Source organism: Bifidobacterium apri (assembly GCF_009299485.1).
Taxonomy (GTDB): domain Bacteria; phylum Actinomycetota; class Actinomycetes; order Actinomycetales; family Bifidobacteriaceae; genus Bifidobacterium; species Bifidobacterium apri.
Window position 1 is genome coordinate 1 of record NZ_WBSO01000015.1, and the last position, 48,862, is coordinate 48,862.

40 protein-coding genes and 1 tRNA gene are annotated in these 48,862 nt (G+C 60.4%); 36 read left to right on the forward strand and 5 right to left on the reverse strand.

Translation table 11 applies throughout. From position 1 onward, the window contains the following. The 4 genes from DSM100238_RS07895 to DSM100238_RS07910 form a co-directional block, all read left to right on the forward strand. The coding region (locus DSM100238_RS07895; RefSeq protein WP_338071671.1) for a calcium-binding protein at nt 1–632 on the forward strand (632 nt) is incomplete at its 5' end. Further along, complete coding sequence (locus tag DSM100238_RS07900; RefSeq protein ID WP_152356125.1) at nt 629–2,881, forward strand: peptidase domain-containing ABC transporter; 2,253 nt, start codon at nt 629–631, stop codon at nt 2,879–2,881. The genes DSM100238_RS07895 and DSM100238_RS07900, both read left to right, overlap by 4 nt. Further along, entirely contained in the window at nt 2,881–4,200 is a 1,320-nt protein-coding gene (locus tag DSM100238_RS07905; protein WP_152356126.1) for a beta-barrel domain-containing protein, read from the forward strand. The genes DSM100238_RS07900 and DSM100238_RS07905 overlap by 1 nt, the downstream gene beginning before the upstream one ends. 166 nt (nt 4,201–4,366) lie before the next feature. Beyond that, entirely contained in the window at nt 4,367–5,128 is a 762-nt protein-coding gene (locus DSM100238_RS07910; protein WP_152356127.1) for a hypothetical protein, read from the forward strand. A gap of 184 nt (nt 5,129–5,312) precedes the next feature. On the opposite strand, the gene DSM100238_RS07915 is transcribed toward DSM100238_RS07910, so the two are convergent. After that, a complete protein-coding gene (locus DSM100238_RS07915; protein WP_152356128.1) occupies nt 5,313–5,885 on the reverse strand; it encodes a TIGR01440 family protein in 573 nt (190 codons plus the stop codon). 238 nt (nt 5,886–6,123) lie between these two features. On the opposite strand from DSM100238_RS07915, the gene DSM100238_RS07920 reads away from it, so the two are divergent. The 22 genes from DSM100238_RS07920 (at nt 6,124) to DSM100238_RS08025 (ending at nt 33,637) form a co-directional block, all read left to right on the forward strand. Next, a complete protein-coding gene (locus tag DSM100238_RS07920; RefSeq protein WP_152356129.1) occupies nt 6,124–7,863 on the forward strand; it encodes an ABC transporter permease in 1,740 nt (579 codons plus the stop codon). A 196-nt stretch (nt 7,864–8,059) separates the two neighbouring features. Then, the gene (locus tag DSM100238_RS07925; protein ID WP_152356161.1) at nt 8,060–8,854 is read left to right on the forward strand and encodes an ABC transporter ATP-binding protein; all 795 of its coding nucleotides are present in this window, start codon (nt 8,060–8,062) and stop codon (nt 8,852–8,854) included. A gap of 350 nt (nt 8,855–9,204) precedes the next feature. Next, the gene (locus DSM100238_RS07930; protein WP_152356130.1) at nt 9,205–10,113 is read left to right on the forward strand and encodes a TrmH family RNA methyltransferase; all 909 of its coding nucleotides are present in this window, start codon (nt 9,205–9,207) and stop codon (nt 10,111–10,113) included. A 57-nt stretch (nt 10,114–10,170) separates the two neighbouring features. Beyond that, entirely contained in the window at nt 10,171–11,238 is a 1,068-nt protein-coding gene (gene pheS, locus DSM100238_RS07935) for a phenylalanine--tRNA ligase subunit alpha (protein WP_152356131.1), read from the forward strand. Nucleotides 11,239–11,245: 7 nt separating this feature from the next. Further along, nucleotides 11,246–13,858 carry a phenylalanine--tRNA ligase subunit beta gene (pheT, locus tag DSM100238_RS07940; RefSeq protein ID WP_152356132.1) on the forward strand — a complete coding sequence of 871 codons (2,613 nt, stop codon included), beginning with the start codon at nt 11,246–11,248 and terminating at the stop codon, nt 13,856–13,858. Nucleotides 13,859–14,053: 195 nt separating this feature from the next. Beyond that, a complete protein-coding gene (locus DSM100238_RS07945) occupies nt 14,054–14,821 on the forward strand; it encodes a DUF4190 domain-containing protein (RefSeq protein WP_152356133.1) in 768 nt (255 codons plus the stop codon). A 136-nt stretch (nt 14,822–14,957) separates the two neighbouring features. Beyond that, complete coding sequence (gene argC, locus DSM100238_RS07950) at nt 14,958–16,052, forward strand: N-acetyl-gamma-glutamyl-phosphate reductase (protein ID WP_152356134.1); 1,095 nt, start codon at nt 14,958–14,960, stop codon at nt 16,050–16,052. Beyond that, a complete protein-coding gene (gene argJ / locus DSM100238_RS07955; protein ID WP_152356135.1) occupies nt 16,049–17,218 on the forward strand; it encodes a bifunctional glutamate N-acetyltransferase/amino-acid acetyltransferase ArgJ in 1,170 nt (389 codons plus the stop codon). Before argC ends, argJ begins: the two co-directional genes overlap by 4 nt. Nucleotides 17,219–17,303: 85 nt before the next feature. Then, the gene (argB, locus tag DSM100238_RS07960) at nt 17,304–18,257 is read left to right on the forward strand and encodes an acetylglutamate kinase (protein ID WP_152356136.1); all 954 of its coding nucleotides are present in this window, start codon (nt 17,304–17,306) and stop codon (nt 18,255–18,257) included. Beyond that, complete coding sequence (locus DSM100238_RS07965; RefSeq protein ID WP_152356137.1) at nt 18,247–19,545, forward strand: acetylornithine transaminase; 1,299 nt, start codon at nt 18,247–18,249, stop codon at nt 19,543–19,545. Before argB ends, DSM100238_RS07965 begins: the two co-directional genes overlap by 11 nt. Before the next feature lie 143 nt (nt 19,546–19,688). Further along, on the forward strand, nt 19,689–20,654 hold the full coding sequence (argF, locus tag DSM100238_RS07970) for an ornithine carbamoyltransferase (protein WP_152356138.1): 966 nt from the start codon (nt 19,689–19,691) through the stop codon (nt 20,652–20,654). Between the two features lie 14 nt (nt 20,655–20,668). Further along, on the forward strand, nt 20,669–21,187 hold the full coding sequence (gene argR / locus DSM100238_RS07975; protein ID WP_152356139.1) for an arginine repressor: 519 nt from the start codon (nt 20,669–20,671) through the stop codon (nt 21,185–21,187). A 1,118-nt stretch (nt 21,188–22,305) separates the two neighbouring features. Further along, nucleotides 22,306–23,544 carry an argininosuccinate synthase gene (locus tag DSM100238_RS07980; RefSeq protein ID WP_152356140.1) on the forward strand — a complete coding sequence of 413 codons (1,239 nt, stop codon included), beginning with the start codon at nt 22,306–22,308 and terminating at the stop codon, nt 23,542–23,544. 220 nt (nt 23,545–23,764) lie between these two features. After that, complete coding sequence (gene argH / locus DSM100238_RS07985) at nt 23,765–25,267, forward strand: argininosuccinate lyase (protein WP_152356141.1); 1,503 nt, start codon at nt 23,765–23,767, stop codon at nt 25,265–25,267. Between the two features lies 1 nt (nt 25,268). Continuing rightward, a complete protein-coding gene (locus DSM100238_RS07990) occupies nt 25,269–25,784 on the forward strand; it encodes an HD domain-containing protein (RefSeq protein WP_152356142.1) in 516 nt (171 codons plus the stop codon). Beyond that, the gene (locus DSM100238_RS07995; RefSeq protein ID WP_152356143.1) at nt 25,781–26,596 is read left to right on the forward strand and encodes a putative ABC transporter permease; all 816 of its coding nucleotides are present in this window, start codon (nt 25,781–25,783) and stop codon (nt 26,594–26,596) included. The genes DSM100238_RS07990 and DSM100238_RS07995 overlap by 4 nt, the downstream gene beginning before the upstream one ends. 260 nt (nt 26,597–26,856) lie before the next feature. Next, nucleotides 26,857–28,029 (forward strand): hypothetical protein, encoded by a 1,173-nt coding sequence (locus DSM100238_RS08000; RefSeq protein WP_152356144.1) that lies wholly within the window; start codon nt 26,857–26,859, stop codon nt 28,027–28,029. 141 nt (nt 28,030–28,170) lie between these two features. Beyond that, the gene (tyrS, locus tag DSM100238_RS08005) at nt 28,171–29,496 is read left to right on the forward strand and encodes a tyrosine--tRNA ligase (protein ID WP_152356145.1); all 1,326 of its coding nucleotides are present in this window, start codon (nt 28,171–28,173) and stop codon (nt 29,494–29,496) included. 151 nt (nt 29,497–29,647) lie between these two features. Next, nucleotides 29,648–31,642, forward strand: a complete 1,995-nt coding sequence (locus tag DSM100238_RS08010; RefSeq protein ID WP_152356146.1) for a helicase — start codon at nt 29,648–29,650, stop codon at nt 31,640–31,642. Then, nucleotides 31,639–32,673 carry an HAD-IIA family hydrolase gene (locus DSM100238_RS08015; RefSeq protein ID WP_205730713.1) on the forward strand — a complete coding sequence of 345 codons (1,035 nt, stop codon included), beginning with the start codon at nt 31,639–31,641 and terminating at the stop codon, nt 32,671–32,673. The genes DSM100238_RS08010 and DSM100238_RS08015 overlap by 4 nt, the downstream gene beginning before the upstream one ends. Next, nucleotides 32,670–32,873, forward strand: a complete 204-nt coding sequence (locus DSM100238_RS08020) for a hypothetical protein (protein WP_152356147.1) — start codon at nt 32,670–32,672, stop codon at nt 32,871–32,873. Before DSM100238_RS08015 ends, DSM100238_RS08020 begins: the two co-directional genes overlap by 4 nt. Further along, entirely contained in the window at nt 32,870–33,637 is a 768-nt protein-coding gene (locus tag DSM100238_RS08025) for a TlyA family RNA methyltransferase (protein ID WP_152356148.1), read from the forward strand. Before DSM100238_RS08020 ends, DSM100238_RS08025 begins: the two co-directional genes overlap by 4 nt. On the opposite strand, the gene DSM100238_RS08030 is transcribed toward DSM100238_RS08025, so the two are convergent. From DSM100238_RS08030 to DSM100238_RS08040, 3 genes are all read right to left on the reverse strand, one after another. Beyond that, nucleotides 33,607–34,335 carry a bactofilin family protein gene (locus DSM100238_RS08030; protein ID WP_152356149.1) on the reverse strand — a complete coding sequence of 243 codons (729 nt, stop codon included), beginning with the start codon at nt 34,333–34,335 and terminating at the stop codon, nt 33,607–33,609. The two genes, DSM100238_RS08025 and DSM100238_RS08030, sit on opposite strands and share 31 nt — an antisense overlap. A gap of 342 nt (nt 34,336–34,677) precedes the next feature. Beyond that, on the reverse strand, nt 34,678–35,331 hold the full coding sequence (locus tag DSM100238_RS08035; protein WP_152356150.1) for a potassium channel family protein: 654 nt from the start codon (nt 35,329–35,331) through the stop codon (nt 34,678–34,680). Between the two features lie 121 nt (nt 35,332–35,452). Beyond that, nucleotides 35,453–36,916, reverse strand: a complete 1,464-nt coding sequence (locus DSM100238_RS08040; protein ID WP_152356151.1) for a TrkH family potassium uptake protein — start codon at nt 36,914–36,916, stop codon at nt 35,453–35,455. A 130-nt stretch (nt 36,917–37,046) separates the two neighbouring features. On the opposite strand from DSM100238_RS08040, the gene DSM100238_RS08045 reads away from it, so the two are divergent. From DSM100238_RS08045 to DSM100238_RS08060, 4 genes are all read left to right on the forward strand, one after another. After that, nucleotides 37,047–37,982, forward strand: coding sequence for an NAD kinase (locus tag DSM100238_RS08045; RefSeq protein WP_152356152.1), 936 nt, complete (start codon nt 37,047–37,049; stop codon nt 37,980–37,982). Beyond that, entirely contained in the window at nt 37,982–39,730 is a 1,749-nt protein-coding gene (gene recN, locus DSM100238_RS08050) for a DNA repair protein RecN (protein ID WP_152356153.1), read from the forward strand. Before DSM100238_RS08045 ends, recN begins: the two co-directional genes overlap by 1 nt. Before the next feature lie 57 nt (nt 39,731–39,787). After that, entirely contained in the window at nt 39,788–40,447 is a 660-nt protein-coding gene (locus tag DSM100238_RS08055; RefSeq protein ID WP_152356154.1) for an HAD family hydrolase, read from the forward strand. Between the two features lie 155 nt (nt 40,448–40,602). Then, nucleotides 40,603–40,995 (forward strand): GntR family transcriptional regulator, encoded by a 393-nt coding sequence (locus DSM100238_RS08060; RefSeq protein WP_152356155.1) that lies wholly within the window; start codon nt 40,603–40,605, stop codon nt 40,993–40,995. Nucleotides 40,996–41,165: 170 nt separating this feature from the next. On the opposite strand, the gene thrC is transcribed toward DSM100238_RS08060, so the two are convergent. Beyond that, nucleotides 41,166–42,650 (reverse strand): threonine synthase, encoded by a 1,485-nt coding sequence (thrC, locus tag DSM100238_RS08065; protein WP_152356156.1) that lies wholly within the window; start codon nt 42,648–42,650, stop codon nt 41,166–41,168. Between the two features lie 165 nt (nt 42,651–42,815). On the opposite strand from thrC, the gene DSM100238_RS08070 reads away from it, so the two are divergent. From DSM100238_RS08070 to DSM100238_RS08095, 6 genes are all read left to right on the forward strand, one after another. After that, nucleotides 42,816–44,135, forward strand: coding sequence for a glutamate-5-semialdehyde dehydrogenase (locus tag DSM100238_RS08070; protein ID WP_152356157.1), 1,320 nt, complete (start codon nt 42,816–42,818; stop codon nt 44,133–44,135). Nucleotides 44,136–44,215: 80 nt separating this feature from the next. After that, complete coding sequence (locus DSM100238_RS08075; protein WP_240812409.1) at nt 44,216–44,863, forward strand: phosphoribosylglycinamide synthetase; 648 nt, start codon at nt 44,216–44,218, stop codon at nt 44,861–44,863. Between the two features lie 59 nt (nt 44,864–44,922). Further along, nucleotides 44,923–45,627: a nicotinate-nucleotide adenylyltransferase gene (gene nadD / locus DSM100238_RS08080; protein WP_152356163.1), complete on the forward strand. Its 705-nt coding sequence runs from the start codon at nt 44,923–44,925 to the stop codon at nt 45,625–45,627. 64 nt (nt 45,628–45,691) lie between these two features. Then, on the forward strand, nt 45,692–46,711 hold the full coding sequence (locus tag DSM100238_RS08085; protein ID WP_152356159.1) for a ribose-phosphate diphosphokinase: 1,020 nt from the start codon (nt 45,692–45,694) through the stop codon (nt 46,709–46,711). A 113-nt stretch (nt 46,712–46,824) separates the two neighbouring features. Further along, a tRNA-Gln gene (locus DSM100238_RS08090) sits at nt 46,825–46,895 on the forward strand. A 1,067-nt stretch (nt 46,896–47,962) separates the two neighbouring features. Next, a complete protein-coding gene (locus DSM100238_RS08095; RefSeq protein WP_276608015.1) occupies nt 47,963–48,655 on the forward strand; it encodes a SpaH/EbpB family LPXTG-anchored major pilin in 693 nt (230 codons plus the stop codon). Nucleotides 48,656–48,862 lie beyond the last annotated feature (207 nt).

Sequence of the window (48,862 nt, forward strand, 5' to 3'; positions counted from 1 at the left end):
ACGAGCTGGCCGGGTATTCCGGCGGGTTCAACTTCAACGGCGTGGAGACGCTTTCCGGTGGCGCCGGTGATGACCGGCTGACGGGTTCGTGGGCGTCGGACACGCTGGTGGGCGGCCTGGGCGACGATGCGCTCGCCGGTAACAGTGGCGATGACACTCTCATCGGTGGTGAAGGCAACGATACGTTGGAAGGAGGCTACGGCAACGATTCCTACATTTTCAATGCGGGATTCGGAGCCGACAAGATCTCTGATTCCGAAGGCAGCAACTCAATCACCTTCCACGATTACCAAGTGCGTGATTTGTCTGCACAGCGTGATGGTGACAACCTTAACCTTGCCTTCACGAAAACCGGTGATTCTGTCACGGTCAATGATTATTACCGTGGTTCGTCCTACAGCAACTTCTCCTATTCGTTCGATGACGGTACGAAACTGTCCAATGATGATGTCGCAAGCATTATGAACGGTACGTACGCCTATGCTGATGTTCAGCAGCAGACTGATCAGCTTGCCCAGCAGCTTGCTGCCCCGGCCGCCGATACCACCGCTTCGGACACTTCTTCAACTGCAGTGTCTGAAAGCACGGTCGCTCAGGATGCCACCAGCCAATTGTGGGTGGACAAGCAATGACAGATCAGCGCGAACAACAGTTGAAAGTAACAGAGAATACCGGACAGGTCAGCCAGTCTGTCCAAGATGATGGAACTGAACCCAAGGCTGAGCAACCAGGACAATCGGCACATGAATCAATCCAAGATTCAGCGATTTCGTGTTTGCTGATAATTGCCGGGCTCCTGCATGCCCGAGTGTCGCCAGGGCAGGTTGAGCAGCTTACACGGTTCTCTGCGCATCCTCTTGATATGGCGGGGCTTGTGCATCTTGCACGGAAAGTGGGTTTACGGGCAAAGCCACGAAAAATCGACCATAAGCATGCGAGTTCAATCACCTCTCCGGTGATTGCCCAATGCAATGACGGTTCGTTCTTTGTACTGGCGCGTGTTGAGCAATCGCCTCAGGGTCAGACACATGCTCTGGTGCTGTTTCCTCAGGAACGATCTGCTCGCCGGGTGACTATAGATGAGCTGTGGTCGTTCTTCACCGGCTCGATTGTTGTGCTGAGCGATAAGAGCATGATGAGTGGCGATGTGAGTTTCGGGTTCCGATGGTTCCTGCAATCGGTGCTGAAATTCAAGAAGGATTTCGTGTGCGTGTTTCTCGCCGCATTCGTCATCCAGTTGATTGGCATCTTGACACCGCTGATGACACAGGTTGTGGTGGACAAGGTACTGGTGCATCGTGAGGTGTCCGTGTTGGTGATGCTCAGCATCGCCATGCTGATAGGGTATGTTTTCGAGCTGGTTCTTGGTATTGCGAAAAACTATGTATTCTCGCATACGACGAATCGTATCGATGTCACCATCAACTGGCGGTTGTTCCGTCATCTGTTCGCGCTGCCGTTGCGCTATTTTGAATCACGTAAGGTCGGCGAGACCGTTGCCCGGATGCGTGAGGCTGAGAATATCCGGTCGTTCCTGACGGGTACGCCGTTGTCATCGCTCCTTGATGTGGTGTTCATCGTGGTGTATATCGTCGTGCTGTTCTTCTACAGCGTTCCTTTGACGTTTGTGGTCATCGCTTCGATTCCCGTGTTTGCGGTGTTGTCCGCTGCGGTGACCCCGATGTTCCGTCGGCGACTTGATGAGAAATTCTATGCTGGTTCTGAAGCTCAGTCGTTTCTTGTGGAGAGCATCGGGGGAGTGCAAACGGTGAAATCGTTTGCACTCGAGCCGAGGCTGGAGCGCAAGTGGGGTAAACTGCAATCCCGGTATGCCACAGCGGGATATCGGACTTCCATTGTTGCAGGGAATGCGAATGCCATCGGAAAATTCATCCAGGAAGCCTTTGACTTGCTGGTGTTGTTCCTTGGCGCTCAAGCAGTGATGAACGGGACATTCTCGGTTGGTGAGCTGGTGGCATTCCGAATGCTTGCGGGACGTGTTAGTGGCCCGGTGCTGCGTTTCGTTCAGCTCTGGCAGGACTTCCAACAGGCTTCAATGTCAGTGAGCCGTATCGGTGATATTTTCGGGACCCCGCCTGAGCCTGGAGTCGGAGCTGATCGAATACAACTGCCGAAGGTACATGGGAATGTGCGATTCGATCATGTGTCGTTCAGATACCGACCGGATACCCCGTGCGCGGTGGAGGATATGAGCTTCTCGATTCCCGCGGGGATGACTATAGGTGTCTGTGGCAGGAGCGGTTCTGGGAAAAGTACCATCACCAAGCTCATACAACGACTCTACGTGCCCCAGGCCGGCAAGATTTCCATAGATGGCATGGATATCTCCTTGGCGGACCCCTCGTGGCTGCGGGGGAATATCGGTGTTGTACTTCAGGAGAATTTCATGTTCTCCGGTACTGTCGCTGAGAATATCGCTATTCGTTGTCCTGGCGCAGGTACGGACCGTATTGTCGCGGCAGCGAAATTGGCTGGTGCGCATGAATTCATCCTTGGACTTCAGGACGGTTATGACACCATAATCGGCGAAAAGGGTGTTGGATTGTCAGGCGGACAGAAACAGCGGATTGCCATAGCGCGCGCGATTATCGATGATCCGCGTATTCTGATTTTCGACGAGGCGACTTCGGCGCTTGATTATGAGTCGGAGAGTATTATCCAGCATAATCTGAAAGCGATTTGCAAGGGCAGAACGGTTATCATCGTTGCGCATCGACTCTCGACAATCGAACAGGCGGACAGAATCATGGTCGTCGATCGCGGGCGTGTGAAGGAGTATGACACTCCGCAGCGTCTGCTTGCATCCCATGGCTTGTATTGGAGGCTCCACGAACTTCAGCGTAAGGGGGAGGTGTGCTGATGTTCCGTAAGCATCGAAAGAAGATACAAGAACAGACCGGTGTACGTGCGGAGGATGCATATCTTGCTCGCCATGCGGATGGTGCCGATGGCCTCTATTATGATTTTCTGCCCGAAATGATTGAAATCATTGAAAAACCATCTCACCCTGCGGGAAAGGTGATTATCTGGACGGTTGCCGCATGTATCGTAGCCGTCATCGTGGCGTGTTCGGCGGTTCGAACTGATGTCGTGGTAACGGCACAAGGTGATATCGAGCCTGAACAGGGTATTTCGGTTGTGTCAACCAGCCAAGGAGGGGCGATTGACAGTATCGATGTAAGAGACGGGGATACTGTTCGTTCAGGGCAAACGTTGATGACCTTGGATGATGACGACGCCATGGGGCAGGCGGTGATTGCCGCTCGGCAGATTCTGGTCATGGTGGCGCAAAACAATCAGTATCAGAAGGTTCTGGATGGACAAGATACCGATGTGACCGCGGATTCGACGGATAATCAGATCTCCGGTTTCCTGTCCGCAACGGCATCTCAGCAGGCGGACAACATTGTGCTGACTGCGGACACATCCAAGCAAAAGCAGCTAGGACGCAATGTGTCGGATGTCGCGAAGGACATTTTCGTACAGCATGCGTTGAAAGACCCGGTATTGTTCGACCAGTTGCGTAGCGCGGCTCGTACCGTTGATGCTTCCCGAGCGTTGCTCAACGTCGATGCCGATCAAGAGCGAGCTATTATTCTGCAGGCAATGGAACAAAACGCTTCGCAATGCGCACAGTATCAGGCAACGTTGAGACAACAGGTGCTTGCGATCTCCAGGAGTACAATCGTCGCACCTGCCTCAGGTGTGGTGAGCGGCCTAGGGGAGCCGGCAGTCGGGACTTTGGTGTCATCTGGGACCGCGTTACTCAAAATCATTCCGAAAGATGCTGGTATGGTGGTCGACTGTGCTATTCCTGCCTCAGAATTACGAGAGATTCATGTCGGCTCGGTCACTGAGATAAAGGTGAGTGCATATCCATATTCTGACTATGGCGTGATTACTGGAAAAATAACGTATCTGGCACCGGATTCGACAGTGGCCGATACGTCATCGGCAGCTTCAAGGAATTCAAACTCTGGCAGCTCTGAACGTGGAATATCTTCTGCGCAGGAGAAGACATACCGGGCGCGTATAGCATTGTCGAAGTATCCAAAATCCTTGCCATTGCGTGCCGGAATGCCTGTTGAAGTCGAAGTGAAAACCGGTACGCGCACCATCATCGGGTACTTTTTGGATTCGCTGAAGAAGGGAGCGCACGACACGTTCACTCAACGGTAAATCATGCAAACGTTAACACGCACAGTATGGGCGGAATCGGTGCGGGATTCCGCAGTCATCAGAATACAATGGGTGCTGGCATGCCTCTGGCATTACGTCTGACACCTGATGTGGGGTAGCCCGCACGGCCCCAAGCACAACCCAAATCGTCAAAGAGAAAGCAGAGATGATGAATGAACCAACGAACGGCTGGCCGGCGTATTCAAAGCCGATGCCCAAGCCGACCTTGCAGGACAGGATCTATTTCGCGCGGGTGCGTAAGGAGAAGCAGCGCGACCTGTTGCATGGTCTGGCCGTGGCGGAGGGGCCGTTCTACGCGCGTCTTGAGCGGATGTGCTCGATCAACGGTGTTGTTCAGGCCAGTGAGATGGCGGATCCTGTGGCACTCATTGCCGCGTATGCCGCGCAGTATGCGGCAGTGTACTCGGGTGTACCTTCGGGTTTGCGTCTTGACACGGTGATGGGTTCCGATGGCAGCCGGTGGGTGATGGGGCCGGCGTTGGATCAGTATCTGCTCAATATGCAGGATTACAGCGTGGCGGGTCTCGTGCGGTTCGGGTACCGGAACGTCTACCCGGATGGTGCTGATCTTGACATTCAGGGCATTGCCGACACTGTTGTCGGTTCGATGGTCGGCAATGGGTCACATCAGATTCTTGGCGGAAGCTGGAGAACCACGGTTGCACATGGCAATCAGCTGTGGGATATGTGGGAGCCGTCTATTCGCATGGTGTGCAGCAATCCGAAAGAAGCGGTGATCCTATTCTCATGCCTGATGGTTGATTTCCTTCGTCATATCCAGACGAACGGCGATGGTACCGCTACCGATGTCCGTGAGAATTATCGTACGATGCTCACGCAGACGATACTCATGTCCACTGTTGACTTCGGGCTGCTTGGCAAGACGACTGGGGCGACCACCGAATAGTCACGGGCTTTCGGGTCTCCTCACATGGCCCGTGTGTGGGTGTGTTTCGTTACGTTCCTGCGCTTCTGCGTTCCTGCGTTCCTGCGTTCCTGCGTATCGGCACCGGTGCCATGCCAATCCCTGCTTCTGCCGACACTGACACGCTCCTCAGTGTCGGCAGAAGCAGAAGAACTGCTCCTACCGCTTACATCAGCTTTTCGTCGTAGATGGCCCGGCTGCCGCCGATGTACTTCGGACGGTAACGCGCGCAGATGATGTGCGCCTTGCCGATCATGTCCATGGAGATGCGCAGCGGAACAACCACCGGGTGGATATGCATGCCGATGAGCGTGCCGCCGATATCGATGCCGGCTTTCGCTTTGGCTTGGATATCCTCGACCAGAACCGGATGGTCGAACGATTGGTAGGCGATGGTGCCGAACGCGCCACCCGCATGATTGGGCTGGGGGATTGCGTTGACCTGATCGAAGCCGTAATGTTCAAGGCATTCCTGCTCGATGACCAGCGCGCGGTTCAAATGCTCGCAGCATTGTGCGGCGAGGAAGATTCCCGCCGGTTTCAGTACTGACTGGGCGCCTTCGAACAGGTACGGCGCCACATCCATGGACGTATGGGTGCCGATCTGCTCGCCGAGCACCTCGCTGGACGAGCATCCGATGACGAAAATATCGCCGGCGGACAGATGCGCCGCCTCGAGGACCTCACGCACTGCCTGCGCGGTCTGCTGCCTGATCTGTTCGAAATCCTGTTTCTGCATACCGCCGATTGTACTAGCGCTATGTCACGCGGAATCCGCTCGGTTCATCACACGGCACGATGCCAAACCATATGCCATCACCCATGCCGTTTTCAGCGTTTTTCAGGATATTCGGCAGTGCCGTCCAAGAGATATCCGATGGGAATCCGAGCAGTGAGAAAGCGTTTTAGCATAATCAGGCGCTTGACTGGAACCATGCCGTCACAAGACGGATATAAACGTCGTAAAGGAAGAACGTATGTTCGTACTGAACAACGCATGGAACAATGTTGTACGCAATAAGGGACGTAATATCCTGATCATCATCGTCGTGGCGATCATCGCATCCGCCGCGACCATCGGTCTGGCGATTCGGCAGGCGGCGCAGACTGCTCGGGACACCGGCTTGAGCAACACCACCGTCACCGCGCAGATCAGCGTGGACAGGGCAAAGCTCATGAGTGAGTCGCAGGCTTCGGCAAGCTCGTCGTCTACGTCATCCTCCGGCTCGTCGTCCTCGTCGGACGGCAAACCCGATTTCGAGTCGATGCGCAGCGCGTTGAGCGACAAACAGTTGAGCCTGAGTGAGTATCAGAAGTATGCGAAGGCGTCAAGCGCGGTGAAATCCACGTATTACACGGAAACGACATCGTTGGCGGCGGCCGACTCCTTCCAGCCCGTAGAAAGTTCGGAATCGAGCTCGGACTCGTCGTCAAGTTCGGATTCGTCGTCAAGTTCGGATTCGTCGTCAAGTTCGGACCCGTCGTCCGCAAATACCGGAAATCAGCCTTCCGCCAACGCGCCCGACCAAGGTGACCAAGGTAGCCAGGGCGGCAAAGGCGGCATGGTGCAGCAGTCCGGTGATTTCTCGCTCGTTGGCTTCTCCTCCGACACCGCGGTCGAGAACGCCGCCAACGGCAGTTTCACCATGACATCCGGCGAGGTGTTCGGCTACACCTCATCTTCGGACGGGGACGTGATCATCTCCCAGTCGCTCGCCACCTTCAACAATCTCAAGGTCGGCGACACCATCAGTGTGGCGAACGCGTCGGATTCATCGACGACGTACAAGCTGACCGTGGTCGGCATCTACAAGAACACGTCGGATTCGTCGCAGACCATGGGCAGGCCGGGAAGCTCGACCGCCGCTGACCCGGCGAATGCCATCTACACGTCAGTATCGACGCTCAAGAAACTGGGACTGGACTCCTCGTCGGACTCCGATAGTGCGGCTCAACTGAGTTTCACCTACGTTTTCGCCAATAAGGATGCATACGAAACCTTCGTCTCCGACGTGAAGAAGGCGGGGCTGTCCAGCGATTACACAGTCCAGTCCGCCGACGTTGAGGAATACGAGCAGAGCCTTGTACCGTTGGATAACCTGGCGAAGTTCGCGTTGACCCTGCTGATCATCGTGCTTGCAGTCGGCGCGATCGTGCTGGTCGCACTCAATCTGTTCAACATCCGAGAACGCAAATATGAAATCGGTGTGCTCACGGCAATCGGCGTGAATAAGGCGAAAGTCGCCATGCAGTTCGTGGTCGAGGTGTTCGTCGTCACCATGATCGGCTTGGCAATCGGTGTCGCCGGCGGTGCGGTCGCTTCGGTGCCGGTGTCCAATCAGCTGCTTGCCAGCCAGGTTGCCTCGCAGCAAAGCCAGCAAGCCAGCCAGCAGCAACAGTTTGGTCGTGGCATGCAGGCTCCGGGTTCGTCGGGATCTTCTGGGTCTTCTGATTCGTCCAGTTCGTCCGGCTCGTCCGGCTCGTCGTCGAATAACGCTGACACATCGACCACCGGTCAGGCACCGGCACAGCCGACCGGCGGCAAGATGATGACTCGCGCAGTGAACTACGTGTCCACCGTCAATGCCTCCGTGAACCTCAAAATCGTCGGACAACTGATATTGATCGGTCTCGCATTGACCATACTGGCTTCACTCGCGGCGGTGATTGTCGTCATGCGATACGAGCCGTTGCAAATCCTCGCCGACAGGTCCTGACCGAAAGCGAACCGATCGCAAGCCAATCGAATCGTAAACCAATCGAACGGCAACCAATCGAACGGCGCCAATCGAACCGTAATCGAATGAACCGTGCCCTTGCATCCCGAGGTTCCGATGTCGGGACGGAAGAGCACCGAATGGAGCAACCATGAACAATGAACCACAGGCCGCAGTAGCCGATGACGTCGCCCGCATGCCGGCGACACAGGAATCAACAGGCGTGCAGACCGTGACGGGCCAAGCCCATACGCCGATCCTCGAACTCCGCGATGTCAGCTACGCGTACACGAAAGGCGGCAAGCGTGTGCTGCAGCATATCTCCCGCAGCTTCCTGCCGGGACGCGTCTACGCAATCACCGGACCGTCCGGCTCAGGCAAGACCACGCTGTTGTCGCTGATTTCCGGGCTGACCGTCCCCACCGAAGGACAGGTTCTGTACCAGGGCAAGGATTTGTCCAAGGAGGATCGATACCGGTATCGCAGCCATGATATCGGCGTGATCTTCCAAAGTTTCAACCTGTTGCCGCAACTGACCGTCGCCGAGAACATCATGCTTTCGCTTGGCGCGTCCGGCAAGCGCTTCGATGAGCCGAAACGTCAGATTGCGCGGCGCATGTTGACGCAAGTGCATTTGCCTGAGGATTACGCCAACGAGCGGATTCTGCATTTGAGCGGCGGCGAACAGCAGCGGGTCGCGATCGCGCGGGCGCTGAGCTACGACCCGCAAATCGTCGTGGCGGATGAGCCGACCGGCAATCTCGACATGGGTACGCAGGAGGACATCATGGATATCTTTTGTGCTTTGGCCCATGATGATGGCAGATGCGTGATCATCGTCACCCACAGCCCACAGGTCGCGCAAGCTTCCGACGAGGTGTTCGAACTGGCGCCATTGCGGCGGACGACTCGCCAACGCCCGTCTGCTGTGCGTTCGGCGTCTGCGGGTTCAGGGGTGCGTTCGGCAAGACAGCGCCCAGCCGCCCAGTAACCCATTGTCCCTATATACAAACTGGTTACGCCTACGCCCTGTCTCTCGCTCGGGCGGAACACAGGCCTTCCCTTATGCAAACTGGTTACGCATAGGTCTTGCCCAGCGTAGCCAGTTTGTATGGAGGGTGCGTCTGATGCTGCATTGCTGTCCCGCTGGTTGCGCCGGCAGTAGACCCTTGCCTTCCCCTTTTACAAACTGGTTACGCCTAGGTCGCGCTCAGCGTAGCCAGTTTGTATGGAGGGAGGCGCACGGCGTGTGAGCGGATTCTCGCACGCCACGTCAGGTAGCCGCCGCCACGTCAGGTAGCCGCCGCACCCCGGTAGCCGCCGCCGCGTACAGTTGGCAGTATGCCGATGAACAATGAGATATTGAGCAATCCCCACGCCGATCGCGTGCGCAAGATCGCCGGTTTGGAGTCCAAGTCGCAACGCGAACGTTCCGGACGGTTCCTCATCGAAGGACCGCAATCCGTGCGCGAAGCGATTCGCTGGCGTCCCGACGTCATCACCGACCTGTACGTGCAGATGAGCGGAGACGATCCGCAGCCGGCGAACCAGACCATCGCCGAGATCTACCGTGAAGCGCTCGATAATCCGCGTGCAGGCCAGCAGGGCGGGCTGTACATCCACGGTGCCACAGCCCAAGTGATGCACCAGATCAGCAGCGATTGCCAAGGCATCGCCGCAGTCGGTCTCACCCAGCGCATGCACGACGACCCCGATGACATCGACTGGTCCGATCATCCGATGGTCGCCGCATTCTGGCAGGTGCGCGATCCCGGCAATGCCGGTACCGTGATTCGTGCGGCGGACGCCGCGGGGTGCGACGCTGTGGTGTTCGTTGATGACAGCGTCGATCGATTCAATCCGAAAGTCGTCCGCGCCACCGCAGGATCGCTGTTCCATGTGCCGGTCCTGACCATGACCACCCAGGATTTCCTTGGTTGGTGCGCTGGCGAGCACAGCACATTGGTCGCCGCCGACGTACATGGCACGCCGGATCGGGCCCCCGAACAGCTGCCGGGTCTGCTCGGCGAACGCGGCCACATGCTGGAACACGAACTGCAGGACTCCAGCCGTCCGCTTACCGTGCTGTTCGGCAATGAGGCGCGCGGTCTTCCGGCGGGACTGGTCGAGCAAGCGGACCGTGTCGTTGCCATTCCGATTTACGGCAAGGCCGAATCGTTGAATCTGGCGACCAGTGCGGCGGTCATGCTCATGAGTCTGGCTATGTCGAGTCATATTGGGAAAATGTGAAGACGGTACAACGGCTTGAGCAAGAGCGACGTTTCACTGAAATAAGAAAGGGTACTCGTGGCACAGAGCGCGGTATTCGATGCACAGGCGGTGACCGCAGCGGTCAACGAAGGCATCGGGAAGATCGAAAAAGCCTCCAGCTCGGAGGAATTGAAAGCCATTAAAACCCAGTATGCGGGTGCGGAATCGGCAATGACGCAAGCGAGCAAGGCCATTGGCTCGCTCCCCGCCGACCAGAAGAAGGAAGCCGGCAAGCTGATGGGCAAGCTGCGCGCCGATTTCGGGCGTGCATTCGGCGCCAAGCAGCAGCAGATCAAGGCTGAAGAAGAGCAACGTGCCCTCGCAGCCGAAACGGTCGACATGACGTTGCCGGTTCGGCGTAAGCCCTTGGGCGCACGTCATCCGCTGCCCAGGCTTATGGAAGATGTCGAGGATTTCTTCATTTCCATGGGGTGGCAGATTTCTGCAGGACCTGAAGTGGAAACCGAATGGTATGACTTTGACGCATTGAATTTCGGCCCGGACCATCCTGCTCGCCAAATGCAGGACACCTTCTATGTCAAAGGCAATCAGGCCAAGGATGCTGCGGGCTTCGTCGGCTCCAACATGGTGTTGCGTACGCAGACTTCCTCCGACCAGGTGCGCGCGCTGCTTACCCGCGGGGTTCCGCTGTATATCGCGTCCCCGGGCCGTGTGTTCCGCACGGACGAGCTCGACGCCACCCACACCCCGGTGTTCCACCAGTGCGAGGCGCTTGCGGTGGACAAGCATCTGACCATGGCCGATCTCAAGGGCGTGCTGGACAAGCTTGCCGTCGCCATGTTCGGCCCCGAGGCCAAGACCCGTCTGCGTCCGAGCTACTTCCCGTTCACTGAGCCGAGCGCCGAGCTTGACCTGTGGTTCCCTGACAAGAAGGGCGGCGCCGGCTGGCTCGAATGGGGCGGCTGCGGCATGGTCAACCCGAACGTGCTCAAGTCCGCGGGGCTTGACCCGGAGGTCTACACCGGCTTCGCGTTCGGCGTCGGCATGGAGCGTACGCTTCTGCTGCGCCACGACATCAACGACATGCACGACCTCGTCGAAGGTGACGTGCGCTTCAGCGAACAGTTTGTGATGGGGGAGTGATTGACCCATGCCTATGGTTGATATTGACTGGCTCAAGGAACACGTCGAGGTTCCCCAGGGCCTGACCTACGAACAGCTTGCCAAGGACCTTGTCAAGGTCGGTCTCGAAGAGGAACAGATTCATGCTTCCCAGGTGACCGGTCCGATTGTGGTCGGCTATGTGGTGGATGCCACGCCGGAACCGCAGAAGAACGGCAAGACCATCAACTGGTGCCATGTGGATGTCGGCGACAAATACAATGCCGTTGACGAGAACGGCAACAAGGTGCCGCGCGGCATCGTGTGCGGAGCGCCGAATATGGCCGCCGGCGAGAAGGTTGTCGTCACGCTGCCGGGAGCTGTGCTGCCCGGTGATTTCCGTATAGAACCGCGCAAGACCTACGGGCATATGTCCGACGGCATGTGCGCTTCCGAACGCGAACTCGGACTCGGCGACAACCATGACGGCATCATCCTGCTGCGCAACTACGGCTTCACGCCTGACGAGTATGAGGCGCTCAAGCCCGGCGACGACGCGATGCACCTGCTGCATCTTGACCAGCCGATCCTCGAGATCAACATCACCCCGGATCGCGGGTACACGCTTTCCTACCGCGGTGTGGCGCGCGAATACCATCATTCCACCGGTGCGAAGTTCACCGATCCGGTGATTGAGCTCAACGAGAAGGCGCCGGATCTGACCGCTGTGGCGGCTGGCACCCCGTCCGACATCGAAGTGTCCATCGAAGATGACAACCCGATTCACGGTGTCCCCGGTTGCGACCGCTATTATGCTCGTGCGGTGCGCAATTTCGACCCGTCCTCGCATACGCCGAACTGGATGCGTCGCCGTCTGATACGTTCGGGCATGCGGTCCATTTCGCTCGCTGTGGACGTCACCAACTACGTGATGCTTGACTTGGGCCAGCCGATGCACGCCTACGATTTGGACAAGATCGAAGGCCCGATCGTTGTGCGCCGCGCCAAGGCGGGCGAGAAGCTCACCACGCTCGACGGCAAGGACCATGACCTGAGCCCGGAGGACCTGCTGATTACGGATTCGCCGAACGGCCAGCACGGTTCACGCATCCTCGGCATCGCCGGCGTGATGGGCGGCCTGTATGGCGAAGTGACCGCCGAAACGAAGAACGTGCTGCTGGAATCCGCGCATTTCGACCAGGTCACCATCGCGCGTTCTGCCCGTCGCCACAAGATTCCTTCCGAGGCGTCGAAGCGTTTCGAACGCGGCGTGGACTTCGCATTGCAGCCGGCAGCCGCGCAGATGGCAGCCGAACTGATGACCAAGTACGGCAACGGTGAGCCGTCTGAGCATCCTACCGACGTGAACAACACGCCTGCGCGTCGTCGTCCTATCCACTTCAAGGCCGACGAGGTTCGTCGCGTCGCAGGCCTTGATACTCCGGTCAACAAGATCAGCGATATCCTCACCGATATCGGCTGCATGGTCGCCGGCGGCGGCAATGGCGAATTCTCCGTCACCCCGCCGACGTGGCGTCCTGATTTGAACGAGCCGTGCGATTTGGTCGAGGAAGTCGCCCGTCTGGTCGGCTACGACCAAATTCCGACCACCGTGCCGCCGGCCCCCGTATCCGGTGCTGTCGGCCTGACCCCTGACCAGCGTCATCGCCGTGAGGTGGCCAACGAGCTCGCCGAATACGGTATGGTCGAGACGCTGAGCTACCCGTTCGTCGGCGACGCCGACTACAAGGCGTTCTCCTATGACGCCGACGCGGTCAAGCCCGTCAGCGTGGAAATCGCGAACCCGCTCGCCGGAGACCGTCCGTTCCTGCGCCGCGAAGTCCTGCCGACCCTGGCTCACACCGTGCAGCGCAATCTGCGTCGCGGCATTGAGGACGTCAGCCTGTATGAAATCGGGCATGTGTACCTGTGGGATCCGAACGCCCCCGCCATCCCGGCGCTCCCCGGCGGCGTCAAGCCGACCGACGAACAACTCAAGGCGTTGGACGCAGGTCTGCCGGACCAGCCGCTTCACGTGGCTGGCATCCTTGCCGGCAAGGCTGAGGAAACCGGCTGGCTGGGCGTGCATCGTGACGTCGATTGGTCTGACGCGGTTGAGGCTGTGCAGCGGATCAGCGACCGTCTGGGCGCGCATCTGACGTTGTCGCAGCCGGCGGCCGCCGATGTTCCTGCGCAATGGCATCCGGGCCGCGCCGCCAAGGTGATGGCCGGTGAAACCGAGGTTGGCATGGTCGGCGAGCTGCATCCGCACGTCAACGATGCGCTCGAATTCCCGGCGCATACCGCCGCTTTCGAGCTCAATCTGACCGCGCTGTTCGGCACACTTGATGGCAAGCCCGTGCAAGCCAAGCCGATTTCAACCTTCCCGCCGGTCAAGCAGGACCTTGCGTTCACCGTCCCTGATACGGTGAGCGCCGCTCAGCTTGAAGCTGCGATCCGCAAGGCGGCAGGCAACCAGCTTGAATCCATTGAACTGTTCGACGTGTTCACCGGCGATCAGCTCGGTGAAGGCAAGAAGTCGCTCGCGTTCTCGGTGGTCTTCCGTTCTACGGACAAGACGTTCGACTCGCAGGACAGCGTCACGGTTCGTAAGGCCGTCACCGACGCCGCCGCTGAGCTTGGCGCGCAATTGCGTGCATAATCGGCGGTTACGCTGACAAGGGTGCTATCGTGGTGTGCGCAAGCGGCGCACACCCGGAAGCCCGTTGACTTCTGCCGGCTCCCGGTTTGGGTGCCGGCAGTCGTGTATATGGCTGACAGGCTGTTCAGCCGGCAGATGGCTTGCCGGACAACGGCAACCGCGGTGCACGGCATCGCGAGACAACGAGGAGGAACCATGAGCGAAGCCGATCGTCCCGGACAGACGGCCCCCCAAACGCAGCAGACAACGGGCGGATATGCCGAATCTGCGCGGACAGGCCAGTCCGGGGCACCTGAATACGGCGCCATGCGCAGTCAGTTCCCCGCCGATTACAATCCGTACCCGTTCGGTCGCGACGATGACAGCAATCGCAACAAGCGTCAGGCTGCCGATGCTTCGCCTTCAGAGCAGCAGGTCGGCAATCCCCAAACGGCTATGCCGTGGGCGGACGGACCGCAGCAGGGGCAATGGCCGGGCAATACCCAACCGCAATACCCGTCGAACCAATACCAGCAGCCCGGGCAGAATCCAAACCAGCCATATGGCCAGTATCCGTATGGGCCGCAAGGCGCGTGGCCGCAACAAGTCGGGAACGGAACGCCGCTGCCCGGTCAGCCTGGTTATCAGCCGCGGTATTTCAACGGCATTGATGTCAATGATCCGTCTTCCAATCCGCTGTATGGACGCTGGGACAGTTCCGCGATCGTCTCGTTCGTCTTCGCGCTGATGGGGTTGCCTATTCTTCCCGCGATTCTTGGAGCCGTGTCGATTTGGCGTGACAAGACGTTCCATATGAAAGGCCGGGGTTTCGCCATCGCAGCGGTTGTTATCGATGTGCTGATCACGGTGGCGTGGGTGTGGATGCTGGTCAATGGCGTCACTTCTGCCGATGTGTATCAGATGATCGGTAACCAGCTGTATGGCGGGGGCGCGGGCAGCGGAACGGATTCGCTGAGCGCCTGATCTGGCAGGCGGGGGTTCTGCGTCTGGTTGTCGGTTGATGCGACACACCCCATGCATAGTTATGCATACTTCTGTATAGGTATGCTATACTGGCTGTATCGAATATGCAGCCATCATGCATGGGAAGTGATGTGATATGGCAAAATACACCGTCGCGGTGGCGGGAGCCACCGGATATGCAGGCGGGGAGGCGTTACGCATTCTGGCGTCGCACCCCGATTTCGAGGTGACCTGCGTCGCAGGCCATTCTTCGGTGGGCGACCGACTGGGAAAACACATGCCGCATATCCCGCAACTCGCGGATTTGACGGTGCAGGACACCACTCCTGAAGTGCTCAATGGGCACGATGTCATCGTGCTTGCCTTGCCGCACGGCGCATCCGGGGCTCTGGCCGCCAAACTCGACCCGCAGTCCATCGTCGTGGATTTGGGCGCGGACCACCGTCTCGAGGAACGCGACGCGTGGGACGCCTTCTACGGCGGCGACTTCTATGATCATTGGACATACGGGATGCCTGAACTCATCACCGGCAAAACCGCCGACGGCGCGTATACCCGTCAGCGTGCGGCATTGCCCGGCGTCAAACGCATCGCAGGGCCTGGGTGCAATGTCACGGCGACCACCTTCGCATTGCAGCCGGGCATCGCTGAAGGGCTCGTCGAACGCACCGGTATCGTCGCAGACCTTGCCGTCGGCTATTCGGGCGCGGGCAAGAATCTCAAGCGGACGAACCTGCTTGCCGCCGAGGCGTTCGGCTCCGCGTTGCCCTATGGAGTGGGCGGCACGCATCGGCACATCCCCGAAATTCTGCAGAACTTCGCTCATGCCGCCGGTTTGCAAGCGGCACAGGCATCACAGTTCTCGATGGCATTCACCCCGGTGCTTGTTCCGATGGCCCGCGGTATTCTCGCCACGGTCAGCGCGCCGATGACCGAAGCCGCCCGGGACTTGAGCGACGACCAGCTGCATGCGGTCTGGGAACAGGCATACGCCGGTCAGGACTTCATCACCGTACTGCCGCAGGGCGTCCTGCCGGCCACGGGCAACGTTGTCGGCTCGAACGCCGCGCATGTCCAGGTCGTCGCCGACCGGCACGCAGGCAGGATCATCGCCTTCGCCGCAATTGACAACCTCAACAGGGGGACCGCCGGCCAGGCGGTCGAATCGCTGAACATCGCCTTGGGGCTTCCCGAGGATCAAGGTCTGACCAAGATTGGAGTGGCACCATGAGTGTAACGTTCGCACAAGGATTCTCGGCCTCCGGAGTCGCCGCAGGCATCTCCGCGAAAGCCGGCAAGCTCGACCTCGCCTTCGTAGTCAATAACGGCCCGATCGACGCGGCTGCAGGCGTATTCACCTCCAACCGGTTCTGCGCGGCGCCTGTGCAATGGTCACGAAAAGCGGTGGCGGACGGTCATCTCAAGGCCGTAGTGCTCAATTCCGGTGGGGCGAACGCCTGCACCGGACAGCCCGGTTTCGAACAATCCCAAGCCACCGCCCATGAGGCGGCAGGATTGCTCGGCGTCGAAGACAGCAAGGTCGCAGTATGCTCAACCGGTTTGATCGGAGAACTGCTGCCGCTCGACCACGTGCTTGCCGGCGTTCGCAACGCCTTCGCCGGTCTTGATTCGGGGGAACAGGCAGGCTCCGATGCCGCGCACGCCATCATGACTACCGACACCAAACCGAAAACCGTCGCGCTTGAAGGCACAGGATACCGCATCGGCGGCATGGTCAAAGGGTCAGGCATGATCGCCCCGCAGCTGGCGACCATGCTGTGCGTCATCACCACCGACGCCGTCGTCACGCCAGGCGCCATGCAAGCGGCATTGTCCGCAGGCACATCGACGACCTTCAACCGCATCGACACCGACGGGTGCATGTCCACCAACGACACTGTGCTGTTGCTCGCATCGGGCGCTTCGGGGGTCGAGCCGGATCCGGACGAGTTCAACGACCTCGTTCGCCAAGCCTGCGCATCCCTCGCCCGCCAGATCGTGGGCGACGGTGAAGGCGCCAGCCACGACATTCGTATCAGCGTTCACGGGGCGACCAGTGAGGACGCGGCCCTCGCTTGCGGCCGCGCCATCGCAGCCTCCAACCTGTTCAAATGCGCGGTCAGCGGCAACGACCCCAACTGGGGGCGTATCCTCAGCTCGCTCGGCACGGTTCCTCCGGATGTCGCCCCCTTCGACCCGACGCATGTAGACGTCGACGTCAACGGCGTGCGCATCTGCAAGGGCGGCGGCACCGGGCGCGACCGTTCCGAAGTCGACATGACGCCACGAGAAGTCGGCGTGGACGTATACCTCAACGCTGGAGACGCCGAAGCAACCGTGTGGACCGACGATCTCACCCACGAATACGTGCACATCAACGCCGATTACGAAAGCTGATCCGCAAAGGTCGCTGCGCGGAGTATACCGGGTATGGCATATCAGGCGCGTCGCATCAGACGAATGGAAATACAGAAAGAACGGCATGAGTGAATTGAAAGGTCCGGGATACCACCTGGACGTGCACACCGACCTGCGGGCGGACCAGAAAGCCGAAGTGCTCATCGAAGCGCTTCCATGGCTCGAGGAATTCGCAGGGCAACGAATCGTGATCAAATACGGCGGCAATGCCATGGTTGACGAACATCTCAAGCAGTGCTTCGCCGAAGACATGGTGTTCCTGCGCCAAGTGGGCATGCACCCCGTCGTCGTCCACGGCGGTGGACCGCAGATTTCCAAGATGCTCAAAGCGTTGGGCATCAAATCCGAGTTCAAAGGCGGTCTGCGCGTCACCTCGCCTGAAGCGATGGATGTCGTGCGTATGGTGCTCACCGGAAAGGTCTCGCGTGAACTCGTCGGCTACATCAACTCGCACGGTCCGATGGCAGTCGGCCTGTCAGGCGAGGACGGTGGCTTGTTCTCCGCGATGAAACGCAAGCCGATCATCGACGGCAAACCCACCGATATCGGGCTTGTCGGCGATGTGGTCAGCGTCGACGCCTCTGCGGTCGAGGATTTGATTTCCGCTGGCCGTATACCTGTGGTCTCCTCCGTCGCGCCAGACGAGGAAGACGCCACCCAGGTGCTCAACGTGAACGCTGACTCCGCGGCTGCGGCGCTGGCTTCTGCGCTTGGCGCCCGCAAGCTCGTGATCCTCACCGACGTGGACGGTTTGTACGCCGACTGGCCGGACCGCAATTCCCTGATCGGACGTATCGGCGTTGAAAATCTGCGCGATATGCTGCCGGACTTGGAAAGCGGCATGCGGCCCAAGATGGAGGCGTGCGTGCGTGCCATCGACGGGGGAGTGCCCCAAGCGCATATCATCGACGGGCGCAAACCACATTCAATCCTGAACGAAATATTCACCACTGCAGGCGTCGGCACCATGGTCGTGCCCGAAGACGGTGTGGAAATGAGGAGTTCCTATGACGACTGACGGACAGCTCGAACAGCTCGGAGCCAAAGACAAAGCGTGGCTCGGCAAATACTCGCAAGTGCACATGAACGTATTCGGCACCCCGCTGCGCGTCATGGACCACGGTGAAGGCACCCGTCTGTGGGACATCGACGGCAACGAATACCTCGATTTCCTGGCAGGCATCGCGGTCAACTCGCTGGGCTACGCGCACCCCGCATGGGTCAAAGCCGTCAGCGAGCAGGCGGCCAAAGTCGCCCACACCAGCAACTACTTCGCCACCGAACCGCAGATTGAACTTGCGGCGAAACTGGTGGAACTCGCCGGAGCCCCTGAAGGATCCCACGTCTATTTCGGCAACTCGGGAGCCGAAGGCAACGAGGCGGCCATCAAGCTCGCCAAGCTGTACGGCCGCACACTTCCTGGCGCATTGCCGGAAGAAGGCGGCAAACCCGCCCGCATCATCTCCATGGTCCACGGCTTCCACGGGCGTACCCTGGGCGCATTGAGCGCCACATGGAAGCCCGTCATCCGCAAGCCCTTCGAACCGCTCGTGCCGGCTGTGGAATTCGTTGAGCCCGGAGATGTCGCAGCCCTCGCCGCGGCATTCGACGCCACCGCAGACACGGCGGACGGCAAGGGGCCGGTCGCCGCGGTGATGATGGAACTCATCCAGGGAGAAGCCGGCGTCATGCCGGTCGGAGCCGAGTATGTGCGCCAGGCACGTCAGCTGTGCGACGAGCATCACGCGCTGCTCATCATCGACGAAGTGCAGACCGGCATCGGGCGTACCGGCAGCTGGTTCGCTTTCCAGCAAGAGGAGCTGTCCGGAGGCGTGACCCCGGACATCATCACCTTCGCCAAAGGCGTGGCGGGAGGCTTCCCGATGGGCGGCATGATCGCTTTCGGACAGCAGTTGTCCGACCTGTTCACCCCAGGGTCACACGGATCGACCTTCGCCGGCAATCCGCTCGGCGCCGCAGCCGCTCTCGCCACGTTGGGCGTCATCGAACATGATGACCTGCTCGCCAACGCCCGGGCGCGCGGCAAGCAGCTTCGCGAAGGCATCATGGCTACAGGTAACCTGCTGTTCACATCCACGCGTGGCGCCGGTCTGCTTGACGCAGTTGAACTGGCGCACCCATGTGCGCACGCGGCGATGGCCTGGATGCTCGAACATGGGCTGATCGTCAACGCCGTCGCGCCAGACGCCTTGCGTATCGCCCCGCCGCTGATCGTCAGCGAGGGGGATGTCGACGAAGCCATTTCGATTATGGCGGGCGTGCCAGCGGATCTCGCCGACGACTGACGGCACGCCGTGCCCGCAGTGACGGTCATGGCAGGCACGGCGACCGATGATTCGGCCGTACCGGACAAGGGGACGGCCGCGGGGTCTCACCATAGTTGAGGCCCCAAGAGCATTACGAGAACATAGAGATTGGAGAACACCGTATGGATGGTCAGTTGCGCCACATGCTTCGCGATGATGACGTCAATCATGACGAGCAGAAGCAAATCATCGCGCTTGGATTGAAATTCCGCGAGAACCGCTTCTACAAGCGGCCGTTTGAAGGCCCGCAGGGTGTCGCCGTGCTGTTCGACAAGCCCAGCACCCGCACCCGTTCGAGCTTCTCGATCGGCGTGGCGGAACTCGGCGGATATCCGCTGGTCATCGACAAGTCCGGCTCCCAGTTGGGCCGAGGCGAGCCGGTCGCCGACACCGCGCGCGTGCTCACTCGCATGGCCTACGGCATCGTCTGGCGCACATTCGGTCAAGAACGTGTTGAAGAGATGGCCAAATCCGCGACCGTCCCCGTCGTCAACGCGCTGACCGACCAGTTCCACCCCTGCCAGGTGCTCGCCGACTTCATGACCATCGCCCAGTTCCGCGGTGGGGTCGATGCGCTCGCCGGGCAGACCATCGCGTACTTGGGGGACGCCGCCAACAATATGGCCAACTCCTACCTGCTCGCCGGAGCGACCGCGGGCATGAACGTCCGTATTGCCGGGCCTTACGGCTATCTGCCCCAGCAGAGCATCGTCGATGACGCCAAGCGCATCGCCGCCGAAAATGGCGGATCCATCCTCGTGACCACCGATCCGCGTGAGGCGGTCGAAGGCGCCGACTGCGTGTTCACGGACACTTGGGTGTCCATGGGCGAAGAGGACGAGTATGAGAAGCGTTCCAAGCCGTTCTGGGATTACCAGGTCAACGACGAACTGATGAAGCTCGCCAAGCCGGACGCGCTCTTCCAACACTGCCTGCCTGCGTACCGTGGCAAGGAAGTCACCGCATCGGTGATCGATGGACCGCAGTCCGTGGTGTGGGACGAAGCGGAGAACCGCCTGCACGCCCAGAAGGCCTTGCTGACATGGCTGACCGGTCAGTTGCGCGGCGACGAAAGCCTGCTCGCCTAAGCTGCGTGGACGTTATGGAAGACAAGAAGACGCCGTTGCAACGGCCAACGACACGGGCAGCTCGTCTCAGTGCGATTGAGGAGATGCTTCTGCATCACGTCATCACCTCTCAATCCCAGCTGTCCGACATGTTGTCGGACGAGGGGATTGAGGTCACCCAGGCGACGCTCAGCCGCGACCTCGAGGAAATCAACGCGACCAAAACACGTCTCGAAAACGGGACGGTCGCCTATGTGCTGGGATATGGTCAGTCGGCGACGCCGAAATCGGCTCAGCAGCAGATGTCGCGTATCCTTTCCGGACTGGTCACGTCCGTGGCGTCGGCGCGCAATCTTGTCGTCGTGCACACGCCCTCGGGAGCGGCGCAGTATGTGGCCAGCGTCATGGATCGTCAGTCGCTTGACGATGTGCTCGGTACCATCGCCGGAGATGACACCGTACTGATCATCTGCAAGGATGACCAGTCTGCCGCTGCACGTGCCGAATGGTTGCTGAGCATCGCTTCCTCCAACAGCCAGCAGAGTGGCGATTGACGCGAACGCTGTGAGTATGCGCCCGGTGAACCGTTGCAAGTGATGGTTCGCCGGGCGTAACTGTTTTGGAGAGGGGCGTAACAGTATTTTGGGGGAGGCTGTTCTGGATGCACGGGGGTAGAGGCCGACACGTGTGTTCAGTGGTGGAGCTGGTCAGGGGATGCCTCGCAGGAGCGGACGTTGGGAGCATCCCGCCCGTTGTGTATGTGGTGGCATGCGTGATTGGCCGGATGGCGCGGGTTGGTGGCGTTGTCGTCTTGTATCCGGCGAGTTGCGTATGTCGGGGCATGCGTGTCTGGGTGGTTTTGCGTGTGGGGGCGGGGGAATGTCGTCTGTTTGGTGTGTTGTGTATGTGGCGGTATGCGTGATTGGCCTGATGGTGCCGGGATGTGGTGGGATGACATGTCGTTCGGCGGGTTGTGTATGTCCGGGCATGCACCATATGGCGCAATCACCCCGACCATATGTCTTGATGCCTTGAGCCGCCATCTGCCTGTGCGGATTCCGGGCCTACATTTCCGGGCTCCCATTCTTGAAGGGCGCGAAAGGCGAACCGGGGCGCGAAATCATAGTGCGTCTGACATCACAACACCTCACGCCCGATTCCGGATACACATGTTGGTCGAGCACTCGAACCCGTTCCTTGGAAGAACTCGCGGATAGGATGCATCGCAGCTATTCACCCGTGAGAGTGGGAGGTTGCCGGCAAGAGCGTGGACGGTTTGCGTATGCAGCTATTCTCCCCGGGGCGGGAAGTCGGCAATCCTCGCACTCGATGATGATTTCCGCTGCGAACGCCGGAAATTCGCGGTTTCTGAATTCGCCGCGGGGTTGCTTACAAGCGCAAGCGGTCGTATCCGCCCCATCAGTGGACACATCCGCCCGATTGGGCGAAGCGCTCGCCATCGCATCGCACGCCCTCGCATTGCGTCGCACGCTTTGGCATCGCATCGCATCGATGTGCAAGCGGTCACATGCCGCAATCAAACCGGTTGCGGCATGTGACCGAAGATCGCGAGAAAAACGACACGCGGAATATCAGTGAATGCATATTTATGCATAGGTCTGTATATAATTACAGTATCAACTCGCAAGAACTCCAATCAGAAAGGGCAGTCATGAGCGACAACAAGCGCATCGTCTTGGCGTATTCCGGAGGCCTCGACACCTCCGTGGCAATCCCGTACCTCAAGGAGCGTACCGGCAAAGACGTCGTTGCCGTGTCCCTTGACGTCGGCCAGGGTGGTGAAAGCCTCGAAACCATCAAGCAGCGCGCGCTCGCCTGCGGCGCGGTCGAAGCCTACGTCGTGGACGCCCGCGAGGAGTTCGCCGACGAATACTGCATGCTCGCCCTCAAGGCCAACGCCATGTACGAAGGCGTGTACCCGCTGGTCTCCGCCATCTCCCGCCCGCTGATCACCAAGCATCTGGTGCGTGCCGCCCATCAGTTCGGCGCGGACACCATTTCGCACGGCTGCACCGGCAAGGGCAATGACCAGGTCCGTTTCGAGGTTTCCATCCAGTCGATCGACCCGACACTCAAAGCCATCAGCCCGATCCGTGACCTGTCCCTGACCCGCGACGTCGAAATCCAATTCGCCAAGGATCACAAGCTGCCGATCACCCAGACGGAAAAGAGCCCGTACTCCATCGACCAGAACGTGTGGGGCCGCGCCATCGAGACCGGCTTCCTTGAAGACCCGTGGAACGCCCCGACCAAGGACTGCTATTCCTACACCGACGACCCCGCATTCCCGCCGGTCGAAGACGAAGTGGTCATCGAGTTCAAGCAGGGCGTCCCGGTCAAGATCGACGGCAAGGACGTCACCCCGTTGCAGGCCATCGAGGAAATGAACCGTCGCGCCGGCGCCCAGGGCATCGGCCGTATCGACCTGATCGAGGATCGTCTGGTCGGCATCAAGTCCCGCGAACTGTACGAAGCCCCGGGCGCTGTCGCGCTGATCACCGCGCACCAGGAACTCGAGAACTGCTGCCTTGAACGCGAACAGCACCGCATCAAGCGCGATATCGACAAGCGCTGGGCGGAACTCGTCTACGATGCCCAGTGGTTCTCCCCGGCGGTCCATTCGCTCAACGCCTTCATCGAAGACACCCAGAAGTACGTATCCGGCGAGATACGCATGACCCTGCACGGCGGACGCGCCGTCGTGACAGGACGTCGCTCCGACAGCTCGCTGTACGATTACAACCTCGCCACCTACGATTCCGGTGACAGCTTCGACCAGCACGCGTCCAACGGCTTCATCGAAATCTACGGCCTGCCGAGCAAGGTCGCCGCCGCGCGTGACGTGAAATTCGGCAACGGCATCGAAGTGCCGGAGAACACCGTCGAATAACCCATGCACCGCACGCGCAACCCGCAGCACAGAGGGTAGCGTGCGGGGAATGCATCATCAAGGAAGGCCATGCCGGCACACCGGTCCATGGCCTTCCCGGCATATCCGGCCGGTTTGACGAATCACCGGTGTAGGGTAGGACACAACAAGCCTGCGGAATGCCGAATCCGGCAACGCCGAGTCCGACCAACCCAGACAACACAGAAAGACGCCAACGTCCATGGAACAAAACAACGAACAGGAACAACCGAACGCACCGGAACATTCAATCGCGCTGTGGGGAGGGCGATTCTCATCCGGTCCCTCGCCTGAGCTGGCGCGGCTGAGCAAATCAACCCAGTTCGACTGGCGGCTCGCCGACGACGACATCGCCGGATCACGGGCGCATGCGCGCGCACTCGGTCGTGCGGGACTGCTCACCAAGGACGAGCTCAATCGTATGGAAGCCGCGCTCGACCAGCTTCAGCGTTCCGTCGATGACGGCACCTTCGCCCCCATCGAAGAGGACGAGGACGAGGCAACCGCGCTTGAACGCGGACTGCTGGACATCGCCGGCGACGAGCTCGGCGGCAAACTGCGCGCAGGCCGGTCACGCAACGATCAGATCGCCGCGCTCATCCGCATGTGGCTGCGCCGGCACGCACGCTTCATCGCCGGGCAGCTGCTCGACGTCGTCCAGGCGCTGATCGGTCAAGCCGAACAGGCGGGAGACACCGTCATGCCCGGCCGCACCCATATGCAGCACGCCCAGCCCGTGCTGCTCGCCCATCAGTTGATGGCTCATGCCTGGCCGCTGCTGCGCGACGTACAACGTCTTGTCGATTGGGATCGCCGGGCGGACGCCAGCCCCTACGGTTCCGGTGCGCTCGCCGGCAACACCTTGGGACTTGATCCGGATGCCGTTGCGCGTGAGCTTGGCTTCAGCCGCGTCACCGAGAACTCGATCGACGGGACAGCAAGCCGTGATGTGGTCGCGGAATTCGCCTTCGTCGCTGCCATGGCCGGTATCGACCTGTCGCGTCTGAGTGAAGAGATCATCATCTGGAACACCCAGGAATTCGCGTTCGTCAAGCTGGACGACGCCTATTCGACCGGCTCGTCCATCATGCCGCAGAAGAAGAACCCGGACATCGCCGAGCTCACCCGCGGCAAGTCCGGCAGACTGATCGGCGATCTGACCGGCTTGTTGGCCACGCTCAAAGGCCTGCCGACCGCGTACGCGCGCGATTTGCAGGAAGACAAGGAAGCGGTGTTCGACCAAGTGGACACCCTCGAGGTCGTACTGCCCGCGTTCGCCGGCATGCTGCGCACCATGGTCTTCGATAAGGAACGCCTTGAACAGGAAGCTCCGCGCGGTTTTGCGCTCGCCACCGACATCGCCGAATGGCTGGTTCGCAACGGAGTGCCGTTCCGCCATGCCCATGAGCTGTCCGGCGCATGCGTCAAACTCGCCGAAGGCCGCGGCCAAGAACTGTGGGATCTGACCGATGACGATTTCATCAGCGTGTTCAGCGACTTCCTGCCCGCTGACAAAGCCCCGCAAGTCCGTGAAGTCCTGTCCACCAAGGGGTCGGTTGCGGCGCGTAACGGTCGTGGCGGTACGTCGCCGGCACGGGTGCGCGAACAGATTCTCGCAGCGAAGAACCAGGTTGTCGAACTGAGGCATTTCGCAGCATCGCGCAGCGACGGCAGCGCTTTCAAAACTCCGGGATCCTTGGCCTGATATGCTCGACCGCATCCAGATTCAGCGCATCGTCGAACGTCAGGGTGAGGAGATCATCCTGCATCGGCATATGCGCATCGAGCGTGATTGCTACCAGCACGGGTCGGTGACGACCTTCGCCCACTCCATCCGGGTCGCCTGCCTGAGTATTTGGCTGGCGGACCGGATGCACCTGTGGAATCGTGTTGATCAGCGTGCGCTCGTGCGCTCCGCTCTGCTGCATGATTACTTCCTGTATGACTGGCATGAGTGGGACAACGGTACGCACCGCCTGCACGGATTGACCCACGGGCAGACCGCACTGCTCAACGCTTCGCGTGATTTCCAGCTTGGAGCCGTCGAGCGTGACAGCATCGCCCGGCACATGTTCCCGCTGACACCGATCCCGCCGAAATATCTTGAGGGCTACATCGTCTCCCTCGCCGACAAGGTCAGTGCTACGCGGGAGACCCTGTCGCCGGCGCGGTTCACCAAGCCGCGCAAGCATTCCCGGCGTCCGCGATTGCAACGCGCATGATCGTGGCGTTCGAACAGCCGTTCCTGTGGTTCGTCGGCTACAGTGTCGTCGGTTGGATTTATGAATCCAGTCTCGTTTCAATCACCAGCCGTCGGTGGGTCAACAGGGGATTCCTCAATGGGCCGCTCTGCCCGATATACGGGGTGGGGGCGGTGCTCGCCGTGCTGCTGCTCAGCGGCATCGCTAACCCTGCGGTTGTGTTCGTTGCGGCGGCAGGCGGCGCCAGCGTACTCGAATACGTGACATCATGGGGTATGGAGCAGCTGTTTCATGCGCGATGGTGGGATTACAGCCGTCGCCGGTTCAATATCCAAGGACGGGTGTGCCTGCTTGGCGCGGTAGTCTTCGGCGCTGCGGGTGTGCTCATCGTCAAAGTCGCCCAGCCTTTGGTCGCGGCGATGACGTCAGTGATTCCGCCTGCCGCATTGCACGCCGTGTGTATCGTCTGCGCGGTGGCACTGGCTGCGGATGTTGTCGTGACCATCCGCGGCATGGCCGGCTTCGAGGAGAATCTCGATAGGCTGAAGGCCGTGATTCAAGAGTACGCTTCGAAGGCGGGTGAGAGCCTGCCTGTCTGGGAAGAGCCGACGATTGCGCGTCGGATGCGCGCTTGGTCGGAATCCTCCCAAGAGGCGTTTACGCGGCTGCGCGATGCGGCGACGAGTGTGCTCAGTGCGCAGCAGCGCCGCATGATCGGCGCATTCCCGCGTCTGACTTCCACCACGTCCAGCGCCTACGATTCACTCATCGAAACCGTTCGACACCTGATCGACCGCGACGGTGGTGATGCGGCCGACGGCGACAATCGGTGAATATGCAAAATCGAACACGATGATGTGTGCGATTTAACGCGAATCTGTCAAAGCATGATGATATCTTAATGAAAAATGAGAGAGCAGTGAGGCAAGGAATTTCCAAGGAAACCAGTCAGGCACACTTTGGAATCCTGTAAGAGAACGGGGAAACCATGGGTGGTTTAGTAACCGCGAGAGACAAGGAAACCGCCGCGTCAGAAGGATTCGTTCCAAGGGCCGCAGCCGTGCGCACAAGACGTGGTGCTGGCGCGGATTGCATGCTCAGTCGGTTCATTCTGGTCTTCGCATTGTTGTGCGGCATGATTCTGCCCTTGGGTGGCTGCAGCGTCGATACCGGGACAACCCCGGAGGACTTCTCGAAGGCGGCCAGGGAACACGGCATGACGGTCAAGGATTTGGGAGACTCTTGCTCGAATGCCGCGGAATTCTTCAACGTTGATTTGTCACGTTTGCGCTCCGGTGAGATCACCTTCGGCTCGTGCAGTTTGGCCACCGTCCCGAATAATGACGAAATCGTCGTGGTCTATCTCGAGGCGCTGGACCCAATCGACGCGAAAAAGTCACTGTCCCGTTACAAAGACGATCTGAAATCCGATGCGACAGGGCTGACGAGTGTGCCCAACGGACTTGAATTCTCCGACCAAGGGTATTGGGGCGGCGTGTATGTAAAGCGGTATTCCATCCTCTTCACCATAGCCAACAACGCGAACAAGGATCTGACAAAGGAGTTCTCCCGGAGCATGGGCTACGGCGTCAAATCGATAGATTCCCATGATTTGGTCAGACCCGGCTGCTACGTGCTCGCCTTCTTCATCGGAGTGATTTCCTACGTGTGGAAGATGTTCCGCCAGAAGAGACAAGCAGCGAAGATGGCGAGACTGGCGTGGCAGCAGCAGGCGACCGCGCCCAGCATGCCGGTGTCGCCGGATCTGTCGCAGGCACAGTTCGGCACGTTCCAGCCGCAATATCCGGTACAGCCACAGTATGCGGGGCAACAGCAGTTCCTACCTCAGCCGCAGGCCGATGAACCGATGCGGGAGCAGCCGCAGAACGGCAATCAGCCGCAGACGTTCGAGCCGTTATCGTTTGAACAGCAGTCGGCTGGGGCGCAATTGTCCGGGGCACAACCTCTCGAACCGCAGTCGTTTGCCCCACAATCGTCACCATCGCAATTCTTTACACCGCAGTCGTTCGCCCCGCAATCGCCGGAGCCCCAAACGTTCGAGCCGCAGACCTTCTTCCCGCAGCCGAGCCCGGACCAGCAATCGTCCGCATTGCAGCTCGACGTCTCGTCCCAGGATGCCGGATCCGCCCCTGATGCCCCGCAGCTGTTCGAGCCGCAGTCGTTCACCGCTCAGCCATCTGGTATCCAGCCGGATGGCGACCAGCCGCGATATCCTGACCAGTCGCAATATCCCGAGTGGCAGTAGGCGTGTCGGCCGGGCTCGGGCCATGCCCGGCTGTCGGCATGAGCTGGCACAATAGATGAGATTGAGTGTGTCTGTGCGGCGGGGTCGCGGTACGTGCCGGTACAGCACACGGCACTGCATGACAACAACAGAGGGAGCATCATGGCCCAGGTAAGGAATTACAGGGACGCCGGCTTCTCCACACCTATGGAGGAGCTGGAGTGGCGCGGACTCATCAACCAGTCCACCGACAAGGAGCAGCTTGCAGCCGCTCTCAACGGGAATCCCATTGCTTACTATTGCGGCTTTGACCCTACGGCGCCGTCGCTCCACATCGGCAACCTCGTGCAGCTCATCGTCATGCGTCACCTTCAGGCGGACGGCCACCAGCCCTACGCGTTGGTCGGCGGCGCCACCGGCCTGATCGGCGATCCGCGCCAAAGCGGTGAGCGAACCCTCAATCCCAAGGAGATCGTCGCCGGGTGGGTCGAGCGTCTGCGTACGCAGATTTCGCGCTTCCTCGACACTGAGGGCGACAATGCCGTGCGTTTCGTCAACAATTACGACTGGACCGCGAACATGTCGGTGATTGACTTCCTGCGCGACGTGGGCAAGAACTTCCGCATGGGCACCATGCTCAGCAAGGAAACCGTCGCCCGCCGTCTCAACTCCGAAGAAGGCATCTCGTTCACCGAATTCAGCTACCAGGTGCTGCAAGGCAACGACTTCCTGCACCTGTATGACGATTACGGCGTGGTATTGGAAACCGGCGGCGCCGACCAGTGGGGCAATCTCACCTCCGGCCTCGACCTGATCCGCAAGGTGAGGGGAGCGTCCGTGAACGTGATGACCAGCCCGATTATCACGGATTCCCAGGGCAAGAAGTTCGGCAAGTCCGAAGGCAACGCCATGTGGCTCGATCCGACCATGCTGAGCCCCTACAAGTTCTACCAGTTCTGGTTCAACCAGCCCGATGACCAGGTCGTGAAGCTGCTCAAGGTGTTCACGTTCCTGCCCAAGAGCGAAATCGAACGTCTCGCCGGCGAAGTCGAATCGAACCCGGGCGCCCGCGAAGCGCAGAAAACGCTTGCATGGGAGGTCACCAGCTTCGTGCACGGTGAGGAAGCCACCCGGCAGGCGATCGACGCGGCCGCCGCATTGTTCGGCCGTGGAGGTGACTTGCGCACCATCGGCAAAGACACCTTGGAAGCCGCCATCGAGGGGCTGAAAGTCGATGACGGTGAAGGCCGTCGCGTGTTCGCCCAGGTTTCGACGGGCGACCGCGTGGCTGAGGCTGGCGTCAAAGCCGGATTGTTCAAATCCGTGTCCGAAGCCCGCAAAACCATCAAATCCGGTGGCGTATACATCAACAACCAGCGTGTGGAAGACCAGGACCAGCTGCTTGCCGAGGACGATTTCCTCGAAGGCGGCTACGCGCTGATCAGACGAGGAAAGAAGGCACTGGGCGCGGTCCGGCGCGCGCAATAACCACGGCTCGGCGTAAGCCAAGGGTGGAACGGGCGATATCAATTACCCGTCATGACACGATTCAACGACAGCAACAACCAGTACAACAACCAATATGAGTGCGGCGGTGTCCTCGAGGCCCTGTCGCACGAGAAACACGGAAAGCAGACGTATGGCAGAAGAACAACACGGCAACGGCAAACGCGGGGACGGTAAAGCATTCGGCTCTCGCCGTCCCGGATCGCGTGGAGGCAAGGGATTCAAGCCTCGCGGCAACGGCAAAGGACGCTCATACGGCCATGGCGGGCACGGCGAGCGCGACGGCGAAGGCTTCCACAAGGGACCGCGTCGCGACGGCTATCGCAAGGACTTCCACCGCGATGGCGATCGCAGGGGCGGTTTCCGCAAGGACGGCGACCATCGCGACGGCGAGCGTCGCAATGACGGCGAGCGTCGCGGCGGATACTCCCGCGACGGCTACCGCAAGGACTTCCATCGTGACGGCGAACACCGTGACGGCGACCATCGTGGTGGCTATCGTAAGGATTTCCATAAGGGCGGCTTCCATAAGGGCGGCTACCACAAAGACGGTTACCGCAAGGATTTCCACCGCGACGACCATCGCGATGACCGACGCGACGAGGCGCCCCGCGAGCAGCGTGATTATCGTGATCGCGACGGACAGCGTCGCGATGATCACGGATATCGTGGCGATCGCAAGGATTACGGCAAGCGTGGCGGCTACGGCAACAAGAACTTCCGCCATGACGACCGCAAGGGCGGATACGACCGTCCGCGCCGCGACGGTGAGGATCGCCGAGAAGGCGGCAATCCGCGGTATCGTCACGATGACCATCGTCGTCCCTTTGACAATCATCGCGGCGGCAACGGGGAACGTCGTTCCTGGCGCAACGACGAGCACCGGAATCAGCGCCATAACGACACTGCCCAGCAGGGCGGTGAAGAGCGCCGTGAATTCAACCGTGAAGAGCGTCAGCAGTGGCGTGAACGCAAGCGCGAAGAGTACATGTCCAAGCCGCGGCGCAACTCCGATGGCACGGTGTCGTACCCGTCCCAGAACCCGTATACGGATCGGCGCCCGGGCGAGCCGAAGATGCCGAAAGGCCTGACGTGGTCGATGCTCTCCACCGACGAGCGTGAACGTCTGCGCGGCCTGTCCAAGGAGCACGCCGAGAACGTCGGGCTGCATATCCTCGCCGCATATGCCCTCGAGCAGGATGATCCGCAAGCCGCCTTGGAGCACGCGCAGTGGGCGGCGCGCCAAGCATCGCGTGTGGACTTCGCCCGTGAAGCCCTCGCTTTCGTGGCGTACCGTCAAGGCAAATACAAGCTGGCATTGCGCGAGTTCCGTACAGCCTATCGTATGAACGGCTATCCTGATTATCTGCCGCTGATCGCCGATTGCGAACGTGGTGTGGGACACCCGAAGAAGGCCATCGAAATCGCGTTGTCCGACGAAGCCCGCAATCTGAACGGCGAGGCGAAGGCTGAGATGTTCCTCGTATACGCCGGCGCTCTTGGCGATTTGGAGCTTTGGGACAAGGCCATTGAAACCGCTCACCAGTTGGGGCGTTCGAAGGGCTTGCCGGGTGCATATCGCATGCGGGCGATTCAAGCGGAGCAGTATTTCCTCGAGCAAGCGGGACGTGACGACGAGGCTGCGAAGCTCGATGATCTGCTTGATCGTCTCGAAGCGCAGTACGCCGAAGAAGACGAAGACGAGCAGTCGGCTGATGATATCGTTATCGATTACGATTTGGAGCACCTGCCTGAGGATCTGCTCGAGGAATTAGGAATCAGCGAGGACGACGCCAAGTACGCTCCAGAAGATTCCGAGCACGACGATGACGAGACCGAACTGCCGGCCGAGGAAACCGAGGACGGCGCACAAGCCGACCAGGAACCCCAGCAGGCGCAGAATGAAGCCGATGCGAACGCCTCGCAGGCGGATGCGCCGGAGGAACAAGACGCGGAACAGCCAGAGGATACCGAGCAGGCTGAGCCCGAGGCTGAGGACGCCGAGCAGCAGGATGAAGAAGCATCCGATGCTGAGGCGTCGGAGACCGCCGATGCGTCCGCGGCAGACGATTCCGCCGCTGATTCCGCTGACAAGTCCGCCGAGCATTCGGACGGCGAACAGGCATGAGCAAGCTGCTTGGCGGCAGCGACAAGCCGCTCGCCGAAGCATACCGGCTCGCGTTGCTCGACCTTGATGGGGTCGTGTACCGGGGCAAGCTTCCTGTGGAGCACGCGGCGGACAGCATCCGCCGCGCGCAGGACGCCGGCATGACCATCGAATACACGACCAATAATTCTTCGCGGTTCCAACGTGTCGTGGCCGATCAGCTGCGCGGTTTCGGTCTTGACGTCGAACCTTGGCAAGTGATCACGTCCTCGGTCGTCGCCTCGCGGATGGTCGCCCGTCATGTTCCTGCGGGCTCGCCCGTGCTGGTGCTCGGAGCGGATCATCTGGCGCAAGAAGTCGCAGCCCTCGGACTGCGCGTTGTCCGCCGCGCCGAAGACCATCCTGCCGCAGTCATCCAAGGATGGTATCCGCAGATGAGCTGGGAGGAGATGGCACAGGTCGCATACGCTGTTGAACAGGGCGCACAATACTTCGTGACGAATCGCGACCTGACCATCCCGCGCGAACTGGGGGTAGCCCCAGGTTGCGGTTCCATGATCCAAGCGGTGATCAACGCCACCGGTGTCGAACCGATCGCATCGGCGGGCAAACCGGAATCCGCGATGTACGACGAAGCCAGATTGCTTGCCGCTCATGACGGCACCACGCCTGTTGAACGGGAACAGTGCCTTGCCATAGGCGATCGGCTTGATACCGACATCGAGGCCGGCAATCGGGGAGGATACGATTCCTTCGCCGTCCTCACCGGTGTCACCGACCCGCAGCAGCTGCTCCATGCTCCGCAGCATTTGCGTCCGACCTATGTCGCGGCTGATTTGCGCGGACTGCTCGAACCCATGCCCCAGCCGGTACGACAAGCCGATGGCTCATGGCGGTGCGTTGACGCCACTGCGAGCGTCAACGACGGTGTGCTGCGCATCGACGGCCCGCACGATATCAATGCGCTGCGTTCCGCCTTGTGCGCCGCGTGGTCCACGATGGATGCCTCACAGCCCGTGGATACGTCAGATGCGAGGTTTGATCTGGCATGAGCGGGAATACCCCATACGTTCCCGGTGACGGTCTTCGGGATGCAGACACCGGGAACGATGCCGTACCGCCGGCGCTCGAAGCCCGGTACCCCCAGCTGCATGGATGGCAGCAGATGGATGATGCACAACGCATCAAGGCACTCAGCGGCGTACTCACCGGATTGCAGCACGCCTTGGACGAAGGGACGGCACGCCGATGAGCGGATTCATCACGCCCATCAGGCTTGATATCGCCATCGTCGATCGTGGCTTGGCTCCGACACGCACCAAATCCAGCAGACTGATCAAAGGCGGGCACGTCACCGTCAACGGCGTGGTACAGACCAAGCCGTCGTTCGGCGTCAACCCCGACGATGTCATCGACGTCGATCGCGGCGATGATTATGTCTCGCGCGGCGCGTACAAGCTTGTCGGAGCATTCGAAGCGTTCAAAGACCATGGGCTGACGGAACCCACAGGTTTGGCATGTCTTGATATCGGCGCTTCGACTGGCGGATTCACCCAAGTGCTGTTGCGGCGCGGCGCCTCCCGCGTCATCGCGCTTGACGTCGGGCATGACCAGCTCGATCCCCGTATCGCCGCCGATCCACGCGTCATCGACATGAGCGGCGTCAACATCCGCGATGTGACCAGTGACGACCTGCCATGGATCCCTGACATGATCGTCTCCGACGTGTCGTTCATATCCTTGACGTATGTGATTCCTGTCATCGCGCGCATTTCGCGCCCCGACACGCCCGTCATCGTCCTAGTCAAGCCGCAGTTTGAAGTGGGGCGCGGCAATCTGGGCAAGAACGGCATCGTCGATGATCCGCAGTTGCGTGAACAAGCGTTGCTTCGCGTCATCGAATGCGCCCAAGACCATGCGATGAGTGTGTGCGGCACTTCGGTTTCGCCGATCGAGGGGACATTCGGCAATGTGGAATATCTGCTCTATCTGCGTACCGGGCAGGCGCGCGCTTGACAATGAAACGGCTGTATTGCGGTCGGTATCATGCGTCCTGCCGCGAGCAGATGCCCGTCATGGCGTTCGAAGAAGCGGATTCGTGAGCCTTCATCGACGGTCAGATGGGCTTCGAGCGGCACGGTTCGTACGTCGCTGGCATCTTTCAGCACGATGCATTTGGCGTTGATCTGGTCGCAATGCAACCTGCGGGCTTCGACTTGGTGTGCCTCAATGCTGCGAATCATACTGTGTGAGTCCCGGCAGGGCAGCGTCCGATGCGCCCACAACCCGTCGCCCAACGTGTCAATAATCGCTGAACCGTTCGCCACCAGGCGCGGAGCGCTCAGCACCCCGATCATATCCAAGGTGCACGCGACCAGCCCTCCCTCAGCCTGCAGCATGCCTGCCACTCTTGCCGTGCCGCAGCACCTGACTTGCCCTGCGCAACGGATATCGCCCACGAAATCGAGTTCTGTGCATGTCGTCTCGCCTTGGACGATGATGGTCCCGTACCCGATGATGGTCGAAACACGCAGATCGCCGTCGCAGATGATTCGCGCGTTCTCGCAGATGAGGGCGCCTCCGTCGATTCGCGGCGCATGTAACCGGCCGAGCACTTTCGCTTGCCGCACGACGAGCGGTTGGCTGCGGTTGTCCGTGTGGATGATTGTCGTGTATGACGGGTCAAGACCCCGTTCCGGGCGTGGTCTGTGCATGGAATGTTCTGCGGGGCGGTTCCCGCTTGCGGACAGTCGTGGGTGTCGCAGGCCTTCCGTGGTCATCTTCGCCCTTCCACTGGGTTGCCCACGCCTTGAAATCCCTCGGCGGCGAGGGCAGTGCCGTGTGACGTGGCCTTCCCCGGCCGAATGTCACATGATGAGCCTCAAGTATAGCGAACCGGAAAGGAAGCCGGCAAATCCGTGGATGTATCCTGCGCGTTGCTGTAAGACGATGCTCGGGTGGAGGTGCCGTATATCCCCGAGTCCAGATCGATGTGCCGTGCTCCGTCGCCACCTGCGGTGGTCGCCCAGCCATGCGCCCATGGGCGCCGCAGGCGTTCAGCCGCGCATGAAATGGTCGATTTGATCCTGCTTGCCCATGATGACCAACTCGTCATTGCGATGCATGACGATATCTTTCGAACCGTATTGGAGTTCCTGACCGGGGGATTGGACAGCCACCACAGTGACCCCGTACCGGGAATGGATCCGCGCGTCGCCGACCGAATACCCGACGACCTGCGCCGGCGTATGGATCTTCACTACGGTATGCGGTCCTTCAAGTTCGATGTAATCGAGATAATCCCCGGACACCAAATGTCCGACGCGCTTGCCTGCGTCCATTTCCGCGTTGATGATATGGCGTGCGCCGATACGTTGCAGGATGCGCGCGTGCTCCTTGGAGACGGATTTCGCCCACAGATCGGTGATCCCTGCATCCAGCAGATTGCCGGTGGCGATGACGGAAGCCTCGACGCTGTCACCGATGGCGACGACCGCCGTGCCGAACGTGCCGGCATCGATCTGCTCGACGGCAAGCACATCCGTCATATCCGCTTGCACTGTCGGAATGGTCGAGGACCAACGGTTGACCAGAACCGGATCCTTGTCCACCGCCAGCACGTCCTGGCCGAGCTCGTCAAGCGTGGAAGCCACCGAACTGCCGAATCGGCCGAGCCCCACCACGAGAACGCTCCGATTCTTATCTGCCATCAATCCATCCCTTTCCGTCACATGCGCCCCACCGACAGCCATTCAGCGAAACCGCGCGGCTTGGCCTGCCGCTCGGTGCTGTCGCTCGACATGCTGCCTGCCAGTATACCCGCACGGGTATTCAGCCCACGATAATCGGCTCCTCAGGGAAATGCACCGCCTGCGCTTCGGACGGCCGGTTGATCGCATACGCGATGGTCATCGGGCCGATACGCCCGATAATCATCGTCATGGCGAGCAACAGCAATGCCGCCGGATCGCTTTGATCAGCGACACCGACTGTGTACCCGCCCAGCCCGAACGCCGAGCAGGTGTCGAACAGCGCATTGCTCAGCGAGCAGCCGGACACCACCATCAATGCCAAAGACACGGTGAACACCAAGGTCAGGCATGTGGTCATGATGCTCACCGCGGTCATCGTGGTGCGCTCGCTGATGCGCTTGCGGAAGGCGGTGACATCGTGCCTGCCGCGGAACGCAGCCCGGCATACGAACAACACCACGGCGAATGTCGTCACGCGGATTCCCCCGGCGGTGGAGGTGCTGCCGCCGCCGATGAACATGACCGCGCTCATGAACACTTTCGTCGGATCGCTGACATCGGGCACCCACGAGGGGTCGAACCCTGAGGTGCGAGGCATGACGGCTGCGGTGAGCGCGTACCGCAGCCGGGTCTGCAAATCGGCGTGCGAGAACAAGGTATGGTTGTTCCATTCGACGCATCTGAACCATAGCAGTGAGACAGCCACCATGCAGAAGGTGGCGATCAAGGTGATTTTCGTGTGCAGAGTCCACCGTTTCGGCGGGGTGTGCTTGCGTGCCGCGCGCATGAGGTTGAGCAGCACGGGGAAGCCGAGTGTGCCGCAGAACGCGCTGAGCAACACCGGCAGGCCGACGGCCCAGCTGTTGACGTGTAGACCGGCGCCGTCGGGCGTGAACCCGGCGTTGTTGTAGGAAATCACCGCGAAGAACAGCGCCTCCCACAAGGCGTGCCTGATATTGCCGTGATTGACGCGGATCAGGCCGGGGAACAGGGCGAGGAAGGTGATGACCTCGATGAGCAGGGTCGTCACGAGCACGGCGTTGAGCACGCCTTTTGTCTCGCTGAGTTTGGTGGCGCCGATTTCCGTGGCGGTGAGCATGCGTTGTGATGCCTTGATGTGTTTGTTGACAGCCAGCGCGATCAGGGAAGCGAAGGTCATGACGCCGAGACCGCCGAACTGGACGGCCAGCAGGATGACCGCCTGCCCGAACAACGACCAGTGGGTGGTGGTGTTGACCACTTGGATGCCGCATGTGGAAGCGGCTGAGACGGCGGTGAAGAACGCGACTACCGGGTCGGTGACGGTGCGGTCGTGCGAGCTGACCGGCAGTTCCAACAGTACGGTCGCCACGGCGATGAGCGCGAAGAAATACAGAATGGTCAGGCGTCCGGGATGCGACCACAATTTCGCCGACAGGTTACGCCGGGGCGGACGGCTGTCCTGGGCCGCCTGACGCTCGAACGCGTCGCCGGAGAACCACCAGCTGTAGCCGCGCGAGGCCTCACGGTTCATGGAAGACTCGTCCAGGACGAGGTTCGACATTTTCTGCGCTCCTTACGCGTGCCGATACATGGGCTCTGCCGCTATTCTAGATGAAGTTCCACTAGGATGGAGCACTAGGACGGGTCCGCCCATCGGCGGCGGCCTGTGTGCGATGGTGAAAGGGCGGCGTATGGCTTTGCAACGGCGGGCGGTTGTCGTGACGCATACCAAGTTGCGCGAGAGCGGCACCGTGGTTTCCGAGGCGGTGGATCGGTTGTGCGGTGCTGGATTCGACGTTTCGATTATCGACAATGTTGAAGCCCCGGGGTTTGCGGAACCGACCGCCCATATCGACGACGACACGGAAATCGTCGTCGTCCTTGGCGGTGACGGGACGATCCTGCGTGCGGCGGAACTGGTGCATTGCACGAAAGTGCCGATTCTGGGCGTGAATCTGGGGCATGTCGGTTTTCTTGCGGAATTTGAAAGCTTCCAGATGAGCGATGCGATCCAGCGTGTCGCAGACCATGACTATTCCATCGACGAACGCATGATCGCACATGTCGACGTGTGGCTGCCGGGGGCGGACACGCCTTTGAGCGATTGGGCGCTCAACGATATCACGCTGGAGCGTTCCGACCGGGGCAAGATGGTGGAGTTGTCCATCCGCGTCGATGACGTGGAGATGAGTTCGTTCGGCTGTGACGGCGTCATCGTCTCCACCCCGACCGGTTCCACCGCGTACGCGTTCTCCGCCGGCGGGCCGATCATCTGGCCGAATGTCGAGGCGTTGCAACTGGTTCCGCTTGCCGCGCACGCCCTGTTCGCCAGGCCCTTGATTATCGGTGCCGGCTCGTCGTTCACCATGACCATTCTTGACAATTCAACGTCGGACGGCTGGATTTGCTGCGATGGTCGGCGGCAGCGGGCTTTGCCCAAAGGCACGCGCGTCGAGGTGCGCGAATCGAAGAGCAGGCTGCGGCTCGCGCGTCTGTCGGGTGTGCCGTTCACGCAACGGCTTGTCACTAAATTCGATCTTCCGGTGGTCGGTTGGCGTGAGCACAGCCGCACTCAGCAGACGCATCATACGACCGGAGGGAACACGGCACGGGAGGGAACCTGCTGATGCTTGAGGAACTCGAGATACGCGACTTGGGACCGATTCACCACGCGCGCCTTGCGCCGTCAAGCGCAATGACCGCCATTACGGGCGAGACCGGTGCCGGTAAATCCATGCTGTTAAGTGCGATTCGCCTGATTTCCGGCGGCCCCGCCCAGTCCAGGCGAGTGGGGCCCGGCGCTCAGGAAGCGTGGGCGCAAGGCGTATTCGCCGTCGCGCAGGACAATCCGGCGGTCATGCAAGCCAAGGATGCGGGCGTTGATGCTGCCGCTGACGAAGGGGAATTGTACTTGTCCCGCACGGTGCCGGTGAACGGCAGGTCGCGGTCGGTGCTGTCCGGACATACCGTGCCGCGCTCCGTACTGCAGAAGGTTTCCGAGCATCTGGTCACCATCCACGGGCAGGCAGATCAGCTGCGCATCGCCTCCGCCGCAAGACAGCGTGAGGTGCTTGACGCCTATGCCGGCGATGCCGAGCTTGTTGATGCTTACGGCAAGGCTTGGAACGCGCTGAAGGCCATGGACGAACGCTTGGATGCGTTGGAACATCAACAGGCGGATGTTCGGCAGCGTGCCGATTATCTGCGCGAGTCCATCGAACGGATCAACCAGGTCGACCCCCAGCCGGGCGAAGACGAGGAACTGAAAGCCAAACGCTCCCGTATCGAAAACGCCGCCTCCATCCAACAGGGGGTTAATGGCGCGATCGCCGCGTTGGATGCATCGCAGCTGGACACGGACGCCGATTCCAGCGGCGCGACCGATCTGGTCAGGCGTGCCGCGCTCAGCCTGCGTTCCATTCGCGTCGACGGTGATGACACGTATGACCAGTTGGCGCAACGGCTTGATTCCATCGAAGCCGATCTGTCGGATGTCGTATTCACTTTGTCGCGGCAGACTGATGATGACGATGATGAGGGCGATCTCGACGCGATCAACACGCGTATCCATGACTTGGGGGAGTTGACGCGGCGTTGGGGGCCGGGACTCGCCGACGTGATCGCATGGCGTGACAAGGCGGCGTTTGAAGTGGAGGATTTGGACGCCAGCCCGGAGAAGCTCGAACAGTTGCGTGCCGACCGTGACCGGTTGGCCCGCAGAGCGCTGGATGCCGCGCGCGAGCTGAGCGCCGCACGACAGAAAGCCGCAGGTGATCTGGGTGAGCGTGTCACCGCTGAACTCGGTGAACTGGCGATGGCCGGGTCCCGTCTTGATGTCCGAGTCGTTCCGCATGAGGTTGATGATGCCGATGTGATGCGGACGCTTGATGCTCATGGCATGGATGACATCATGTTTGCGTTCACTCCGTTCCCGGGCTCCGAACCGCTTCCGATGGGGTCGAGCGCCTCGGGCGGCGAGCTGAGCCGTCTGATGCTCGCGCTTGAGCTGACGATCGCGGAGCGGCGTGGGGAGGCGGCGGATATGACGTTCATTTTCGATGAGGTCGATGCTGGTGTCGGTGGCAAAGCCGCGGCGGAGCTCGGACGACGGCTGGCGAAACTCGCCCGCTCCTCACAGGTCATTGTCGTCACGCATCTGGCGCAGGTGGCTTCATGGGCGCAGGAGCAATACGTGGTGAGCAAAGGCGCCGCGGGGACGCTTCCTGACGAGCCTGGCGGGATCGGGGTCACGACCACGGTGACGCGCGTGGACGGGGAGGACCGTGTGCGGGAGATCGCCCGGATGCTTTCCGGCAGCGAATCGGGAACTTCGCTCGACCATGCGCGGGAATTGCTTTCGGCGAGTGTAGAGTAGCAGTCAACGGTATGTCCCGTCGCAATGCGGCGGCGGGGTCGAAGAAAGGAGTGCGACATGGGTGCCAACAGCGGTAAGGCGGCGATTTTCGATCTCGACGGGACGCTGCTCGATTCCATGGGCGTGTGGGATCAGGTGGATATCGATTTCCTTGGCAGACGCGGCATTGACGTGCCTGACGATTACATGACGACCGTTTCCTCGATGCAGTTCCGGCAGATCGCCGAATACACGATCAAGCGCTTTGATTTGGACGATACGCCTGAAGACCTGATGAACGAGTGGACTGAGATGGCTACGCACGCGTATGCGACCATTGTCGAGGCCAAGCCGCATGCGTTGCAGTATCTTGCGTTTTTGCGGCAGAGCGGCGCCAAACTGGCGGTCGCTACGACGTTGCTGCCGAGTATGCGCGTCGCTGCGATGCGTCACACCGGGCTTGAAGAGTACTTTGATGTCGTGTGCAGTGTCGATGAGGTCGGGGATGCCGGCAAAGAAGAGCCTGACGTGTATCTCAAGGCGGCTCAGTTGCTGGGTGTCGAGCCTCGGGACTGCACGGTGTTCGAGGACATTCTGATTGGAATCCGCTCGGCGAAATCAGCTGGCATGCGCGCGTGGGCGATGCACGACGATTCTTCTGATGCGGATTGGGCGACGATCTGCGATGAAGCCGACGGGATTATGTTTGATTTCAATGACGCTCCGGTGCGTCTGTGAAATCGAACCGGGGATTGGCTGTGTCGGCGTCGTTCATGACGGCATGGCAATCACGGCAGACTGATATACTGATATAAAGAACAACATAACAGTTGGCGGATGCCCTCGCATCGGCTCCGGCGAGGGCATGCCGTCGCTTCGAGGCGGGAGACACGATGAAGTTCGCGGTATCTGATGAATCAGACAAGCCGAAATACGAGCAGTTGAAAACCCAGATCAGATCCGCCGTCTACTCCGGTGAGCTTACCGAAGGCGAACCGTTGCCCTCGTTGCGACGGCTCGCCGCACAATTGGGTGTGTCCGTGCTCACCGTCGCCCGCGCGTATGACGAACTCGCAGACGAGGGAATCGTGCGCAATGAGCAGGGCAGAGGCACCTTCGTCGCGCTCCGCAGCGGTGAAGTGCTTCGACGCCGTCTGCTGACCAAAACCCGCGAAAACCTCGAGGAGGCGTGTGCCGCCGCCCAGCGTGCCAATATATCCATGCAGGAACTGGAGCAAATGCTCGCCGACATCTATGCCGACCTGGAACAGCAGCGTCTCGGCTAGGGCGGCCAGGGTCGTCTTTGGCGCGAATCGCGTAAACGCTGTCGAGGCACGCCAGCCAAATAACACAACAGAAAGGGCGGTGGCAGGTGACACTCAACCTGCTACCGCCCTTGTCGTGAATCCGCGGAACGCGCGCGAACCGTCGCGTCCGAGCCGGTGCCCGGCGTCGGTTACAACCGGTCCGCAGCCTGCTCCACATAGCCGGGCATGCCGTCAATATCAACGACATCCGTGAAACGGACATCCGCATGCTCAAGGCCGCGCAACGCCTTCGGCGCTTCGGTCCCACTGTGCTCGGCAAGCACGTCCATGCAGTCGAAATCGGAGCCGGACGCATCCCAACCCAGCGCCTCGTTGACCACACGCGGGAACTTGTACGGGCTCGCCGTGCTCAACAACACGCGCGGGGTGAGCGGGTCGCGCGGCATCTGCTGCATCACGTAATATCCGCATGCCGTGTGCGGGTCGATCACATAATGGTTCTTCTGCCAGCAGTCCGCGATCATCGCGCGCACCTGGTCCTCATCGGCCCAACCGCAGCCGAACAGCTGCCGGATCTTCGCCAACAACTCTGCCGGCACCTCATAGGCGCCCCACTGGTTCAAATCGTTCATCAGCATCTGGATCAGACGCGTATCCTTGTCTGACATGTAATACAGCATGCGCTCGAGATTCGAGGAAATCAGGATGTCCATCGACGGGCTGATCGTCTGGAAGAACGGACGCTTGCGGTTATACGTGCCGGAGGTCAGGAAGTCAAACAGCACGTTGTTCTTGTCGCTCGCGACAACCAGATGCTTGACCGGCAAGCCCAGCATCTTGGCGTAATAGCCGGCGAGAATGTCGCCGAAGTTGCCGGTCGGCACGCAGAACTCGACTTCGTCGCCCGCGTTGATGACCTGACGCTCCAGCAGCTGCGCGTAAGCGGAGAAATAGTAGACGACCTGCGGCACCAGACGGCCCACGTTGATGGAATTGGCGGATGACAGCACCACATTCGCCTGAGCATCGATGCGTTCGGCGAGCTCGCGATCGCCGAAAATACGCTTGACGGCGCTCTGCGCGTCATCGAAATTGCCGCGCACCGCGCACACATTCACATTCGACCCCGCCTGCGTGGTCATCTGCAACTGCTGGACCTGGCTGACCTTGCCCTCCGGGTAGAACACGGTGATGCCCGTGCCCGGCACGTCGGCAAAACCGGCCAATGCGGCCTTGCCGGTGTCGCCGGACGTGGCCGTGAGAATCATGATCTTCTCGTTCGGATCGCCGGTCGGAGCGGTATGCGCCATGAAACGGGGGAGAATCTGCAGCGCGACGTCCTTGAACGCGGATGTCGGCCCGTTGAACAGCTCAAGAATGTAATCGTCGCCCAACGGCTTGAGCGGTGTGATCGCCGGATCCGTCCACTGCTCGCCGTAAGCGTCGCGCACGCACTGCGCCAGCTCGTCATCAGTGAAATCCGGCAGCAGCGCGCCAAGCACCTCTTGGGCGATCTGCTGGTAGGACTTGCCGGCAAGGGACGCGACGTCGATCTGCGTGTCGCCGAGCGCGTCGGTGACGAACAAGCCGCCGTCGTCGGCGATGCCCTTGCGGATGGCCTGCTTGGAAGTGAGTGAATCGGTGGTGCTGCGAGTGCTATGGAACGTGATCACGAATCATCCTTGCAAAGTAAAGTGGATCTTTTGGTCGGTATTCTACCGGGAACCATGGGCAGAAACCGTTGACGTTCCCCGATATGGACACCGTGCGCAGACACTTGAGCCCGTCCTGTGGGCGAAATCCCCGCGATGCCCGCGGTGTGCGCTACTGTTTTGGCTATGACGAACCAAGAAGACAACGGTCAGACAGGGCGCGTGGACGCGCAGGTCTTCAGCGCCGTATGCATGATGGCGGACGCCGCCGCAGCGGCCCAACGCGCACTCGAACAGGCGAATACGGAGGCGAAGAACGAGCTGCTGCTCGCCATCGCCGACGCCCTTGACGCGCATGCTGACGACATCGCCGCCGCCAACGCGCAGGATATGCAGGAAGCCTTCGAATCCGGCATGGACGAGGGCAAACTCGACCGGCTTCGTTTCGACGTGGATCGCATCGCCGCCAGCGCGCAGGGCGTGCGTCACGTCGCCACGCTGCCTGATCCTGTCGGACAAGTCGTGCGCGGCTACAACCTGCCCAATGGATTGCGTCTCAACCAAGTGCGCGTGCCCATCGGCGTCATCGGCATGATCTACGAGGCGCGTCCGAACGTGACGGTCGATGTCGCGTCGCTGTGCCTCAAATCCGGCAATGCGGCGATGCTGCGCGGTGGGCACGCCGCCGAACGCACCAACGCGGCAACGCTGCGCGTCATCCGCGACACCATCGCCGAACACGGGTTCGACCAAGCACTTGTCGACACGGTTGACGCATACGGACGGCAGGGGGCAACCGCGATGATGGAGGCGCGGGGCCATATCGACGTGCTCATCCCACGCGGCGGGGCGGGACTCATCCAAGCCGTTGTGCGCAACTCCAAGGTCCCGGTCATCGAAACCGGCGCGGGCAACGTCCACATCTATGTGGATCGTTCAGGCGACCTGAACAAGGCCATTCCCATCATCCTCAATGCCAAAACCCAGCGTGTCGGTGTGTGCAACGCCGCCGAAAAGCTGCTCGTCCACCGCGATGTCGCCGAACGGTTCCTTCCCCTTGCCGCTCAGGCGCTCGCCGAAGCGAATGTGGTGCTGCGCGCGGATGAACGTGCGTACGGTATCATCGACGCGGCCGGCATCGACGGCATCGACCTTCAGCAGGCCGATGAGCAGGATTGGGACACCGAATATCTGGCGTTGAAGATGGGGGTCAAAGTCGTCGATTCGCTTGACGAAGCGATCAAGCATATCAACATGCATTCGACCGGACACACCGAATCGATCATCGCCGAGGATTACTCCGCGATCGAACGCTTCACCAGACTCGTGGACTCCGCAGTGGTGATGGTCAACGCTTCGACCAGATTCACTGACGGCGGTGTTTTCGGTTTCGGCGCCGAACTCGGCATCTCCACGCAGAAGATGCATGCGCGCGGTCCGATGGGCTTGCAGGAAATGACCACGACCAAGTGGATCGGCTACGGTACCGGACAGGTGCGGCGGTGAATCCCGGCATATCGGTATGACGGTCTGATGACGGTCTGAGAAGAGGTTGCACAACCTCCAAGGAAGCGAAGGTGACACAAGTGGCAGTGAATGAAGCATTGGCGCGCGATCGCGGCATCGACCTGGACGATCCCAAACTCGCCTTGCGGATTGCGGCGGAACGGCTGAGCACCGTGCGATACGTCTTTCTCGTGCAAATCGAGGACGGCATCGCCACCGCCGCACAGCGCGCGTCGTTGGAATATGCGGATGCAGTGCTGATCGGATGGCCGGAGAACGACGCGCCCGATGTGGTCGATCTGGACGAACAACAACAGGCGCAGGTCGCAGAACATATGCGGATCATGGAAGACTACATCCGCAAGTATGCCGCGATGGAGCGTGACGGTGATATTGACGGGATGACGGATACGCTGATCCGCATCACCGAGCGGGTTGCGGAGATCCGACGGCTGTACCAGCCCGATTTCCTCCTGCCCACCTTCGCGGAGATCCGCAGGGTCGTCCAACAGGAATGGGATGAGGATATGGGCAAAATCGACCCGAAGGAACCCGACCCCACCGCCGAAGAAATCGAAGAACAGACCGAGAGCGCCGACAAGCAACAGCAAGAAATCGCCGAACAGTCCGAACAATCGCAACAATCCGGGCAGCCCGAGCAGCCTGGTCGTTCCGGACGACAGACGCATGCCGGACGCCACGGGGAGAATCCTGGAGGCAAGGCGTGAACGACAGCGCATCCGAGTCGCATATGCCGGCGCCAGGGCAATCCGATGCCGGCCGCCGCATGTCCGACCTGCTTCAACGCCCGCAGATTGACACCCCCGGATCATCCTCGCGGCGATCCGCACGCGGCAACTGGCACAGCCGGCCGCGTATCGGCATCATGGGCGGCACCTTCGATCCCATCCACAACGGGCATTTGGTGGCGGCGTCCGAAGTCGCATGGGTGTATGACCTCGACGAGGTGATTTTCGTGCCGACCGGCCGCCCGGTGTTCAAACTGGACCGGCATGTCACCAATGCCGAGGACCGGTATCTGATGACCGTCATCGCCACCGCGTCAAATCCCAAGTTCACGGTTTCGCGTGTCGATATCGACCGTCCTGGGGTCACCTACACCATTGACACGCTGCGCGACATCCACGCCCAGCATCCGGACGCCGAATTGTTCTTCATCACCGGTGCGGATGCGGTCGCGGAGATCATGCGGTGGAAAGACGCCGACAAGATGTGGGATCTCGCGCAATTCGTAGCCGTCACCCGACCTGGGTATACGAGTCCGTCCTCGCAGCTGCTCAGTGAAGGGCATGTGGACACGCTCGAGATCCCGGCACTGGCAATTTCGTCGACCGATGTGCGGCGGCGGGCGGCTCACGGCGAACCCGTATGGTACTTGGTGCCCGATGGCGTGGTGCAGTATATCGGCAAGCACGGCCTGTACCGCGGCATTGCCATCGGTTCCGACCAAGACACGCAGCGGCGCGTCTGATGCGGTCAATGCGGATGGCTACTATGAAATACGTCCACTTCTGCGAACAACGTTTGGAGACACGGTGAGCGCAATCCTCGAAGGAAAGCCTGATAAAAACCTCATTCTCGTCACTGGAAGGGCGCACCCGAAACTGGCGAAGGATGTTGCCAAGCAACTTGGCATCGATGTGCTGGAAACCACGGCATACGATTTCGCGAACGGCGAGATGTACGTGCGCTACACCGAATCGGTTCGCGGCGCCGACGTGTTCGTCCTGCAGAGCCATTGCAACCCGGTGAACAAGTCCATCATGGAGCAGCTCATCATGATCGACGCGCTGAAGCGCGCATCCGCACGCTCCATCACCGCGGTCTGTCCATTGCTGGGCTATTCGCGCCAAGACAAGAAGCATCGTGGCCGCGAGCCCATTTCCTGCCGCCTCATGTTCGATCTGCTCAAGACTGCCGGCGCCGACCGCATCATGAGCGTCGATTTGCATGCCGCCCAATCCCAAGGCTTCTTCGACGGGCCGGTCGATCATCTGATCGCCATGCCGGTTCTCGTTGATTACATTCGTGACCGGTTCGCCAACCAGCTCGACAATGTCGCCGTCGTCTCCCCGGATGCGGGGCGCATCCGCGTGGCCGAGCAGTGGGCGCAGCGTCTTGGCGGCGGTCCTCTTGCGTTCATTCACAAGACCCGTGACATCACCCGTCCGAACCAGGTTGTCTCCAACCGTGTGGTTGGCGAGGTCGAGGGCAAGGATTGCGTGCTTGTCGACGATCTGATCGACACTGCCGGTACCATCGCCGGCGCCTGCCACGTGCTGCGTGATGCCGGTGCGAAGTCCGTGACCGTCGTGGCGACCCACGGCGTGTTGTCCGGTCCGGCGGTCGAGCGGCTCAAGAACTGCGGCGCTCGCGAGGTCGTGCTCACCGACACCGTGCCGATTCCGGAGGAGAAGCGTTGGGACGGCTTGACGGTTCTGTCCATAGCGCCGTTGCTCGCTAGCGCCATCAAGGCGGTGTTCGAGGATGGTTCGGTCGCCGAACTGTTCGACACCTATCCGGTGCATCACGGGCAGGGCTTCCTGTTCGCTTGATATTCTGCGGTTTGGTCGGCTTGACCGGTTTGGTCGCACAGTGCAACGCGCGGTTAAATTGACGAAACGGCAGAGTATGGCATAATTGAAGCTTGGCGGTCGCAAGCCGCCGATCCCCCATGGTGTAATGGCAGCACACGGGTCTTTGGAACCCTTTGTCTTGGTTCGAGTCCAGGTGGGGGAACCCGAAACGGTTCCGCGCACGAAAACGCGGAACCCACGCCCTTCGGTCCGGAGCAATCCGGGTCCGGTAGCGGCATTACCGACGCACGAGGCCTCGCGGTCTCGTGCGTTTTGCTTTTCTGTGTCGTCTGGTGTCTCTGTGTTTGTTTGCATCTGCCTCGCGCATCCTTGCTGCTGGAGTCTCAACCCATGTCGGTTGTTTGGGGCACCCGTTGTGTGAGTCAATCCTCACATTCTGGGTGGTGGATGTGCTTGTCCGGGGTCTTTGGGTGATTGTGTGGCGGGTTGTGTGAGTGAATCCTCACAAAACCGGTGGTGGACATGCGCGTTTGGGCTGTTTGGGCGGTCGGGCGACGGGTCGTGTGAGTGAATCCTCACATCACGCACTTCGTGGATTCCCGACATCCGTCGCCCTGTCCGCGGCGTGAAGAGGGGGAGCGGCTTCTCCATGCTCAGAGTCTCAGAGCATGGCGGATGATTCCTTCTTTGCTCCCGGGGGCGTGGCAGCCGATTCCTCTCAACACCTTGGTGGCAGTCGGCGGACACCGCACCTCAGGGTGTGACGGTCAGTGGCTTTCGCATGATGAAACCTTTCGGAGCGCATGCCCGGGCATACGCGATTCGCTCCATACCGTCCGGCGCCGCCGGCGGATGAGGTGGTTTGTCGTATTGCGTATGTCGTGGCATGCGGAAACGATCGGATCGTGCATGATATCGCGGCGATGCGCGACTGTGCGTTGCGCTGCGTGTGTGTTGCCATACGTAAGTCGCCGGATGCGACGGGGTTTTACTGTTCGCGCTGGCGATTCGTTCCATCGCGTATGCCATGACATGCACAAACCGCCAGAATCGTCCACTGGCCGCATGGTCTCATCGTCATGGTTCGACCTCGAGCCATACCGTTGCATCGCGTAGGTCGGGGCATACACAACGCAACGACATGCCACAGCAGCATTTGCACATCCTTGTGCCGTCCCGATTCCTGCGGGTGGCAAGACCACGCTCACGTGGGCTTTCGGCGACTCGACCGGAAAGGATCCCACCAAAAATTTTGCGAACAAAAAATCCCTGGCAGGCAAGTGGATGAAGCTGTATTATCAGGCGCACTTGTTGAACGGCGCGCCCTTCAACACCGCAATCGGCAACGCCTATGATGTGACCTACCAGTACAGCCCGTACACGGCGCAAGGCGGGGAGAAAACCCCGACCGAGCATCCGTACGTGTACACCTACAACCTTAAGTTGAGAAAGATCGATGGGGCTGACGCCGATAAGTACCTGGCTGGTGCACAATTCCAGATGTATACCGACCAGGCTTGCACGCACAACGTGAAGTTCACGCAGGTTGACGGTACGTACGAGCACGATCCGAACGGAACGGTGACGGCGCTGACGACGGATTCGGACGGCAAGATCAATATCGCCGGCATCGCGGGTTCCGCTGACGGGACGCACTATTATCTCAAGGAGATCAAGGCGCCTGCGGGCTACCGTTTGAACAGCGTCGTCATCGATGTTGCCGTGAAAGTGCCTGACTTCAAGGACCAGGCCGAGAACGCCAGGACGGATGGCGCGGTGCAGAACCTCACCTACAACGTGTACGCGCAGGGCGGATATTCGTCTGTGGACGGCAGCCTGCTGGTCATCAAGAACTTCCGCGGGTATCTGCCATCCACCGGTGCCAGGGGCATTGTCCTGACATCAATCGCCGGTCTGCTGTTGATCGGTGTGGGCATGCTCATGATGCGCCGCAAGCAGTGAGCGTCTGCGCATCCTAGTCAACGGGACGAGGGTGGAAGGTGGATACTCGAGCGAAGGCAGCGGATGTCGGCAGATAGTCGAGGGAGAGGTAAGATGCCAGAGGACTCGTACTCTCATACGCATATCCACCACAGCGAGACGGGTCGTCAGCTAGTATACGCTACACGTCAACACATAGCCCGACCACTCATCATCAATAAAAACGAA

What these genes read in the sequence shown, in the direction of transcription:
- DSM100238_RS07900 (WP_152356125.1), top strand. Translation starts at nt 629, where the DNA reads ATGACAGATCAGCGCGAACAACAGTTGAAAGTAACAGAGAATACCGGA.
- DSM100238_RS07905 (WP_152356126.1), top strand. Translation starts at nt 2,881, where the DNA reads ATGTTCCGTAAGCATCGAAAGAAGATACAAGAACAGACCGGTGTACGT.
- DSM100238_RS07910 (WP_152356127.1), top strand. Translation starts at nt 4,367, where the DNA reads ATGATGAATGAACCAACGAACGGCTGGCCGGCGTATTCAAAGCCGATG.
- DSM100238_RS07915 (WP_152356128.1), bottom strand. Translation starts at nt 5,885, where the DNA reads ATGCAGAAACAGGATTTCGAACAGATCAGGCAGCAGACCGCGCAGGCA.
- DSM100238_RS07920 (WP_152356129.1), top strand. Translation starts at nt 6,124, where the DNA reads ATGTTCGTACTGAACAACGCATGGAACAATGTTGTACGCAATAAGGGA.
- DSM100238_RS07925 (WP_152356161.1), top strand. Translation starts at nt 8,060, where the DNA reads ATGCCGGCGACACAGGAATCAACAGGCGTGCAGACCGTGACGGGCCAA.
- DSM100238_RS07930 (WP_152356130.1), top strand. Translation starts at nt 9,205, where the DNA reads ATGCCGATGAACAATGAGATATTGAGCAATCCCCACGCCGATCGCGTG.
- pheT (WP_152356132.1), top strand. Translation starts at nt 11,246, where the DNA reads ATGCCTATGGTTGATATTGACTGGCTCAAGGAACACGTCGAGGTTCCC.
- DSM100238_RS07945 (WP_152356133.1), top strand. Translation starts at nt 14,054, where the DNA reads ATGAGCGAAGCCGATCGTCCCGGACAGACGGCCCCCCAAACGCAGCAG.
- argC (WP_152356134.1), top strand. Translation starts at nt 14,958, where the DNA reads ATGGCAAAATACACCGTCGCGGTGGCGGGAGCCACCGGATATGCAGGC.
- argJ (WP_152356135.1), top strand. Translation starts at nt 16,049, where the DNA reads ATGAGTGTAACGTTCGCACAAGGATTCTCGGCCTCCGGAGTCGCCGCA.
- argB (WP_152356136.1), top strand. Translation starts at nt 17,304, where the DNA reads ATGAGTGAATTGAAAGGTCCGGGATACCACCTGGACGTGCACACCGAC.
- DSM100238_RS07965 (WP_152356137.1), top strand. Translation starts at nt 18,247, where the DNA reads ATGACGACTGACGGACAGCTCGAACAGCTCGGAGCCAAAGACAAAGCG.
- argF (WP_152356138.1), top strand. Translation starts at nt 19,689, where the DNA reads ATGGATGGTCAGTTGCGCCACATGCTTCGCGATGATGACGTCAATCAT.
- argR (WP_152356139.1), top strand. Translation starts at nt 20,669, where the DNA reads ATGGAAGACAAGAAGACGCCGTTGCAACGGCCAACGACACGGGCAGCT.
- DSM100238_RS07980 (WP_152356140.1), top strand. Translation starts at nt 22,306, where the DNA reads ATGAGCGACAACAAGCGCATCGTCTTGGCGTATTCCGGAGGCCTCGAC.
- argH (WP_152356141.1), top strand. Translation starts at nt 23,765, where the DNA reads ATGGAACAAAACAACGAACAGGAACAACCGAACGCACCGGAACATTCA.
- DSM100238_RS07990 (WP_152356142.1), top strand. Translation starts at nt 25,269, where the DNA reads ATGCTCGACCGCATCCAGATTCAGCGCATCGTCGAACGTCAGGGTGAG.
- DSM100238_RS07995 (WP_152356143.1), top strand. Translation starts at nt 25,781, where the DNA reads ATGATCGTGGCGTTCGAACAGCCGTTCCTGTGGTTCGTCGGCTACAGT.
- DSM100238_RS08000 (WP_152356144.1), top strand. Translation starts at nt 26,857, where the DNA reads ATGCTCAGTCGGTTCATTCTGGTCTTCGCATTGTTGTGCGGCATGATT.
- tyrS (WP_152356145.1), top strand. Translation starts at nt 28,171, where the DNA reads ATGGCCCAGGTAAGGAATTACAGGGACGCCGGCTTCTCCACACCTATG.
- DSM100238_RS08010 (WP_152356146.1), top strand. Translation starts at nt 29,648, where the DNA reads ATGGCAGAAGAACAACACGGCAACGGCAAACGCGGGGACGGTAAAGCA.
- DSM100238_RS08015 (WP_205730713.1), top strand. Translation starts at nt 31,639, where the DNA reads ATGAGCAAGCTGCTTGGCGGCAGCGACAAGCCGCTCGCCGAAGCATAC.
- DSM100238_RS08020 (WP_152356147.1), top strand. Translation starts at nt 32,670, where the DNA reads ATGAGCGGGAATACCCCATACGTTCCCGGTGACGGTCTTCGGGATGCA.
- DSM100238_RS08025 (WP_152356148.1), top strand. Translation starts at nt 32,870, where the DNA reads ATGAGCGGATTCATCACGCCCATCAGGCTTGATATCGCCATCGTCGAT.
- DSM100238_RS08030 (WP_152356149.1), bottom strand. Translation starts at nt 34,335, where the DNA reads ATGCACAGACCACGCCCGGAACGGGGTCTTGACCCGTCATACACGACA.
- DSM100238_RS08035 (WP_152356150.1), bottom strand. Translation starts at nt 35,331, where the DNA reads ATGGCAGATAAGAATCGGAGCGTTCTCGTGGTGGGGCTCGGCCGATTC.
- DSM100238_RS08040 (WP_152356151.1), bottom strand. Translation starts at nt 36,916, where the DNA reads ATGTCGAACCTCGTCCTGGACGAGTCTTCCATGAACCGTGAGGCCTCG.
- DSM100238_RS08045 (WP_152356152.1), top strand. Translation starts at nt 37,047, where the DNA reads ATGGCTTTGCAACGGCGGGCGGTTGTCGTGACGCATACCAAGTTGCGC.
- recN (WP_152356153.1), top strand. Translation starts at nt 37,982, where the DNA reads ATGCTTGAGGAACTCGAGATACGCGACTTGGGACCGATTCACCACGCG.
- DSM100238_RS08055 (WP_152356154.1), top strand. Translation starts at nt 39,788, where the DNA reads ATGGGTGCCAACAGCGGTAAGGCGGCGATTTTCGATCTCGACGGGACG.
- DSM100238_RS08060 (WP_152356155.1), top strand. Translation starts at nt 40,603, where the DNA reads ATGAAGTTCGCGGTATCTGATGAATCAGACAAGCCGAAATACGAGCAG.
- DSM100238_RS08070 (WP_152356157.1), top strand. Translation starts at nt 42,816, where the DNA reads ATGACGAACCAAGAAGACAACGGTCAGACAGGGCGCGTGGACGCGCAG.
- nadD (WP_152356163.1), top strand. Translation starts at nt 44,923, where the DNA reads ATGTCCGACCTGCTTCAACGCCCGCAGATTGACACCCCCGGATCATCC.